Raw genomic sequence first — 57,671 nt, forward strand, 5'->3', positions numbered from 1 at the left:
TTTTGCTTCAGCTTCAGCTTTCTCTTTTGCTTCTTGTTCGGCTTTGGCCTTAGCATCGGCTTCTTCTTTTGCTTTCGCTTCCTCCTCAGCTGCTGCTTGTGCCGCCTTTTCTTCTTCAGTCAGTTCTTTTTCAACAGTTTCTTCGGCTTCAACCTCATTATCTGTAGCTACGGTAGTTGTATCTATATTCATCATACCGACAAAAAACAAAGCAGTACATCCTACCCACATCATCGAATATTTTTTCACCTTACCATTCTTTTTAATAGCAGCTATAATCACCATCACTAAAAATGTAAGTCCAGCGAAAAACGCCACGAACATCAACACGCCTCCATTAATATCCACTTTTATTCCTCCTTTGTATCTATATATCTATTCTACAGGAATATTAGGACAAAAGGTTTATATATTTTTACATTTATCTATTTAATTTTGCTTATCATAAGAACAAATGTTCGCTATAATATCCCTATCAATTAAAAAGGGGAGTTACATATGAACGATCCATTCGACAACAAGATCCGAGATCGTGGCTTGATCAAGTGGCAAGGCTTCTTTATGCCCGAACACAAGGCAATGATTAATGAAATGCATGAAGAGCAAAATAAAGTGGATAAACCATATGTAGATGGATGGACTCTTAATGAATTCGAATCGAAATTGATCTGGGCACATAATGAACAGTTGGAAGTATTAATTAAACGATGGCGATCCGGAGTCATTGAAGAGTTCAAAGGGATTGTGCTGCGGTTTGATCAATCCATACAGCAGATATTTATTGAGACATCTGAGGGGCTTGAGCGCATAGGATTTTATGAAATTGTAAATGTAGATGTACCGGATTAAAAAGAAAATCCAATACGTAAGATTCGCATTTGGTATAATAAAGAAAAAAAGGAATGATTTAACGCCTAATATACTTAGATGGGTTGGTTACATATTAATCGTTAGTGGGGTAATAGCGTTATTTTATATTTGGTCTAATTTGAAAATTTTAGATCCTACATCTTTTTTGAATGATAATTTAGATTTGTTGGCCCCTCACCCATATAGAGGACTAATCGCCTTTGGGACATTTTTTAGTTCTTTTGCTCTTGGTATATTATTTGTTGCTGCTGGGAATGTTTATGAACATCTAATGAGTGATTATGAACGTGAATATGATGATCCTAGAGAACGTCTAGGGTCTAAATGATTTAACACCAAAAATAAAAACCCAAAGCCACCAGGCCGAGGGTTTTAATTATCATCCTTTGTAGCAAACCAAAACACCGCATCAGCTTCTATCTTTCCCATGATCTTTTTCCACTTATCTTCATCGTGATCGACCATCACCCTGACAACGCCATCCATTAAACAAACCACCGTTCCAATGAATTGATCTTCTGTCATATAATCGCTCCTTTGATATGATATTGAAAAGGAATAATGATGTGCTTAGTTTGGTAAGTCTGCTTACCGTTTGCTTACCGATTTTTTTCTAGAACGCTCAAATCGATTCCTTGAAACTCCTAAGAACGTTGATATGACGGTATTTATAACTAATGTTTTCTGTCAGTGTTTTATTAATTCCATGCGAGCCGTTACCTTGACAGGGTAGAGGTCGCTGGTTCGAACCCAGTCGGAATCATCAGTAGCACCAAGGCTTTCAAAGTCTTGGTGCTTTTTATTTTGGCTATTTGCCCACTCAATTTTAATGTTAACTGCTCATTAAAATAACTTCGATCCAAAAAAATATTGATATAAAGGGCTTATTAACCATAATAATATATTAACAAAAGCTAGGTTTTATTTTGACAAGGTAGCGGTCGCTAGTTCGAAACCAGTCTGAATCATACTTCGCTGTCAAGTGCATTATCAACGTTCATGGTGACTTTTCTATGTCGATAACGTAACGTTGACACGCTTTATACTTATTTCATCGGGACGATCCATCATAGCTATTGAACAAAAAAAGGAATCACTAAGTTGATATTATTTATTGTATATTTTGATGTTAAATAAAATAGAAAAAATGACGATATAAGAATAAATACCTATTAAAGTAGTAAATCTATAGCCCTAAGTCAGAACTATTCTGGTAGGTGGGTTACCATATAAGATGGCTTTAATTTTATAGACCTATCTTTTTTGGAGATTTTTTTTACTATTATTAATATCATTTTATAAAAATTGGTTTAATAAGAACCTTTTTAAGAATATATGGAGAGTGACGGGTGACGAAATGAGGTTAGTTGTTAAAAACACGATTGTTATTAGTTTATTAATTACAATATCCATGATAAGTATTTCTGCATTTGGATATATGAAAGCAAAAGACTTTCTATATGATAGATTTCAAGAACAAGCTTATAGTCAACTTGAATCGGTAAAAGCGAATATAGACATTTGGATAAAAGGTAAACAAGAAACAATGGAATATATGGCTGAAGCGGATGAATTAAAAGTAAATGATGGAAAAAAAGCAGACGCTCTTGGGTATAGAATATCACAAAGGATGGATAACCCAGATGCTTTCGCCTATATGGATGCTGAAGGTTTCTTATACTTGGGTGGAAATAAAATTCCAGTTGGTGACTATGAACACTATAAAGGCGGTATGGATAAACTTACAAAAACATATAATCCAGTTCCTTCACAATCACCAAGTTTAGATGGAGCTCCGATCGTTTTATCTTCTTCACCTATATACGGTAATAACGGAGAGGTTATAGGTGTTGCATCGGGTGGTCATCAAATCGAAAGCCTAATGAATATTATCTCCAACATAACATTAGGAGATAGTGGATACGTAACGGTTTTTACGAATGACGGTACCGTTGTTGCAGGTCAAAATAAAGAAGACATTCTTAATATGAAAATTGCAGACTACGAAAATAACGATTTGGATAAATTGGTTGAAAATAGTATGAAAGGTAAAACAGGCTTAGTCGAAACGAACTTTAACGGTGAGAACAGTTTAATTTATTATAGCAAGGCAGAAGAAATGGATTGGGGCATTATGATTTCAGTCCCAACGAGTGAAGCATTTGCGGATGCAAATTCATTATTGAATTATTTTATTATTATTACGATTATCTTCATTGTAATAGGTGCCATAATAAATTATGTAATTAATATGAGATCTTTAAAACCAATTAATGAAGTTAATCTTAAAATAGAAGAATTGGCCAATAACGAGGGCGATTTAACACAAAGATTAAGCATTAAGAGAAAAGATGAAATTGGTAGTTTGGCAAAAAGCTTTAATTCTCTACTGGATAGTTTGCAGGAATTAATTGGTAGCATTCTCCATAAAGGAGAAGTTGTTGCAGAAAACACTGCTGTTCTATCTAATCATGCGGAGGAAATGGTTCAATTATCTGGTGCCGTTACAAAGAATGTTCAAATTTCAGCAGAATTATCTACGGAACAAGAAAGAGGAAACAAAAAGAATTTAGAATCAATTAATGGGATTACGCAAAGTGTAGCAGAGATTAAAGACCATTCCTTATTGGTATCTGAGAAAACAAAGAATTCTTACAAAGAAGTTGAGAAAGCGAATGAGGAAGTTATTTCATTGTTAAGTCAAATGTCTGTTATACAGAACTCTGTTCGAAATTCATCCGAGATTGTAAGGAAATTAGGAAACCGTTCATCTGAAATTGGAAATATCATTGAAATGATTACTGGAATCTCAGAACAAACCAATTTACTTGCATTAAATGCTTCAATTGAGGCAGCTAGAGCTGGCGAACATGGAAAAGGATTTGCTGTTGTTGCTAATGAAGTTAAAAAGTTAGCGGAGGAATCTGCTCAGTCAGCAAAACAAATTTCCGAGCTTGTAAACGAGATACAAACAGAGACTTCTAATGCGGTCGTGGAGATTGAATCCGGAACAAACCAATTTAGAGCAGGTATGGAAAAATTAAAAGATGTAAATGGAAGCTTACAAGATGTATACCACTCGTCTAAGGAGTCTTCGAATGAGGTAGATAAAATATTTATAGAAATTGATAACCTACTTTCTAAGGTAGAAGATGTAGAAGGAATAATTAATGATAATTCAAAGAAATCTTTGGAATCAACTAAGTACATTCGTGAAGTTGCCTCTTCTTCAGAAGAGCAGTTACTTTCTATACAAGATATTAAAGCTTCAATAGAAAAAACTGCGCAATTCGCCGAAGAATTGAGTGATTTATTGAATCGATTTAAAATATAAGTCAATTTAATTAATCTAGGGTATATAAAGGTAAAAACTATTACATTCATATTTGTGACTCCTATGACTCTTTGTGCACAGACCTTTAATTATTGGACTTAATGGAATGAATTCATACAAAAATGCTGTATAAAAGACAGTTTAGAAAATTGACAGGGTGGAGCTCGCTGGTTCGAGCCAAGTCAAAATCATACGAAAAACCCCTTGATCCTATTGGCTTTAAGGGGGTTCTTTATTCCTTTATTGTGGATGGAGACTTGTAATATAGGTTGACACCGGCCACTATTACGGTAGACATACCACTATTATAAATGGTATATCAATATAGGTTTAAATATTGTTTCTGTAATTAAAATTTTTATTAAGAAAAAACAAGTAAGGCTCATTAATAAATCATAGCCTTTACCTTAAACTAAAGTCCGCACAAAATAATGCGCTTTATTAATTTTTTGGTGTTCAGTAGCCTCAACCAACAACTCCAGTTGAATCGATAGATATATCATGCTCATATCATTATCGGCCAAAATTTTGAGCTAGCTAATGAGTTATTACATCCCAACTGAATAAGATTTTTTGCGGCAAAAATCTGTAAAAACCAATGCAAAACTCTTCACCGTTCTCTAGTAAAATACAATCCGTTACTCTTGCATTCGCTTTTACCAAAACATATTCAACTAGTCACATATTTTGAAGAGAAAATACCAAAGCCCTGCTAAAAAGCAGGGCCTTAGTAAACTATTTTTTTTGATCGCTGTTCATTTATCCACCAATCAATATGATCTAGATTAAAAACAATCATATTTTTAAATGGTTTGTGATGTGGTATTTCTCTTCTTAGTATTAGAACATTAATTTTTTCTTCGGTCACAGGATAATTTTCTGAGTCTAGATACGCAATCAAACTTTTTATTCCATTGACTTTTCTCATCTAATCACCTCCCGCCAAGCACTCCTATTTATTAAATAAGAGAGCTTAGTGTTAGGTACTAAATGGAATGGTCTATCAACTTTATACCCATTAATAATAAAAAATAATCCTTTTTGTTATTTAATCGTAATAAGGTCAAGTAGACGATAGATCATACATCTGAGGTGAGCTTTCAATCATAAAAAGGCATGAGCCAGTCATTGGCTGCCAAAACAGGCGGCTTTTAACTAAATGACTTCTTACGTAAAAAAGGAAATTACACAACTGTTAAACAAAAAGAAACCATTTGACTGAAACCATTTGACTAGAAAAAATCGTACGTGTGCAGGAGACAAATAAGACAGTATGGGCCCATCATAAAAACGCAGCAATCATGCCGACTCTAGTTAAAATACGATCTCATTTGTTTGATTTGTATTAGCAAAGAAGCATTCCTTATTCGGAATGCTTCTTTTTTCTGCTGTCATAAGGATTGTTCCGAGGGTTTTCGTGACTAAAAAAAGCTGCAAGGGGGACAAACCTTTTAAGGCACAATACGTTCTTCATGCCAATTGGGTGAAGTTAAGTAATCTAAAAATATTGTCTCAGCACTTTGTTTTTTGTGCACACTTTTTCGAAAGCCCACATATTATTTTGATGAAGAGGTGGTGAACATGAAGGATATAAAAAATCCAATAGAAACGGAAAAACGAGAATGGCGCAAACAACAAACCCAACTAAGACTGAAGACATGGCTAACCATATTTTCTCCGATAAGTCTGTTGCTTATCTGGCAATTCTTATCTCAAAGTGGACTGATTGATGCACGATTTTTCCCGCCACCCACCGCGATTATTTCCACATTTATTGATTTGCTCACAAGTGGTGAATTGTTTCATAACATAAATATTTCCTTGTTTCGAATCTTCGCTGGCTTCTTATTGGGTGTCATTCCTGGGATTATCATCGGCTTATGTATGGGGTTGTATGCACCATTTCGACACTTTGTTTCACCTGTTGTTATGGCATTAATGCCCATTCCCACACTTGCATTATTGCCGATTATATTGATCATTTTTGGCATTGGTGAAGTATCGAAAGTTGTAACCATTGCGGGAAGTGTTTTTTTTCCTGTTGTGATCAATACAGCCGCTGGTGTCATCTCGATTGACTCAATTTACTTGGATGTGGCAAAAAACTATGGAGCAAGCAGGAAGGATTTCATTTTGAAAATCGCTTTACCTGGCTCACTTCCAGTCATGCTGGAAGGAATTCAGATGGGGCAGGCAATCGCTTTGCTTACCATTGTGGCTGCAGAAATGATGGGGGCGAGATCAGGGATTGGTTATTTGATTTGGACGTCCTACAGTGCATTTTTGTTAAAAGAAATGTTTGTTGGCTTGATACTTATTTCGTTTTTTGGATATATCTTTTCATTACTCTTAAGGTGGCTGCAGCGAAAACTTATACCGTGGAGGTGATACCGTGAGCCCAAACCCCAAAATATCGATTCATGAATTGACGAAGGTGTTTTATAAAAAAAAAAATAGTGTCACTGCGCTAGAGAATATTTCACTCGATATTGAGGAGGGAGAGTTTGTTTGTCTCGTTGGACCTAGCGGATGTGGAAAAACAACCTTGCTTCGCATATTAGCTGGACTTGAGAACCAAAGTTCAGGTGCCTTCAAAATTGAGCGAAGCGGGGAAGATCGTCCGAATCAGTCCATGGTGTTTCAAGAACGTGGCGTTCTGCCGTGGTTAACGGTTGAGGAAAATGTAGCGTTTGGCCTAAAGATGCGTCATTTACCAAAATCACATGTAAAAGAACGAACAAACTATTTTTTGAATAAAGTCGGACTTGCGAAATTCACAAAAATGTACCCGAAAGAGCTGTCTGGTGGAATGAAGCAACGTGTCAGCATTGCAAGAGCGTTTGCGAACGATCCGGAAATTTTACTGATGGATGAACCGTTTGGGGCTTTGGATGAACAGAATAAATATATTTTACAAGAGGAACTCTTATCCATTTGGTCTGAAACAAAGAAAACGGTATTGTTCATCACGCATAGTATAGATGAAGCATTGTATTTAAGTGACCGGGTGCTGCTCATGAGTGCACAACCCGGGAAAATCCTTGCTGAGATAAAAATAGATTTGTCGAGGCCAAGAAAGCTGGAAGACATTCGATCAAATTCTGAAATATCTTCAAAGTTTTTGGATATTTGGCGGCATTTGCAGGTGGAAGTACAACGGTCAAGATTGTGAGGGGAGAATATTGATGAAAAAGTGGTTAGGTATGCTAGGTGTTTTAATTTTACTGGTGGGATGTACAGAAGAAGAAGAATCGGTGAAGGTCAATGACGAGGTAAGTATTGATAATCCGTCTGGCGATTTAGCACCTTTAAGTAAGAAGACAACAGTGATCATTGCAGAAGATGGTTCTGCATCAGGAGCAGGTTTTTATATTGCGAATGAAAAAGGATATTTCGATGACTACAATATTGAAGTTGAATTTGTGACATTTGCAAATAGTGATGATATGTTACCAGCTCTCGCATCAGGTGATGTTGATATTGCAGGGGGCATTTCTTCCGCATCATTTTTTAATGCCATTGCACAAGGAATTGATGTAAAAATCATCGCTGATAAAGGTCATAACGAAATAGAAAAATCGTATTTCACGTTTGTTATAGGTGCAGATAAACAAGGTGAGATAAAGGACTACAGTGATTTAAAAGGAAAAAAAGTTGCTGTTTCCACTGAGCATGCTGTGGATGATTACATTTTCCATCAAATGCTTGAGCATTCAGGTTTGACAGAAGAAGACGTTGAATTTGTTCTCATGCCTGACTTTGGCAATATGATGGCAGCCATCGAAAATGGTTCGATTGATGCGGCACTGCAAATTGAACCACTCATTACACAAGGTGTATCGGAAGGAATCCACGTTCGTTTCGGTGATGCAACAGATTTCGCACCGGAAGCACAAATTGCAATGGTACTTGGATCCCCACAATTTATGAAGGACGAACAAGATGTGTCGCTGCGCTTCATGGCTGCGTATTTGAAAGGTGTTCGAGATTATAACGATGCCTTCAAAAAAGGGGAAGATAAAGATAAAATTATTGACATAATGACCCAGTACACCGCTTTAAAAGATGCTTCGGTGTGGGAAGATGTATTTGTGACAGGACTTGATCCAAATGGCAAGATGTTTATTGATGACATTCGCAATCAGTATGAAATGTATGAGAAAAATGGAGCAATTAGTGGGGAATTCAATTTTGATGAAGCGATTGATACGACCATAACAGAAAAAGCAGTTAAGATTATTGGAGAATATGAATAATCCTTAAAACCATCGTCCAGGAAGAGTTGTGATTGGAAAAACTCTTCTTGGACGTTTATCGGAAAATAAAGTATACATAAAGAGGTCATCTTCATACGGCTGCAGTAAAATGTTTAGAAGCTTCGTGAATGAATTTATTTGACTGCGTTGATGCTTAAATCCTTAAAAACCTTGATAAATTCAAGCGTTATTATTGCAGATATAAAAAAATCATTTAAAACTAAAAAACACTTACATTATTAAGTGGATCTAGTAGAATGTATGGATGAATGTTACAATTAAATTATGTAATCTAGTAATAAATTCTTAGTGTAATGAAATAAATGAAATTTCTGGAGGGTATTCATGGATAATGAATTAAGCGTTCTTGGTAAAGCCATATTATCAAAAAAGTTTGACATCGCTAAAAGAGTTCATGAAATAAGGTTATCTGTAGCAACGGATCACCAAAAACAAATTATCTCCAGCTTGAAAGAGGAAGAAGTAATAAACGTTAGAGCCAATTTTATTCGTCTCTTTGGAGAAGCCCTCGCAAAAGGGTTAAATAAAGAAGAAGCATATAATGGTATAGAGAAATGGGCGAAAGAAACTGGGGAATTTGTGCATAGTTTAGGAGTCTCATTAGATGAGGCGCTTAAAGACACAAGCGATTATAGAATGTTTATAAGTGAAGTATTAGAGGAAGCAGCTAATAAACACAATATGTCGGTAAAAACAGTTTTTACAGCTGCTAGGGTTATTGACCCTTTACTTGACCATGCGGTGTATTGCTTTAGCCTGACATTTGTTCACTTTTATAAAAAAAATCTTGAAGCAGCAAAAACGGCATTTCTTGAACTATCCGTGCCAGTTGTTCCTCTGTCGAAAGGGATAGCGATTTTGCCGTTGATTGGAAACATCGATACGGAACGAGCAAAGCTGTTAATGGAAGAGACACTGAGCGAAGCGGCTAGACTTAAGCTATCCACCCTAATTCTCGATTTATCGGGTGTCTTGATCATTGATACAATGGTAGCTGACAAGATTTTTAGTGTAATTTCTGCGTTAGAACTCATTGGCGTTCAAACGATTCTAACAGGACTTCGACCAGAAATTGCTCAGACAGTCGTAAATTTAGGCATTGATTTCAGTAATGTACCAATCAAGGCCAATCTGCAGCAAGCACTTACAGGTTTATTTACCTAATAAGGCTGCTTAATTTGCTATACAATAAGCGCATGAAAAAGTGGGGAGTCGGATTTATTTCGGCTCCTTTTTTGTTATCTATATTACTTTAAATTTTCGGACTACTCCATAATTAGTAGATGCAAATTCAAATGAGGTTTGTCAAAAGATCAATTTTTATTTGAAGAACAGTATGCTGTTAATATAATAGCACAGTTAAAATTAGCAGAGAAGATTTTAAACTAAATGCTTGGCGTTAGTAAATTCAATGAAGAAACACAAAAGTAAATTTGTTTACGCTTATGGAGAGAGTGCTTTTTATTCATGTGAATTATTACAATATTATATTAATTCTATTAAAACCATTCATAATACTCTTGTATGTGATAAAGTTAAGATGCAAAATATATTTGGGTCAGGGCGATATTTTTTCCTGCTTTAAATGGGAAGGGAGCCTAAAGAAAATGTTAATAGAAAACCTTATCGAAATGCTAAAAACAATTAGTTACTATCGCGATTGTAAAATCACCCATACATTTTCTCAAAATCACTTACCTGTTGCAATGGTATGTTATTTACCACAGATTAATTCATACCAAGTAACGTTCTTTGAAAGTGGAGCTGTGGAGTTATACAGTCAGGAAGAAACAGCGGCTATTGCTATAAACGGAGTACTAAATAAAGAATTAGAAGAAAGCCACTAAATCGTGGCTTTTTTTATTTTGCAAGATTGCAAAATAAATCATTAGGAGAAGAGGAAAATAATAAAAAATGTCGAATTTTAAAAATAGTCGATCATTTTACTATTATAATCATTTGTACAGCTTGTTTTAGGCGTGATTAAGAAAATATCGTAAAAAATAAACTACAAGCATTTATGTACTGTCTTTATCCTCTTGGTCTAAACTTCTTATTATAAAGGTCGGTGCCGCTTTGGAACTAATAACGAAGGATTTACTAATTAATTTTTTATTTATTTTACTTTCTTTATTTTTATTGCAAATGTTTTATCTTTTAAAATATATTTATCGATTAGAAAAATTAAAAAGTTCTTTGTTCGTACTATTTCCTCTTATTTCAATTATTCTATGTATGCTATTTCCATTTGCTATTGTGGAGGGTTTTTCTTGGGATCTGCGCAGAATCCCGTTTATTTTAGGGGTGTTATATGGAGGTCCAAAGTATGGGCTTTTTTTATTATCATTTCTTTTGTTAGTTCGGTTTTTTATAGGCGGTGACGGATTCTATACAGTGTTGCTTACATTCCCTTTAATTGCTGTCATTACAATCTTAGTATCAAAATATTATAAAAAAATGTCCTTAAAACATAAGATATTGACGAGCGGGGGCTTACTATTAATTTCTAATATCTTTACCTTCATTGCTTTGGAAGAGTATTTCGATATAGATGTTGAAGCAAGTTTATGGATTCAATATTTTGTGATCAGTATCATTGGCATGATCATTACGACCATTCTTTGGGAGGTAATTAAAACCAATTTTGAAGTGTTAGAACGGTTAATAAAAGCTGATAAGCTGCAAGTCGTTAGCCATCTTGCTGCAAGCATCTCACACGAAGTGCGAAACCCATTAACTGTCTGCAAAGGATTTCTGCAGCTGTCTTCGGGTGCTCAAGAGGTGTCGCCAAAAACGAAGGAATACTTAGAAACCGCCATCAAAGAACTGGATCGTGCTACGGAGATTATTAATGATTATTTAACTTTTGCAAAACCCATATCTGAGAAAAAGAACAAAATAAACATTTGTGAAGAAATTCAGAATGTTGTTAATATCCTTAACCCTTTAGCCCATATGAATAATGTTCAAATATTAATTTCAGGGGAGAAGACAGATTCTCTTTTCACATTGGGTGAAAAAAAACAATTAGAGCAATCTCTAATAAATATCATGAAAAATGGAATAGAATCTATGTCAAAGGGAGGAGTATTACAAATTGGTGCGTTTTATGAGAACCCAAATATCCTCATTCATATCTGTGATCAGGGAAAAGGGATGACCCGGGAACAAATTAATCGGCTTGGTGAACCCTACTTTTCGACCAAAGAAAATGGGACAGGGTTAGGGATGATGGTATCATTTAGTATCATTAGAAATATGGGCGGCATAATCAATGTAGAAAGTGATGAAAATGGAACATGTTTTACAATAGAAATGCCTGCTAGTAGAGGGTGATTTTTTTATTTTGGAGGATAAAGACCAAAAAGCTCACTTGTAGAAACATTGATGAGGTTAATAAAACGGGGGATATATAAATAAGAAAAGCGTACTTGTCAAGCTTGAACTACATCGCCAATTGTTAGACACGGTCTAACAATTGGCGATGTAGTTTTTTATGGGATTATTGAAAATAATGTTGTTTTAAGAGAATACGCAATTACTAGCTATCAGCGTGCATTTATTCGCTAATAATCCATCTATTCGCTGCATAAGTCCTTATACTGTCTTAAAAAACAGTAAATTTTACCTTTTTTAATATTTTGAAAATTTAGTATAATTCTATTGTAAGGAAACCTTACTAACTTAATATTATTGAAAGGAGGAAAGAGATAATTCGTTTTTTCACCATGATAAACCTAGAATAAAATAAATGGAGGTTTTATTGTGAAAAACAAACGGTATTACGCTTTTTTCATGGCTAGTATTCTTCTTGTATCTACGATAGCCTTTCCTAATTGGTCATCAGCTACAGAGCATGACGAAGAATTGTGGAAAGCTGTCACACCTCTGAAAACTACTTCAAGCTTTTTAAATACTGGGGCCCATCCTGATGATGAACGAAGTCATTTACTAGCCTATTTATCTTTGATAGAAGGGGTAAGAACAGGCAGTCTTATCGCAAATAGAGGAGAAGGAGGCCAAAATGAAATTGGTCTGGAATTAGGAAACGGCTTGGGAATTATTAGATCCCAAGAGCTAATTGAAGCCTCAGCTGTCACCAATGTTGACCTCATTATGTTAAGCAAGGACATTAACGACCCAATTTATGATTTCGGATTTTCAAAAACCACAGAAGAAACGTTGAATAAGTGGGGAGAAGAAGTCACGTACGAACGTTTGGTTAGAGAGATTCGTGCATATAAACCAGAAGTGATTTTTCCATCATTTTTAGATGTAGACACACAACATGGTCATCACCGTACAATTAATAACCTAACGTTAAGAGCCTTTGATGGTGCTGCTGATCCTGCTGTATTCCCAGAGCATTTTGAAGAAGGATTGGAACCTTGGCAAGTTAAAAAACTATATTTGCCTGCACAATCCAGTGAAAACGCAACGATATCAATTGAAGTAGGAAATGAAGTGGATCTTGTTTATGGCAAGACATACGCTCAGTTAGGGGAGGATTCCCGTTATCTTCACAAAAGTCAGGGGATGGGCAGAGATTTGCCAGTCGCACCTTTATATGTCGATCTTGATCTAGCAAAATCGGTAAATTCGATCCCAGAAAAAGAAAACTCGATATTCGATGGTCTTAGTCAAAATTTTGATGAAACTGCTGCGTCATTAAAAGGAAGAGATAATCAGATTAGAGGGACTCTTAAGAATGTACAAGCTTCCCTGGAGGAGGTTATTGAAGAATATCCTTCCAAGAAAGATACATTAGAAGCTGCACATGAAGCTTTAAAAGAAGTGAAAAAAGCGAAGGATAAAATTAACCAAAGTAAGGTGGAAGAAGAATTAAAACGAGAGCTTCTTTTTAAGCTGGATGTTAAAACAGATCAGCTGATGAAAGTTAGTGAGGTTGCTTCAGCAGTCGATGTGACGATAAATGTAGAGAATTCTATTCTTACTAATGGAGGAGAAACAAGTGTTACAGTAGAAGCGGTTAACAATGGTGATACTTCTCTCAAAGATTTCAGCCTTAGCTTAAATGTTCCAAAGGAGTGGAATGTTAAGGGTGAAATGAAGAAAAGAACCCTAAAAGTCGGAGAAACAAACAGAGCTTCTTTTACGGTTCAACTACCTGAGGATACTGAATTCTATCATCCTTATAAAGAATCAATTTTGACAGCAGGTGTTCATTATACCGTTGAGAAGCAAAAAGCATCCTATAAGGTTGAACCGCCAGATACCGTAGCTGTGTTACCAGATGTTGGGGTGAAATTAAATCCGGAAGAAATTTCAATTAATCAATTAGACGTACCTGATACGATCAACGTAGAGATGGTGCTTACAAATTACACTGCAGGTCCTGCTGTTGCATACCCATCCCTTGTGCTGCCAGATGGCTGGACAGCAATCTCGTCAGAAGAAGAAGTTAATTTTAATCATCAGGAAGAACAGAAATCGATTGAATTTACTGTAACACCGAATGGACAAATACCTGAAGCTTTCGAAGTAAAAGGACAGGTAGAAGTTGAAGGCGAAGTATTCCAAACCACCGTACAAAAAATAGACTATGACCATATTGAAACATCTTATCTTTTATATTCATCAACAGCTACAGGCATTTCCTTTGAATTGGAAATTCCAGAGGGGTTGAAGGTTGGGTATATTGAAAGCGGTTTCGATCAGATTCCTGATTATCTAGCCAATATAGGGATGGACATTGCAAAACTAAGCGATGAAGAAATTGCGAATGGAGATCTCTCACAGTATGATTCGATCGTTTTAGGCATTCGGGCACTTAGAGGAAGAGAAGGGCTATCGCAACAATTTGACCGCCTGCTGGATTATACTGCAAACGGCGGACATTTAGTCGTTCAATATCATACTGTAAATGATGGTTTTAATGGGGCGCTCCATTCACCATTCCCGCTTACAATAGGTTCGCCATCCATTCGATGGAGAGTGACCAATGAAAATGCAGAGGTAAGCATTTTTAATGAGAATCACGCTCTATTCAACTACCCAAATAAAATAACAAACTTTGATTGGGATGGTTGGGTGCAGGAACGTGGTCTTTACTTCCCAATGGATTGGAATGAGAACTTTGAAACCTTCATCAGTATGGCAGACCCGAATGAGAATCCGTTTACAAGCGGAATTTTAATGGCGGACTATGGTGAAGGAACGTATATGTATACGAATTTAGTTTGGTATAGACAAATTCAAGGTCAGGTTCCAGGCGGCTATCGTTTATATACAAATCTGCTTAGTTTTCCACTTCAATAAAATGGATGAAGGGACGGCTAAGTTAGTGTCCCTTTTATAAACATGACCACACAATTATTTGAAATATGAATATTTAAAAATTTCAGAATATTGATTGACATTAATTCCAATAGATAATAATATATGGATAATTCAGTAAGGAAGCTTTACGAACTAACGACTATTACAGTCCAAGGGGTTATGCATATATGACACAGAACAAAACGAGCACGCCTAACTACCTTAAGTATCTTAACAAAAAGAAAGTCCTTCGTTATATTCAACAAAACAAGAACGTGTCCAGAGCAGACGTTGCTTCTGCACTCTTAATAAGTAAGCCCACGGTTTCATCTGTAGTTGAAGAACTAATTGCTGAGGGATGGGTTGAAGAAAGGGAGAGTGATACGGCTAATTCAGCAGGTGGAAGGAAACCGATTCAACTATCGTTTAATGCGAATAAACAATATATTGCTGCTGTAGATATCGGAGGCACTCATGTAGAATTAGGAATTCTTAATATGAACGGCGAGCTGCTTATTCGTGATCGATTTGAAACGCAGCTTTCGTCTGAAACACTCGTTGATCAAATTTGTGTCCGTATCCAAAAGATTATCTCAAAAGTTTACCTGACATTAGAGAATTTGATGGCTATTGGGGTTGGAGCCCCAGGGATAACAGATACTCGGCAAGGTATTGTTCTTGAAGCGCCCAGTTTGGGATGGATGAACTATCCTTTAAAAGAAGAAATAGAAAAGTCCCTCAATATTCCCGTCTATATAGACAATGATGTTAATGTTAGTGTTCTCGGAGAGCAATGGAAAGGGAAAGCGAAAGAAGCTGATAACATCATATTGATTTCACTGGGAACAGGAGTTGGTTGTGGAATCATCGTTAACGGTCAATTATATCGGGGATCTTCCTTTGCAGCTGGAGAAATTGGCTACATGGTCACAGATAAGAATGAAGCCAAACAAGGATATAATGAAATTTTTGAAGGATACGGGTTTCTTGATAGTCATGTCGGAGGCCCTTCCATTGTCCAAAGAATGAAAACGAAGCTAGTAACAGGTAAAGATAATCAAAACCTCCGAAACCACCAAGAGCTTACCGCTAAACATATCTTCCAATTGGCAAAAGAAAACAATCCTGCAGCAAGTGAAGTCATTGAAGAAACATTAGATCACATCGCATTTGCCCTTGTGAATGTTATTTGTATATTTAATCCCCAATACGTCATTCTGGGGGGTGGGATTTCTAAATCAGGTAATTGGTTTTTGCCAAAGGTGCAAGAGATTTTAGCTGAACAACTCCCTTTCACAACCAATATTTCCATTACAGAATTGGATGGACTGTCGCTAATAGGAGCTGCAGCTCTTTGTTTACAAGAACATGATTCCATTTTAAAAAATTGAGGAGGTCCTGATATGACTGTAAAGAGATCAGAGATTTATATTAATACAGTGCTCCGACCTACTTACAACGTCACAAGAGATCATTTTTTTAAATACATTATGGAAATAAATCTTGCTCATGTTCTTATGTTAAAGAAACAGAAAATATTAAAGGTAGAGGAAGCCGATACGATCCTCCATGCTGCATATAAGATTCTTAAGCAAGGATATGATAAGCAGTACAATTCTCATTTTGAAGATCTATTCTTTATGCTTGAAGACGAGCTAGCAAGTGAGATTGGAGAACAGCTTGTTGGAAATATGCATATTGCTTTTAGTCGAAATGATATGGATACAACAATGTTCCGAATGTACTGGAGAGAAAAAGTTGCCAAATGGATCGATAATATAAACAAACTGCGTTCCGTTTTACTAAACTTAGCAAATGAGCATAAAAATTCCGTCATGCCTGCACATACTCACAATCAACAGGCTCAGCCCACAACACTCGCACATTATCTGCTCGCAGTAGAAAACAATCTGCAGCGGGACGTTCAAAGAGGGGTTGCGCTTTATAATCGGATGAATCTCTGTCCAATGGGAGCAGCTGCATTGGCTACAACAGGGTTTAATATTGATCGACATGATATAAGTCAGAGATTGGGCTTCACAGGGCCCATGTTGAATTCGTATGACGCCATTTCCGCTTCTGATTTTATGCTTGAGACCTCAAGTGTCCTATCCATTTCATTATGCACGCTTTCCAGATTTACTTATGATTTAATCTTCATGTCAACAAACGAAGTGAATACACTTCGTCTTCATAATAAACATGTCCAAACATCAAGTATAATGCCACAAAAAAGAAACCCTTCAGCCCTGGAACATACTCGCGCATCCATTAGTAAAGCCATTGCCGAGTTACAAGGTACTCTATTCTTAGCACACAGCGTACCATTAGGTGACATCGTCGATATAGGGGATGATATCCAGCCTAAATTACAATCTGGTATCCAACAAACAGAAGATATTATTTTATTACTAACTGAAATTTTACATGATTGTACCTTTAATGAAGAACTGCTTTATGAAAGAGCAAAAATCGGATTTTCGACTGTTACCGAAATTTCGGATTTATTAGTGCGAAATCATAACGTGCCATTTCGTACTTCTCATAAAATTGTCAGTTTATTTGTAAAGCGGCTTATCCAAGAAGAAAAAAACCTCTTGCAAGGATCAGCTGCACAAATTAATCAAATTGCCAAGGAATATACGAATCTTACCGTCTCTTTTTCTGATAAAGAATATCATCAGGCAACAAACCCCATGGATTTTATCAGAGTTCGAGATGTTCTTGGGGGACCTGCTCCAATTGAAATAGAACGCCAACGACAAGAAGCACTTGAAGATGTGTCTGCAACAGCTTCCTGGCTTGTTACCGTTTTTTCAAATCTGGAAGGGTATTCATCAAAATTGGTACACGATGCCGGTTTTGGAATAAATAAAAAAAGAACATTTCAGGGGGAGGAAAGTAAATGAAAAAATCATGGTTCAATGCTTGGTTATTGTTAGCAATTTTGTTTTTAGCTGCGTGTTCGGAAGAAGATTCAGATGAAGGGGATTCTGCTGAGGGTGAGGGCACGAGTGATGCTGTGGTAGAGATTGATTACTGGCAATATGCATTTGATTCCAAAGTTAACTTAATGGATGAGCTTATTGCTGAATTTGAAGAAGCCAATCCTGATATTAAGGTCAATCAAACTAATTTTCCATATGAACAATACAATGAAAAAGTAGCAGCTCAAGTCCCTGCAGGAAATGGTCCTAATGTTATTAACCTATTTTACGGCTGGGTACCGCTTTATGTAGATTCAGGTTATTTACAGCCTTTGCCTCAGGATGAATTTCCGCATGAAGAAATTGAAGAGGAGTTTTTTCCAATGGTTGAAGCTACTAAGCTAGACGATGAGTACTGGACAATTCCAACCGCTGTTCGAACATTGGCACTGTTTTATAACAAAGATTTATTTGAAGAGGCAGGATTAGATCCGGAACAGCCGCCAACCAATTGGGATGAATTAGTCGACTATTCCAAGCAATTAACGAAACGTGATGCGAATGATAGATTGGAACAAGCAGGAATGGCTTGGGAACCCTCTCAGCAAGGACATCACTGGTTTAGAGACGCATTAATTTATCAAGCCGGAGGAGAGGGATTAAGTGAAGATAGACAAACAATTAAGTGGGATGACAGCCCAGCAGGCTTTGAAGCGTTTCAATATTGGCTGGACTTTCCTCTAACCCACAAGGTTGCTGAGAGAAACTTCTATACCGATGATGTTACAGCATTTATGACAGGGCATGCTGCGATGAATATAGATGGTTCATTCCGCCTTGGAACGTTGCAAAACGATGCTCCAGATTTGAACTATGGCATTGCACCTTTACCTTCTAAGAATGAAGAAGCAACACAGTCATCCTTCTGGACAAATGGTATCACGGCAACAACAGAAGGGGCAGAACTGGAAGCTTCGGTTAAGTTTTTGAAGTTTTTAACGAGTGATGAAGTGATGGAACGTTGGTTGGAAGAAATTGGTGAGCTGCCAGCGAAACAAAAGGTTGCACAGCAAGATAAATACTTACAAGATGAACGATACGGTGCGTTTATAGAACAGCTGCCAAATGCACAAGCTCACTTCTTCATCGACGAAACAAGAGAACGTGATTTGGTCATTCGAGCTGTGGATCGAGTACTGTTAGAGGGCGTGGATCCTAAAGAAGCTTATGATGAACTCGTTGAAGATACGCAAGCACTCTTTGATGAATATTGGGGAAATCGTTAATTTGATCCATAAGGCAGTATAGGAGGAGCTTAATACTTTCAAGTGACCTCCCCTTTAATTTCCATTAATTTAAGGAAAAACAAGGCGGCAGGGTGAACCATTTACCCTGCCCCGTTCAATAGGAGGCCATTATGATGAATCAGCCATCACAACTATCTGATAAGGCAATCAAGAATGCGATTCCTGAAAAAAAGAAAAGACCAAAATTAACGATGAAGCAAAGCAAATATCTATTCGTCTATATTTGCTTGCTTTTACCGATTATTTTCTATCTCGGAATAAGGATTATTCCGACTCTTTACACCTTTAATATTGGGTTTAGAGAATGGAATATTCTTTCTCCGGAAAAACCTTTTGTCGGATTGGAAAACTACGCTACGTTATTTAATGATGAAGTATTTCGGAAATCTTTAGTGAATACGGCGATCTTTATTGTGATAGGTGTTATCGGTCAAGTAGTCATCGGGCTATTTATCGCCTTATTATTGCAAAGAATAAATAGATTTGTTGGGTTCTTCCGCGTGATTTATTTTATTCCCTATGTCACAAGTATTGTGGCTGTTAGCTGGGTATTTCGATGGTTATTTATGAATAATGGATTTATGAATGAAATGCTTGTGACTATCGGAATACCTCCGCAATTATTTTTGAATTCTCCTAACCAGGCTATCTTTGTCATTATAGGTACAATGATTTGGCAGGCTTTAGGTTTCCAGATGGTAATATTTTTAGCAGGTCTAGAAAATATTCCTTCAACCTTTTACGAAGCTGCAGATGTGGATGGAGCGAGTCCTTTTCAAAAACTAAAAATGATTACCATTCCATTATTAAATCCTACGATTGTGTTTTCAGTGGTGATCGGAAGTATTAATTTTATCCAGGTTTCTTTCACCCAGGTTGTCAACATGAGTGTTGATTCGGCTGGAGGTCCCCTTCATTCTACGCTAACGATTGTTGTCTATATTTATCAATTGGCATTTAGACAATATAGCATGGGGTTAGCTTCAGCAGCAACGGTCGTGTTATTTTTGTTTATCCTCGCCTTAACGATTTTCCAAATGAAAGTCTTAACAAAGAAATTTGATTATTAGAGGGGAGGAGTAAACAGTGAAAAAACGAACAGGTTTGACAATTGTCTATCTTTTATTGATCACTGGATCGATTGCGATGATTTTTCCATTTGTTTGGATGGTTTCAACATCCCTTAAAACAGCCATTGATGTTTATTCACTAAGTATCATTCCGGAAAACCCTACTTTTGCAAATTACATAGCAATCTTTCAGGGATCACCATTCTTAAAATGGTTTATCAATAGTTTAATTATCGCGGTCATAACGACATTAAGTGTGGCATTTTTCGATACGTTGGTCGGCTACATTATTGCTAAATTCCACTTTATCGGTAAAACGATCATATTTATCACGATTTTGAGCACATTAATGGTCCCGACTGAGATGTTGATTATTCCATGGTATTTAATGAGCTCTGAGTTGGGATGGACAGATAGCTATTGGGGTCTTTTATTTCCAGGCTTAATGACTGGATTTGGAGTCTTTCTCATGAGGCAATTTATGGAGTCAATACCTAATGACATCTTGGACGCAGCCAGAGTAGATGGTATGGGAGAATTTAAAATCTTTCTAAAAGTAGCCATTCCTCAAGTATGGCCAGCTATTTCTGCTCTGTGTATCTTTTCGTTCTTGAGTAACTGGAATGCCTTCCTGTGGCCGTTAATCGTCTCGCATTCTGAAGAAGTGTTCACCTTGCCCGTGGGACTGTCCTTTTTGGCATCAGGCGAATTTAACACAAAATGGGAACTGATTATGGCTGGGTCCACCATTACAGCATTACCTTTAATTTTAGTATTTTTTCTGTTACAGCGTTATATTATCAAAGGAATTGTACTTACTGGGATGAAGTGATGGGGCAAGTTAGAAATAATAGCTATCATGCAGTGACATCTTAAAATAAGCATGTTGTCACCCTATTTAAATAATTGATTTTTTGATCTAACAAAAGACACTCATTAAAAGTGTCTTTTGTTCTGTTTAAAAAGAATAAAGATGACATATTCTTGTTGAATAGAGATGGTAATTTCGTCATAATATTTATTTAAAGGTTAGCTTTTTCTTTATTTGAGCTATAATCTAACTATTAATCATTTAAGGGGCGAGAAAAATGACCTCTCTTACAAAGGTTGCAGACTATTTTACTGAAAATAAAGAGTCTCTGGCGGTTGAGATTGTTGAAAATGTTTTGAACAGAATGAAGCTGGAGATTCCTGAATGGGAAAAGGAACTAGCCGTTGCCATGTATATTGAATTCTTCGGTTTTTTAGGAGTTTCGGTTCATTGTGATAAGGATACGGTGCCGGAGGATCTAGTAGAGTGGAGCAAGAAGAATGGTGAGCGTGAAGCATCAGAAGATGGTCGGATTTCTGAGATTCTTATTCGTTATCCAGCTACTCGCGATGTTTTTATTGAGTTTATGACGAACATTGGGTTAATGTATGATCTTTCCTTGGAAGAACATGCGATACTTATTAAACGAATCAATACCATGCTTGATATCAGTCTTACTGAAACTCTTTTAGCGTATGAACGAAAGAGTGATCAGATAATGGAAGAGACCAAAAGAGAAATGGATGAATTATCGGCACCAGTCGTTCCTATTCGTGATGGGGTTGCAGTACTCCCATTGATCGGTACAATCGATTATTCCAGGGCTGCTTATTTATTGGATAAGGTAGTACCAAGAATTGCTGAAATGGAGCTTAATTATCTTATTGTTGACTTTTCAGGGATTTTAACAATCGATATTGAAATTGTACAGTACCTCTATAACATTGAGAGTGTTCTTCGTTTATTAGGAATAAACACAATTGTAACTGGGCTTCGTCCAGATTTAGCCCAAACGGTTGTACTAGCTGGAATTGATATGACTGTCATTCAGACGTTTGGTCATGTTAAACAAGCATTGGAAAGCATCGAATAATATTTTTATGTAGAACGTATATTTTGAATCTTCTCGAAGCATCACTTATTGAAGTGTTGCTTTTTGTCATTTTATTCTAATGAAATTTAAAACTAAATTGTGCGATCATTCCTTTTGATAACCTTTAAATGCATTCTAGGTGTAAAGTATGACAATTCGGGTATTAACTTTGTAATGAAGGGAGAATGACTATGGGCCAATTAAATGAGATAGTTTCACGCTATTTACAAGATAACCAAACAGACATCACGAATGAACTGCTCCCACAAACATTAAATGAACTGAATATTAAATTTTCAGAGAAGGATCTTATCCATCATTATGAAATGCTGCGTTCTCTATTAGATCGTGTATCAGAAAGCTTATTAACAAGTAAAGAAGCTACGGTGGAAAATGAAACAGGCTATGACATTTCTAACTATTTTTTTGATAAAGGTGTTCTGTTAAAGCATACAATTAATGTCCTATGTGTTTTTAGATTGTCTTTGTTAAAGCATCTTCGTCAGTCAGATTTGTTTGAGGACTCCCAAATTCATGAAGGGTTTCTCATTTTGGAAGAAATTATGTTCGCCTTTGATGTGGCGATCCGAACAACAACTCAAAATTTTAATGATAAAGCACAAAAAAATAAAGAAGTTATGGAATACGAATATGATGAAATCTCAGCACCAGTGGTGGTAATCGATAAATCACGTGCAGTCCTTCCTCTCATTGGGAATTTCACGCCAAGGAGACTGCAAAATCTTATTGAAAATACATTAGATCAGGTTTCAAGCAAGAGCGTAAATACGATTATTGTAGATTTTTCTGGGATTGCTACGTTCGATACGTTTGTCGCAAAGCACCTGTTTGATCTAATTGATTCTCTAAAACTTATTGGAACGAAAACCATCATTACAGGTGTTCATCCAAGCATGGCTCTAACTGCTGTTCATTTAGGCGTGGATCTATCAAAGATCGAATCGTATGGTCAGTTAAGACAGTTTTTAAGCAAGAATAGTAAGCCTATGTATAAATAAACAAAAAAGCTGGCAGCGCAGATTGCCAGCTTTTTTGTTCTGTATTTTGCTAAACAGTAGCAGAAGATTTTTTAAAAAATAACGCTTGTTTTTTGAATAAGGGTAGTTTTATTTAATTTAGTATTTTTTGTGAATTCACTATACAAATAGTATGAAATACCGATATTATTTAAAGAAAGGGGTGTAAAATATTATGCGTTACCATAAATTGTCTACCGAGCTATTATTAGAAGCTTATCAAAAAGCGATAAATCTAAGGCTTTCAAGAGATTTTATTTTTATATTAAATGAGGAACTGGTTGCTAGAAATATTAAATTGAAAAACATGATTTGATTAATTAATTGAAAAATCAGTATGGTTCTTTATTGATTTATCAATATTTCTCCTCCTGTTAAGAAGTACGTTAATACAATTGGAGTCAGAAATAAACAGAACGTGAATTGGCAAATGAAATTCCTTTTTTAGTTTGAACCTTTTTGGTGAATCTAATCCCAAAATTTGATCATACTACATGTAAGAAATAGCCACTAAATGAGTGTCCTATGGGACAGACGCACAGGCTATATCATCGGTGGTGATCCTATGAGGAAAATCCTAATCTTACTTGCTCTCGTTTCTATTCTTACAGGATGTGTGACGATGGCGAAGGAGCATGAATCTTACTCCTGGACAAAGCATAGAATTATTGCACATGCAGCTGGAGGAATAAAAGGGAAGGATTATACGAATAGCGAGGAAGCGTTTATAAACAGCTATAACAATGGTTATAAGCTGATCGAGGTCGATCTCTCATTGACGAGCGATGGGAAATTGGTTGCACGCCACGGCTGGAATGAACCGTATGGACAGGATTTTAATGCAGATAGTAAAGCACTGACCTACAAAGAGTTTATGGGACTTCCTTATTACAAAGAGTATACCCCGATGGATTTGAATAAGGTGCTTAATCTTCTGAAAGAGCATCCTGAAGTTTATATTCTTTTGGACGGCAAGGTTTCATCAGCGGAGGATACTGAGGAATTATATGAAAAAGTAGGAGAAGCAATTGAAGAAATAGATGAGGCGATAATTCATCGGCTCATACCTCAAATGTATTATAAAGAGGATCTTGATATTATTAGAAGCTATGGTTTTCACGATGTAATGTACATAGTCGGTCGTGAACAATACAGCGGAAAATCAATTGCAGCTTTTTGTATAGAAAATGATATAAAAGCAGTCGGTCTATCATGGATAAGAGCAAGCGAAACACTAATTGAAGTCCTATCTAAGCACGGCATTGTATCGTATATCTATACCATAAACGATCCTGCTGAAATGTATTCGTATTTTGAGATAGGGGTCCATGGATTTTATACGGATTATATTATGCCTGATGAAATAGAGGACACCCATTGAGGTGTTTTTTTGTTTAAGATTCATTTCTACAAGTTGATTGCTGCGCCCACGAACATTATCGAAAAAGTAAATAGGATAATTATGTCAATTCATGAATGTTTGTTTCAGTTACGTAATAGCCTCATTCAGGCTTCGTGAATACGTTCATGATAATTAGAAAAGAAAGAGGGTGAGAGAATAATATGAGTTTTGTATTTTGAAAATCTGCCGCAATTAGTAGATATGAGAAATACACTGCCAAGAGGAAGTGCGAATTACAGAAAACGAAGCACATCTCTAGCAAATTGTTCAAGAGCCTGGCATCATATAGCCTTACGATGAAGCTTTTAGAAGGTTCTGATGCAGCAGGGCTTTAACAGATAGCACATCGACACATTAGGATAGCCTCGTATTGGCTACCATTTAGTTGTTGAACGAAAATATATCATTGATACACCTAAAGGGAAAAGGCACGTATTGTTTATGCCAATGATGTTGATCTATTAATCTATCATGTAGGAGACAGCAATGATTTTGCAATTGGGATTCAAGCAGTGAAAGCTAGCCATCATAGCGATAGACTAGCTCTATTTATACTAATAAGCAAAGTTTTTTCATTATAACTTAAAAAGTCAATACATATTTCTGCGCTTAACAGCTAACTACATCGATAAATCTAGTATCTAATGCTAAATAAACCCATCTGAAACGTCGTCGATCCCAATGAAAACCGCCCACTGAATTTCTTCCTATAACGATAGGATAGTACCAAAATGAACTGCCGTTGGTTAACCAAATATAGGTGAATCGGAATAAACAAGGCCGTATAACATTTGGGTCTACCATGAAAGTTGTGGTACCTTGAGGCCTAAAGGGCTTTGGAGGGATTTGCTGTGGCGGTGGACTTGCGGGAGGCCCGCTGCTTTGACTCTGGCTGCCTCCTGCTGGAAAAGGAAATCCGCTGCCTGGTCCAGGTCCGCCGCCGGGAAATGGTAAACCTCCGCTTGTCCCAGCTCCGCTACCAGGGAAAGGAATTCCACCAGCTGGAGGTGAAATTCTAAATTCATAATCGACATTTTCGTAATAGATATGTGGATCTCCATAAGGATTTCTATACATAAAACATCTTCCTTTCTTATACGTTATTCGTTTTTCTTACGGCAAATTAGCATTACCATAGTATATAGATCGCATGCTAAGGAGTGAGGGCTATTGTCTTATCCAAAAGAAGTCAGTCTAAATGAAATAGAAAAAAACCTGAATCCGATTTTTTAAAGGAATTCAGGCATTTTTTATGATTTTGATAATGCTATTTTTGTTAATGGCTGAAAAACAATTTACCTTATGTAATTTCAATTCGATCCCCAATAAATGCTTTTCCGTCCGTTATTACTTCAGCATAGACGCCGAATTGCCCAGCGTTATTTTTAACAATTGACTTTAATATATTCTGATCTCTTGGCAGATCCCCTTGGGCAAGTGTAGTCATAACGCAACGTGCCGTGCCTTGCACAACTTTTAATTGAACATGCTCTCCAATTTTTAGGGTTTTGCCAATCCATTCATTTTCTATAAACCCTTCTCCTTCCGGAACATCAATAATTATATTCGGTCTAAAGCGCCTTGGTTCAATTCTGCTTTCTGGGATTAATTTTCTAAGTGCATCAATGGTTGATGTTGTAATAACATGAACCATTGCGATGTCATAAAAAGTCCCTTGTGGAGATTCTCTCGTGAAAACGGAACCAGAATTCTCAAGCTCTTTCATTTCTTCAGGAATATATCCCTCGAACTCAACGCCAGTAGAGGAAGGAGACGATAATGCGACGGTACGGTTAAAGCTATCAGAAAGTCGTTCATTTATATCCTCATCCTTACTTAACACCGTTGTGCCGTCAGGTAACGTTATACGTATAGGCGGAGTAGGACATTCCAGCTGCGGCGGCTTAGTGAAAGCTGCACGATATTGGAACATCCTTGGCCATTTTTTTGGATTTTTTGCATTCGCCAATCTCCCAGTTGCCGGGTCAATTAAGCCAAATGCTCTGTCTCCTAAAAGTCCTTTTTCAGTGATCTCACACGAGTTCATTTCTTCACCCATCATGGATTTAACAGGATATCTCCACAATGAAGCAATTGTTGGGGATTTCATTACGTATCACCTTCCTTAATCAAAGTAAGTAAAACTATCTCAATCTCATTGTGCAATATAAGTATACTATTCGACAAATACTATAGATTTCCTTTATAAAACTTTAAACTTTCTTAATGAGGATAATACTCCTAAAGACACAATAAAATTTGCAGTCTTATATAACAATCCGCCCAACATATCCCGCCTCATCCCCTCATACATTTAACGTAAGAAATTATAGGTTTTCTTACATGTATATAATTCAGTACTGTATGAAAGGAGAGAGCGGGTATGGAAGAAAGAGCGAGGATTGATACACCTACGATTATTCGAACAACTATTTTACTTTTGGCATTAATTAATACAACACTTCAGCTAATGGGATATAAGGTTCTTCCTTTAACACCGGAAAATGTAGAAACTTTTCTAACGATCGTGTTAAATGTAGCTGCAGCTCTAGCTGCTTGGTGGAAGGATAATGATATTCGGAGATCGACGATTGTTAAGAAAAAGAAAGCGGGTTTGAGGAAATAGGCATGCATAAAAAAGGGGGGTCCCTATAAATGCCAAGCATTTATAGGGACCCCTTTCCATCCATGAGCATTAAAAAACAAATAAATACGCAAACGCTACAATAATCGGCAACGTAATAATAGTACGTAAAATAAAAATAAGGACAAGCTCTAAAAAATTCACTGGAATTTTTGAGCGCAAAATGAGTATGCCGATTTCTGACATATAGATAATCTGAGTTAGGGATACTGCTGCTACAACAAAACGTGTAAGCTCACTTTCGATTCCGCTTCCTAGGACAGCTGGAAGAAACATATCAGCAAATCCTATGAGGAAGGTAGGTGCAGCCGCTTCAGCTTCAGGAAGACCCATCAGCTCCAAAATAGGCACAAGAGGGTAAGAAATAAACTGGAAAACAGGAGTATACTCAGCAACCACCAGGGCAAGCGTTCCAAGGCTCATCACAAGAGGGATTAGACCTAGCCAAATATCCAACACGGTTTCAGCACCGCTTTGTGCTATTTTTTTCATACTTTTCGCTTGATTTGCTTTTCGTTTTGCTTCGTGAAATCCCCATTTGACCAGAGAAACACCTTCTGGTATTGAGTCTTCAATTTGCTTTCCAACCGGCTCGTAATAAGTATCTTCCTTACGAGACAAAGGAGGGATTCTTGGCATAATAATGGCTGCTATCAGGCTTGCGACAGTGATGGCAATATAAAAAGGAACAAATAAATCACCTATTCCCGCAACCTCTGCCACAATGAGACTAAACGCAATGGAAACAATTGAAAAGGTTGTCGCAATAACAGCGGCTTCTCTCTTTGTATAATATCCCTCTTCGTATTGTTTTGTTGTGACCAAAACGCCGACCGGGGCGGCTCCCATCCAAGAAGCTAGCGTGTCAATGGATGAGCGGCCTGGCAAGGTGAAAACAGGACGCATAATTTTATTCATTAAAGCACCGATAAATTCCATTAATCCATACTCTACAAGCAGAGGCAGAAGGATTCCGGCGAATAAAAACCATGTCAATAAAACAGGTGCTAAATCATAAAGGACTACTCCCCCTGTATTACGAGATGAAAAGATTTCAGGACCGATTTCGAAATAAGCCATGATTCCAACAGCAAATCCAAACAGCCTGACAATCAATCCGAACGGACCCGTAAAGAAGAGTGTGCGTAAACATGGCGATGATTGCATAAAAGTTGGTTTAACAGTACTGCCAATAAGTGTAGCGAGTGCTGAAAAACCTAGTAAGAATAAAATAAAGGCAGGGATCCATTCTCCAAATGTTGTTTGTAAATAGGAGGCAAACAACCCTACCCCGATCGTGATTGAATCACCAACCTTTATTGGTACTAAAAATAGTAGTGTTCCAATGAGAGATGGTATGATAAATTTCCACGCTGAAGATGAAGGCAATTGCTGATCTTCTTTTTGTATAGTTGACATATAATCTTCTCCCCTAGTTCGAATAAGCCTCTATTGCTTTGTCTAAAACTTCAATTCCAGCATCAATTTGTTCTTGTGAAACGGTTAGGGGAGGAATCATACGAATGACCTCTCCAGCATTTCCGCAAAGATAGAACAATACGCCTCTCTCTAAACAACCATCCAATACATTCATCACAGCTTCGCCATTTGGCTTGCCTGTCTTAGGGTCATGTAATTCAATCCCAATCATAAGGCCCACTCCGCGAATACTTTTAATTAATGAATGCTTTTCTTTTAGTTTTTCTAATTTTTCTTTTGCATAAATCCCCATCATTTTTGAGTTTTCTATTAGTTTTTCTTCTTTTAAAACCTCTAATGAAGCGAGTGCTGCTGAACAAGCAATTGGGTTACCTCCAAACGTTGTTCCATGTGTGCCGAGCGGCCATTGATCCATCAACTCTTTAGAAGCGACGGTAGCACTTAGAGGTAAACCAGCTGCAATTCCTTTTGCAATCGCCATAATATCAGGCGTCACATCAAATGTTTGTGCTGCAAACCAATTGCCGGTCCGTCCAAAGCCTGTTTGCACTTCATCAAAAATGAGCAGGATGCCATGTCGATCACAAATTTCTCGAATTTTTTTAAGCCAAGATGTTGGAGGAATAATATAACCGCCTTCTCCTAGGACAGGCTCAATAATCATACATGCCACTTCCTCAGGATCAACCTGGTGGTTAAATAAGGATTCTGCATCTTTTTCCAGCTTTTCAGGAAAGAATACCTCAGGGTCAATTCCTGCAGGACAATCATCAGGATCGGCATAAGGAAGCTGATAGGTTAACCAGGAAGGCTGAAGATGCTTTCTATATTTGCTTTTTGATGTTGATACACTTAATGCTCCAATCGAACGCCCGTGAAAACAGCCGGTAAAGGAAATGACATAAGGTCGCTTCGTGACATACTTTGCAAGCTTAATTCCGCCTTCAATCGCTTCAGTTCCACTGTTGGCAAAGAAGAAATTATCTAATTTAGGAGGTAGAATTTGCTGTAATTCGTAGGCTAATTTTAGGATTGATTCATAAATAATAACGCCTGATGGGCCATGTATTAGACGGTCTGCGCTATCTTTGATTGCTTGCACAACCTTTGGATGACGGTGACCAACATTTTCAACAGCAATTCCTGAAGTGAAATCTAAATATTGTTTCCCATCCACGCCGTAGTAGTAGCATCCTTCTGCTTTTACAACGGGCAGATTTGGGTGATCCTTGGCCATGCTCGGAGCCAGCAGGTTACCGATGGAGCTTATTAGGTCTTGCCAATTTGGTTCTGAATTACTCATTTGAAGTCCTCCCATTTTCGTTAATGGAATATTTTTGCAGCTTTCGAACGACGGATGGCTGGCTAATCCCTAATACCTTTGCCATTTCCGTTGTGGTTCTATATCGTTTTTGTGCGTTATGAAGCACTTTTTTCTCTACATGTTCTAAAATGAGGGGAAGTGAATGTCCTTCGAGATCAATGTCCATTTGCTCTTCCTTTTGTGGACGATAAATAATCGGTAAATTCTCACTTGTGATTTCAGTTCCATCACACTCGATAAAGCTTCGTTCAAGCACATTTTTTACTTCCCGGAAGTTTCCTCTCCATTCCAATTGAAGGAGATGCAGATACAATTCATCTGACAGCTTGCGATGTACATGGTATTTTTTTTGAAATAACTGTACGTAATATGTGATTGCCTCACCTAAATCCTCTGCTCTTTTTCGGAGAGGCATTATATGAAGAGAGACAATATGCAGGGTGTAGAAAAGCTCTTCACGAAATGATTTGTTCATCACGGCCTCCTCAAGGCTTTGTTCACTTGTCGCAATCACGCGAAAATCGTTATATTCTTTCAGTAATCGAGTGAGAGTGGCTTGGGAGGCAAGTGAAAGCTGATCAATCTCCTTTAACACTAATGTTCCGCCTTTAGCTAAAGCGAAATAACCGGCAGCTTTCTGTCTGGTTTCTCCAGTAAAAGCAATGTCGAAGACAGCATCTGGTATCGTTCCGCAATTCACCACGATAAATGCAGCTTCTTTTCTTGAACTATTTTGATGAATGACCTTTGCCAATGTGCTTTTTCCTACACCACTTTCACCTTGAATGACCACGGGGGCATCTAGTGGCGCCATCTTTTGCACGGTCTTCATCAGCTGTTGAGAAGATCTACTTTCCATGATAAAACCGTCAACTGTTAAATGCTGTTCACGAAGAAGCGTCAATTCTTCCTTTACCTTGCTCATTTCAGTTTCTAATTCCTTCAAATATTCTTGGATGACAATTAGCTCTGAAACATCATATGAATAACTAATGACAAATTCGACTTCATTTTCATCATTGAATAAAGGGATTCCAGTGATTAGTACTTTTTGACCATTAGGTGTCGTTTGAATTGTCACCACTTTTTTCATCTTTTTCAGAACTAGTGGTGTAATGGCTGGAGAAAAAATCCCGCGCTTTTCTAGTACATAAACCGATTGCCCTAATAGTTCTGATGGGGACATACCGTAATGGATTCCGCTAATCTGAGTAACTTTTATGACATTGCCGTCTCGGTTGGTCACAATTATATCTTCGTCATATGTATCAATGATTTCCTCGTCAGCATTCGTCAGCAAATACACGGGAAAGGTTCACTCCTCCGGAAATTTTTATGTTTATTCATTAATGCATATAATTATACAATAATGAATAATAAATATGCAAGATGATTTATGAATATTAGTAGGTATTTTTTCTTCTATTGTGGAAAAAATTGAATTTTAGTCCAAAGAAGCTTAATTAGAGATGGGAGTAGCATGGTTTATACAAAAATATAAATATATAGGTAATATTTGTTTGTGTATGCAAGGGGGTCTCTCGATTGGTTGAGCTGAGAAAACAGGATGTCATAAACGACTGATTAAAAATTTTATGCTTAAAAAAATAGTAAAGACCTGATTATTGAGATATAGTCTAGGTGAAAAGAGCGTTCAATCACAATGTAAATCAACACTTGTGAGCCTAAGCTGGTGATTGAGTGTCTTGTAGAATAGAGAATACACATAAGACTGAGAAAGAAAAGGTGTTTTAAATGAAATCATATATTGTAGTAGGAGCGGGTATCCTAGGGGCATCGACAGCTTATCATCTTGCAAAAGCAGGAGCAAAGGTTATGCTGGTTGATCGTAATGATCCTGGTCAGGCGACAGATGCTGCAGCGGGGATTGTATGTCCGTGGCTATCACAGAGGCGGAATAAGGCTTGGTATAGTCTCGCGAAGTGCGGAGCGAGATATTATGCTGAATTAATTCAACAATTAGCAGCGGATGGGGAAACAGCAACAGGGTATAAAAAGGTTGGGGCCATTAGTCTTCATACAGATGAGAAAAAGCTGGATCAAATGGAGGTAAGAGCAAAGAATAGACGTGAGGATGCACCGGAAATTGGTGAAATTACACGCTTGAATCCGGCCGAAACGAAAAAGCTATTTCCGCTATTATCTGATGAATTCAGTTCTTTGCATATAAGTGGTGCAGCTCGTGTTAGTGGAAAAGCACTTCGACAATCACTCATTCAAACTGCTCAAAAACATGGGGCGGTGTTTGTACATGGAGAGGCAGTTTTAATAAAAGAAGGAAACAAAATAACAGGGGTTAAGACAGAGAATGAACAATTTTTTTCTGATCAAGTTATTGTCACGGCAGGAGCGTGGGCCAATGAATTGCTTCTGCCGCTAGGGATCAGTTTTCTTGTCACGATGCAAAAAGCACAAATTGTTCATCTTCATGTGGAGGGAGCAGAAACAAGCGATTGGCCTGTTGTCATGCCGCCCAATGATCAGTACATTCTTTCTTTTGAAGAAGGCAAAGTGGTGGTCGGAGCAACACATGAAGACAATACCGGTTTTGATTCCCGGGTGACTGCAGGGGGACTGCATGAAATTTTCGATAAAGCCTTGTCCATTGCTCCTGGACTAGCTGATAGTACGATGCTGGAAACGAAGGTAGGGTTTCGTCCATTCACTCCAGGCTTTCTCCCTGTAATCGGGAAGGTGCCGACGGTTGAAGGATTGCTGGTCGCTAATGGTCTTGGCGCTTCAGGATTAACCGTTGGACCTTATCTTGGTGCAGAACTCGCGAAGATGGCATTAGGAATGGAAACAGAAATTGATGTAAGTCTTTATGATGTAGCTGGAGCGGTTAAAATGAATTGTGAGTAACGGAGCATTTATAAGATTCCAGGGTGAAATTCTTCTCGGATTTTTAGCTCATAAAAGTAGCATGTACATTATAGTAGGAATTAATCACTCCCGTTTGCCTGTCAGCACTTCCTTATGCAAGCGTTTTTATTTTCATAAATAATATGTTCTTACACATGAGTTAAATTTGATTTTTTGGAAAATCTAATGATGAGTTTTTGAACTTGACCATTCGTAATGGAAGAAATAAAAACGCAAGGGAAAGGACTGATTGATAGATGCTGACAGATGCACAAATTTCCATGCTTCATTCACAGTTAATGGAGAGAAAAAAAGAGCTCGAAATACAGTTTGAGCATAATGATCATTTCCAGCTGCAAAGAAGCCTGTCTGATTCAACAAGGGAGCTGTCTGTTTATGATAATCACCCTGGGGATATAGGTACAGAGCTTTATGAACGGGAAAAAGATATCGCGCTGAATGAACATGACAGATTTGAATTGAAAGCGATTAACCAAGCATTAGAGGCCATTGAAAATGGAACGTACGGACAATGTGCTACATGCTCAGAATTCATTCCGCTTGAACGTTTAGAAGCCCTGCCAACAGCCTTATACTGCATTAAGCATACCCCTGACCAGGTGATATCCAGAAATAGGCCTATAGAAGAAAGCATATTGACACCTCCTTTTGGCAGATTTGACATGGATACGAAAAATGAAAATGTAGCCTACGATGCAGAGGATTCATGGCAGGATGTAGCGAGGTATGGAACTTCGGAGTCTCCCTCTGATTTTTATAATCCTCCAGCTGAATATGACAATATGTATGTCGAATACGAAGAAAACCTTGGGTACGTCGAGGATTATGAAAATTTTGTGGGAGTAGACATCAATGGTGAAAATGTCACCATTTATCCTAATAAGCAGCACGAGAGATATGAGGATTTATTAGATGAAGAAGGTATTATGACCACTTATGGGGACTTGCCTGTATCCGAAGGTGAGCCGTATACACATAAGAAATAAATTACCCCTGCTATTCAATTTTGAATAGCAGGGGTAATTGCAATTAAATAAATAATGATGATCAAACGGTTCGATCTATCTATGCCTAATGGATTTTCTTCCTTACTTGTGATACCATTTATTTTTACACAAAAAGAGGACGTGACTTAATTGATAAACATCAAAATCCCTGCAGTTGATATGAGCATTACAGAGCGTACGCAAGCCCCAAACGGAAACGAACCAGAAATCAAAGCGATTCATGGCTTTATTGATTTTCATGAAATTCCAAGGGATAAAGGCGGCATTTTTATGTTTTACAATATCAACGATGAGCTGCTCTTCGTTGGAAAAGCAAGAAAGCTAAGACAGAGAATTAAAAAGCATTTTGAGGATACTGTATCACCGATCAAAAATTATCGTGATGAAGTATACAGAATAGATGTCTCTATTGTAGAAGAACCGATGGATCGAGAAATCTATGAGACCTATATAATTAACACGCTTCAGGCCAAATATAATATAGACAAAGTATTTTATAAATGATTCAAAAACGTATTGAACGATAGGAGCCGCACTAGATTAGACTCAATTCCTTTTCAGGGATTGAGTTTTTTTATTGTAGGGAGAAATTATGCTATTTGCGCATGAAAGTCTTTTATAAAATAACCATAGTCATTTTGGTTTATTTATATAGGTGTTTAGGTCGAACATGCTCTACATATATTGATAGGATTAGTTTTTGGACTTATGATCGAATTGAAAGAATACTACAAATATAGGAGGAGTTTCTTTGAAAAATGCAAGAATAATAGTTATGTTTTCCATTATGCTGGCTTTAGTATTTTCTTCTTTCGGAGTTGCTGACCAAGCTTTGGCTCATAAAAAGAAAAATGATAACACCAATGTGACCCGAGCTCAGTTTGTGGAAGAATTGGTCATGACACTGGGCATTGATCTTCAATCACCGGAGGATCTTCCTTTTGAGGATGTTTCTGTCGAACAAGCACCCTTTATAGAGGCGGCGCACAGAACTGGGATTATTGAAGATAATGCCTCTGTTTCTTTCATGCCTAATGAAAAAATCACCCGTGAACAAGCTTATGTGTTTCTGATCCGTTCCCTCAATCTGCGAGATGAATACCCAAGTAAAAATTTGAAGAAATTTAAAGATCATCGTACTTTTTCAAAAGAAACTACTTCTGAAATCGCTGCTGCCATTGAATTTGGCTTAATCGTTGGCGAAAAAGATAAAACAGCGAAACCGAATAAGCTATTGACACAAAAAGAATTGCGCGAGTTAATGAAGCGCTTTGAAAAAAATATCGAGTTTTTGCCAGTGATCCACACGAATGACTTGCATGGCCGAATTGTTCATAATGCCAATAATGGTGAACTAGGCTTTGGGAAAATTAGCAGCATTATTGATAATGTCCGTGAAGAAAATGATGATATGATGCTTTTTGATATGGGCGATACCTTACATGGAACACCTGTTGTTAATCTTTCTCAGGGGCAGCCTGCCATTGATGTGTTAAATGAACTTGAGTATGACGCGATGGTTCCAGGAAACCATGATTTTAACTATGGTCAGGACCGTTTGCTGGAAGCGATTGATCAAATGGATTTTCCCGTTGTATCAGGGAATATATTAAAAAACGGCCAGGCATTTCTTAATGGCTACACCATTATTGAACGCGATGACAAAACATTTGGCGTTATTGGAATGACAGCTACAGATACAGCAGTAAAAACAAGTCCGAAAAACATTGAAGGGATTACGTTTGAGGATGAGGTAGCTATGACACAAGAGATTGTCGATGAGATTAAAGATGACGTTGATCATATTATTGTCATATCACATTCTGGTCTTGAGACAGATGAAAACATCGCAGATCTTGTAGAAGGGGTGGACGTTGTGTTTGGCGGCCACAGTCACGATACCATTGAAACACCTGTTATATATACACAAGCATATATAACGCAAGCGTTTGAATATGGAAAAGCACTCGGTCATACAAATCTTGTCTTCTATAAAGATGAGTTAATTGGAGTAAACGGATTCCTTTACCGTGACAGTGAAGACAAGCAGGAAGATAACGACATCGTTTCACTTATTAAGGTTTACGAAGATCGAGTTGATGAATTATTAGGTCAAGTAATTGGTTCTACGCCTGTTAAGCTGGAAGGGGATCGGCGATTTGTGCGTACACAGGAAACAAACCTCGGTAACCTGATTGCGGATGCCATGCGTACATCGTTGGATGCAGATATTGCTTTTACTAATGGCGGTGGTATTCGAGCAAGCATTGATGCGGGTGATGTTACTCGCGGAGATGTAGAACAGGTATTGCCTTTCATCAATACGCTGGTTCAGCTAAATGTTGACGGTGCAGCGATTAAACAAGCACTAGAGCACTCGGTTCGATTATATCCCGCTGAAAATGGCGGATTCCTTCATGTATCAGGATTGACCTTTACGTTTAATCCTGCAGCACCTTCAGGATCCCGTATACAAGAAGTATATATTGGTGGACAAGCACTTGATCCTGCAGCGTCTTATTCTGTTGCAACCAATGATTTTATAGCCGTTGGCGGAGATGGCTATAGTATGTTTAGCAGTGATAAAATTGCATTTGACAGTGGAGAATTGTTAAGCTCAATTTTAATTGAGGCCTTAAATTCGGGCCAGCCAATTCCACCTGTGGAAGGCCGTATTACAACAACAAATTAACGATTTTCCCATCTCCTGAACCATTTGGAGATGGGATTTTTTATATACATGAAATTTTAATGCTAAAAATAATAACGGTACGCCATTGGCGCACCGTTACCTTGCAAGAAGATCGAATATGGTTTATACGACATGTACCTGCTCTCCGACAAACACCTCATTTACATGATAATGAATTGACATTGAGAATCCCGTTCTGGGTCAGTTCGATGTACGTCCAAAGCCAACACCCCATTTGGAGTTATTTCGTTCCTTGCCTTATTATAATGGACATTTTTCAAGTTCTTAATCCTAGGTAATTTATCCTTTACTAAATTCGGGTATTTATGATTAGTATTCATTCTCTCTGTAAAAAGAGAGCTCTCTTTGCCTCCAAAAATTACCCTCATACAATAAAAAAATAAAGCCACAATAAGAAAGACACAGCTGGTATTGCTGTGTTAATCAGCTTAAACTTCGGAGGGATTTATTATGGGGAAAAGAAACAAATCGAAGCGTTTTACTCAGCAAAGTAAAGATTCGGTTTCAAGGCATGATTCAAAAATCCCTTACCACATGACGCTCGCCGAAGCAGAAGCCTTAAAATTAAGAAGCAATTCAGGTGTAATTGAGGATACTACTCTTGGAGGGTTTTAAATGAAAAACAAATTATTCCAAGAAGCAAGAGGGTTTGTAAACCAAGCGATCACCAGTCAAAAAGAGCATGATATAGCAAGAGCTAAAAACAGTCTTTCATCCGCGTTTGCGAATTCAACTTTAGCAGAGCAAGAACAGCTAAGTGAAATGCAGAAGGAATTAAAGCAAATAGAAATGCTGTAAGAAAGGTATTAGAAAGACTGCCGGAATTTCTCGGCAGTCTTTCAATTGTTTGGAGAAGGTTTTTTCTGTTAAATGAGACTTCTGAAATTTTTTTAAAATATTATGAATTTTTGTTGAACAAATCTTGTGATATTGTATACTTGTATTACAAGTTGTATAAAGCGCTTACATTTTACGAAGGGGTGAATGTTTGTGATTAATCGAAAGTGGAAAATCATCATGTCAATACTAGCACTTATATTTGTTACAATTGTAGGGGTGCGTGCAGCAGCAGAAAATAAAGAAAAACAATTTGTTTCTGTTGCCACTGCGTCCACAGGGGGAACGTACTATCCAATTGGCGTTGGGATGGCGAACATTTGGAGTACATACTTAAAAGAAGAAAAAATTCAAGCGAGTGGTCAATCTTCAGCAGGCTCCATTGAAAACATCGAATTATTAAGGGAAGGCGAGGCTCATCTTGCCATCTTACAAGGGTTAATTTCTACCCAGGCTTATGATGGAAATGGCTCATTTGAAGGAAAACGTTATGAAGATTTGCGCACAATATCTATGCTTTGGCCAAACGTTGAACACTTTGTTCTTATGAATAATAAAATTGAAACAGGTACGATTGAAGATATTAATGGAATGAGATTTTCAGTTGGTCCACAGGCAAGCGGTACAGAACAATCTACTGTCGTCATGATGGAAGGTCTTGAAATGACAAAAGCAGATATTTCTCCTGAGTATTTAGGGTACAGTGATACAGTTTCTGCGATGCGTGATGGAAGATTGGACGGAGGTTCATTACCTGCGGGAATTCCTATCTCAGCGATCATTGACATGTATGCGAGTAATGTACAGGCTACTGTTCTGGAAGTAACCGATGAACAGCTGGAAGCGATTAATACAGTGTCAAATAGTTGGTACAGATATACGATACCAGGGGGAACGTATCCCCGTGTCGAGAATGATATTCAGACCATAGCCCAGCCAAACTTGCTTTCTACAACGAGTAAGATGGATGAAGAAACAATTTATCTCTTAACGAAATCACTATATGAAAATCTTGATGAAATGTATGAGGTTCATAGTTCGGCAAAAGAAATGACCTTAGAGACCGCCTTAGACGGCGTAACAGTTCCGCTGCATGCCGGAGCGTACAAGTATTTTAAAGAAGCCGGACTGGATATTCCAGAAAATTTAATACCACCTGAAGCAAAGTAAAACAAAACAAGGAGGGATTTAAATGACGAAAGCAGCTGAATACGATCAAAACGATTCACTAGCACTGGATAAAGAAGCAGGAGGAGGCATGCGGTCTCTTACCGGCTCCTATCGAAAAATTGCGGGAACGATTGCTGTTTTACTATCTATCTTTGCTATATACACAAATGGTTTATCCAATATTCAGGAGATTTACAGAAATTTAATTTTCCTTGGATTCTTATTAGTTTTAACTTTTTTGTTATATCCAGCTAGTAAAACATCAGACAAACATCGTTTCACAACACTTGACTATTTATTCGTGGCACTTTCTATAGCGGGACTTGGATATCTTCTTTTTAACTATACAACGATTCATGTTGATAGAGGATCACAAGCCATTCTGCCAGATTATATTTTTGCAGGGATCACAATGATTGTTTTACTTGAAGCTGCTAGACGTGCAATAGGATTATTTATACCTATATTGTGCGGCGGTTCCATTATATTTGCCTTGTTTGGTATGTACTTTCCTTGGATTTTCGGTCATGCAGGGTTTTCCTTGGAACGTCTTTTGTATCGTCTATATATGACAACAGAAGGGATTTTAGGTCTTACACTTTCAACCGCCTCCACATTTATTGTGATGTTTATATTGTTTGGTGCATTTCTGTCTGTCAGCGGAGCTACACAGCTTTTTAATGATCTGGCTCTTGCCATTGCAGGACGAAAACGAGGCGGTCCTGCACAAGTAGCTGTCCTTTCAAGTGCACTGACAGGCTCGTTAAGCGGCAGTGCAGTAGCCAATGTTGCAACAACAGGTGCATTTACCATTCCTTTAATGAAATCGATCGGACTTAAGCCAAAGTTTGCAGGTGCAGTTGAAGCAGCAGCCTCAACTGGAGGAATGATTATGCCGCCAATTATGGGTGCCGCGGCCTTCATTATGGCTGGGTTCCTTGGTGTCTCGTATACTACGATTATATTAGCTGCGATCATTCCGAGTTTTCTCTATTATATTGCGCTTATCTTTGCGATTGACCTCGAAGCAAAAAAACTAGGACTTAAGGGGATCAGTAAGGAAAATATCCCGGATGTCGCAAAGGTTTTAAAGGAGCGTGGCATGTTACTTATTCCGATCCTTGTGGTTATTACAACACTGCTAATTGGTTATACCGCATTATTTGCCGGTTTTGCCGGGATAGGAGCTGTCATTGTTTCGAGCTGGCTGACAAAGGATAAATCAACACGAATCACCTTTACAAAGGTCATTGAGGCCTTTGTGGAAGGCGGAAAAGGAACCATTCAAGTAGGTATTGCCTGTGCTGCAATAGGTATTATCATCTGTGTCGTGACCATGACAGGTGCAGGATCGACACTTGCCTTTAATATCGTGGAAATGACGGGCGGTATGCTGTGGCTGATTTTAGTAGTAGTTATGATTACCTGTATAGTCCTTAGTATGGGATTGCCTTCGACTGCTCTCTATATTGTTGTAGCCGTTACAGCAGCGCCGGCTCTCGTTGCGGCTGGGGTGAACCCAATTGCTGCTCACTTTTTCGTATTTTGGTTTGGGGCTATGTCAAATATTACTCCACCGGTAGCATTGGCAGCGTATACGGCTGCCGGGCTTGCAGGTGCAAATGCGATGCAAACATCTTGGGAGGCGCTTAGACTTGCGCTGCCGGGTTTTATCATCCCATTTATGATTGCCTATAATCCAATCATCGTACTTCAGCCAGGAGAAGGAGAAACATTGTCTATTATGTCTATCGGTCTTGTTGTGATTACGAGTACGATTGGAATCTATGCACTAGCAAGCTCGTTAGCGAACTACTTAAATGCAAAGTTGAACATTGTGGAACGAGTCCTTTTATTTTCTGGTGCATTATTATTGATTAAACCAGGCTTAGTTACTGACCTTACAGGCCTTGCGATCTGTACAGTTGTCGTACTAGCTCATCTTGTAAGGGTAAGGAGAAGAAGTACTGTTGAAATAAGTGTATAAGGAGTTTGTTATGAATGAAAATCGAGCGAAAAAAGATATCTGCTCAGATTTTAGAGCAATTGAAAGAGTTGATTAAAGAAAATAAATTCTCATCCGAGCAGCCGTTTCCATCCGAAAATGAACTGGCAACGATGTTCGGGGTGAGCCGTGCACCGGTTCGGGAGGCTCTAAGTGTTTTGGCAGCGAGTGGTATTATTGAATCGCGTCAAGGGGGAAGAAGCTTTGTAAGAGAGGTTCGGCTCGCGAGTATGCTGGAAACTTTGCCGTTTGAGGTGATTCCAGTTGAACAGATTTATGAAGTGCTTGAAATGCGGATTATTATTGAAACAAAAGCAGCATCCCTTGCAGCCTTGCGGCATGATGCTAACGATCTAAGGGAAATTGAAAAAGCACTTAATGATTTTCAAGTAACGCTCATCAACATGGAGGCTGTCGGAGCTCAAGCGGATGTTAATTTTCATAAACATATAATGAATGCTACAAAGAATAAATTTCTTATTCAGGTGATGGAAAATATCGATGAGCTTTATCGCAAAACGATTTCCTTTACATTGGCAAAAAATGTCGGTTTTCCTGATAAACGTGAGCAAGTATTTCAGGAGCATGAAAATATTTTTTTAGCGATTAAGAGAAGGGATGGAAAAGAGGCAGAACTTGCGATGAGAACCCATCTTGAAAATGTAGAGAAGAAGCTAAAATTACTTCATCAAAAATGAAAAGGGGTGGCATCATGATGGTAACGGAACAAATTGTCAACCAACTGAAGAAAATAATGGAGTCTGAAAGCAGAATCTTAACGGAAAAAGCAGATCTTGTTTCCTACTCTTTTGATGCTTCCTTCGGGACTTATTTCCCTGAACTCGTGCTGCAGCCATTATCTGCAGGTGAAGTAGCAGGAATCGTAAAGCTTGCAAATGAATATAAAATCCCCATCTATCCTAGGGGAGCTGGCACTAGTTTAAGTGGAGGTCCACTACCTGTTCATGGCGGCATTGTTCTTGATTTTTCACAGTGGAATCAATTGCTTATTGTTGATCCTGAAGACACAGTTGCCATTGTGTCTCCCGGGGTCATCACAGCGAATATTGACAAGGAAGCAAAAAAACATGGTCTTATGTATCCACCTGATCCAAGCAGCTCGCATGTGTCGACAATAGGAGGTAATTTAGCAGAAAATGCTGGAGGCCCACGCGGTTTAAAATATGGCGTGACGAAAGATTATGTACTTGGTTTGGAAATTGTTACTGCCGAAGGAGAAATTATAAGAACGGGCGGGCGAACGATAAAAAATGTAACCGGATATGACCTTACGAAACTGATCGTAGGAGCGGAAGGAACCCTTGGGATTATAACAGAAGCAACGCTGCAGCTTATTCCAAGACCACAAGCATCCAAAACCTTAATGGTGATTTTTGCAGATATTGTGGATGCTGGGCGCGCCATTTCCTCCGTACTGACTTCAGGGATTATGCCTTCTAAAATGGAGATTATGGATCAAGCATCTATTGCTGCAGTGGAAGCATACGAGCCGGTGGGTCTCCCGGTGGATGTCGATGCGATTATCCTTATTGAATTGGATGGTCACCCGCTTGCTATTGAAGATGAGAGCGAAAAAGTAAAGCAGGTTTGCCTGGATTTAGGTGCACGCAAGGTTGTTATCGCAAAGAATGATCATGCTGCTGCAGAGCTGTGGAGAGCAAGGAAGCTCGTATCTCCCGCCATTGTCAGGACAAAACCAACTAAGATATCAGAGGATGCTACAATCCCAAGAAGTAAAATTCCTGAAATGTTTAAACGTTTACAGGAGATCAAGAAAAAATATCAAGTAGACTTGGTCGTATTTGGTCATGCTGGCGACGGGAATCTGCATCCCAATATTATTACAAATATTCAGGATAAAGAAGAAATGAAGCGGGTTGAAAAGGCTGTGGAGGAAATCTTTGCAACTGCGATCGAACTAGGGGGCACCCTTTCCGGTGAACATGGAATTGGAACTATGAAAGCACCGTTTATGGAAATGGAGCTTGGTGAAATTGGAGTGGAAATGATGAAACGCATGAAAACGGCATGGGATCCTAATAATATACTAAACCCTGGGAAGATTTTTCCTGTAAAGGGACAAAGGCTTGTGTTAGTAAATGACTAGTCAGCTTGCGTATAAGGAAACGTTTGACTGTGTTCAATGCGGATATTGTCTTCCTGCTTGCCCCACGTATCTCACGATGGGAAAGGAGCGCCACTCTCCCAGAGGACGCATCAATTTAGTGAAATTAGCAGCTGAAGGAAAAATCTCCCTTGATGAAATTTCTGACTCTCTAGATCTTTGTCTAGGCTGTAGAGCCTGTGAAACTGCTTGTCCTACAAATGTACAATACGGAAAAATTCTTGAATCGTTCAAAGTGGCGAAATCAGAAAGTAACCAGTCACCATTTATCGAAAAACTCGCTTTGCAAAACGCACTGCCAAATAAGTTCTGGCAAAAAGCAGCTGTGCGAACGCTTGGAATCTATCAAAAAACGAAACTAAATAAATTGGCAAGGAAGTCTGGCTTACTGCGTGTTCTTCCTGAGCGGCTGCGTGCATTTGAAGAAATTACTCCGGTCGTTCAGCCTCCAAAAAGAAAAGTCAGACAAAATACGATTTTACCGAAAAAAGCAAAATTAAATGTAGCTTTTTTTACCGGCTGTGTGATGGATGTATTTTTTGCGAAAATTAACGATTTAAGCATTAGGCTATTGGAGCATGCCGGGTGTCATGTAACGATTATTAAAGAACAAACTTGCTGCGGAGCATTGCAGCATCATAGTGGAGATAAAAGCTTTACGAAAAAGCTTGCGAAGGAAAATATTACAGCATTTGAACAGGCAGAGTATGACTATGTGGTTAACAGCATCGGCGGTTGCGGTGCCATGCTGGTTGAGTATGACAAACTATTGGAAAATGAACCTCAATGGGTCGAGAGAGCTGAAAAATTCGCGAAAAAAAATATTGATATAAGTGTTATATTAAGTAGCCTCGGGATTTCCTTTGAAAAAGAAATCAATAAAGTGGTAACGTATCAGCCGTCCTGTCATCTATTAAATGTACAAAAGGTAAAAGATGATCCAGTAAAATTGATTACATCCATCCCTGGTCTTACATATCTTCCGCTTCCACAGGCAGATATGTGCTGCGGATCGGCGGGTATCTACAATATTGTCCATTACGAGGAATCAATGGATATTCTTGATGAAAAAATGAAGCATGTTCACACTGTAAGACCTGCGGTTATTGTGACATCCAACCCAGGCTGTCATCTGCAAATGTGCCTTGGAGTTAAACGCGAAGGTCTTGAAAAGAAAATTAGAGTTGTCCACATCGTGGAGCTTTTAGCTGAAGCGTGTGGGATCGAAGCCGTCTAAAGGAAGAAGGAATGATTTATGTATGATTACATTATTATTGGTGGAGGAATAGTGGGTCTTTCCGTTGGATTGGCTTTATATAAACAAAATCAAAATGTGAAAATTGCCATTTTAGAAAAGGAAAACCATGTGGCTGCGCATCAAACAGGCCATAATAGCGGTGTCATTCACTCGGGCATTTATTACAAACCAGGCAGTTCTAAAGCACGGCTAGCTAAAAAGGGCAGTGAATCAATGAGAGCGTTTTGCCTTGAACATGGTCTTGAAGTAGATATTTGTGGAAAAGTCATTGTTGCAAGTGAAAATGAAGAATTGCCGCTTCTGGATAACCTATATCATCGCGGCATAGAAAACGGACTTGATATTCGTTTAATTGATCAAGCAGAATTAAAAGAGATAGAGCCTCATGTTAACGGTTTGAAAGCTATTCACGTACCGATGGCCGGAATCGTAAATTATAAGCAGGTAGCAGAAAAGATGAAAGAGCTTATTATTCAAAATGGCGGTGAAATCCTGCTGAATCATAAAGTAACGGCTATTCATGAATCGGCCAATGAAGTTGTCATTGACACTTCACAGGGAACACTTAAAGGCTCCTACTATATTAACTGTGCGGGTCTCCAGTCTGATCGGATTGCTAAGCTCGCGAAAATTAAAACAGATGTTAAGATTGTTCCTTTTAGAGGGGAATACTATATGCTAAAGGATGAGAAAAAAGAGCTAGTGAAAAATTTAATCTATCCTGTTCCTAACCCGAATTTTCCATTTTTAGGCGTGCATTTTACAAGAATGATTGATGGGAAGGTTGATGTTGGTCCTAATGCAGTCTTAAGCTTTAAGAGAGAAGGCTATACAAAAACCGATATTAATTTGGTCGATTTGATGGAGGTACTCTATTATAAAGGCTTTTGGAAGCTGGCTGGCCAGTATATGAAAGAAGGCATGGATGAAATGGTGCGTTCTTTTTCAAAAAAACATTTTATCCAGAACGCTCAAAAATTAATGCCTGATATTAAAGAGGATGATATCATTCCTGGTCCTGCTGGTGTCCGTGCACAAGCGTTGAGGAATGACGGATCGCTTGTTGACGATTTCTTCATCATTCCTGGGAAACGCTCTATCCATGTATTGAACGCTCCATCGCCTGCAGCAACAGCTTCAATTGAAATTGGAAAAGAAATCGTAAAACAGATTGAAAATAGATTTCTGCAGCATTCCGTCAGTTAAGCATAGGTGGAAGCAGAAAATAATTGAGAGCTTATCGGGCAAGTAATAAAATCCGCTTTTTAATAGGAAGGAACGACGAATTTCTGAGGCAGATGAATAGTAATAAAGGGGGCGATTACTCAAGGAATATTGTAATCTTCTGAGATTCGCCTCTTTCATGTTGGTCATATTCAAATAATTTACATAATTATATCTTTTTCTTTAGTATAGTGAAGACACCATACATAGGAGGGCTGTTTCATGACACGTGTAGAAACGATAAAACTACATTCACTGAAGATTGATGCTCATTTTGATTTGTTAATGGATGTGTCTTTTCAACGGGAAAAAGGAAGAACCAAAGTAATAGAAACTGATTATTGGCCTCGCTTTATAGAAGGAGGAGTTGATGCCATTATTGCGTCTGTTTTTCTCGATAGCCGCTTTTTACCGGAAATGGCACTTCGTAAGGCACTTAATCAAGTAAGCTGTCTTTATGAGGAAGCAGGAGAATCACCGGATAAATTGGTGATTTGCAGAAATAGTGAAGAAATGGTAGCAGCAAAAAAACAAGGGAAAATCGGTTTTTTATTATCTCTTGAAGGAGCAGAACCGATTGGGGAGGATTTAACTCTTTTACGCGTGTTCTTTGAATTAGGTGTGCGAAATCTTGGATTGGTTTGGAGCAGAAGAAATGCAGTAGGGGATGGCAGTCATTTTGGTCCTATATGTGAAGGGAAAAAAGGAGGAATTACTCCTTTTGGTGTGGAGCTAATAGAAGAGGCTCAGAAGCTTGGGATGACGATTGATGTGTCTCATTTGAATGATGAAGGATTTTGGGATGTGATGGAAATCTCAAAGAAGCCTTTTATTGCTTCTCATTCCAATGCGCGAAAGCTTTCGCCTACGCTGAGAAATTTAACCGATGAACAAATAAAGGCCATTGCATCAAGAGGCGGCGTAATTGGCGTTAATGCTGTCAGCACGATTGTTGCAGAAAAAGATGAAGACAGCCATTTAGAGCAGCTTCTTCATCATATTGATCATATGGTTAAGCTGGTAGGCATTGATTACGTTGGTATTGGATTGGATTTATGCAATGATTTCTACAAGTATATATCGCCTGAGGATCTAGCAAAAATGCCCCGCAAGGCCTTTGATGTCGTAGATGGTCATCAAAATTTTATGAAGGTAATAGAAGGCTTGATCAGTAGAGGATATAGCGATGAAGACATTGAAAAGATAGAGGGAGGAAATTTTTTAAGGATTTTCACGTGAAAAGATCATTGCAGCCGAAAAATCATTCTTGACATATAATCGTTTACTCTGCATAATATATAAAAATATATGAACGGTAATGATGGACTAGTACGCGGACCTTTAAGTGAAAGAGAGCGAGGTTTATAAGCTGGAAGGCTTCGCCACAGTAAAGCCGCAGAACCTGCCTTCAGAGTCCTATGCTTAAAACATAGGCGCTAACACTAGCGTTATCAAAAAAAGCGGGATGTTTCGATACATCCAATTAAGGTGGTACCACGGAAGCGTTAGCTCTTTTCGTCCTTTTACAGGGATGAGAAGGGCTTTTTTTATTATTGGCTCTGCTAAACTTGCCGGTTGATTTCCGCTTCAGGCGTTCGCTTTCCGCGGGCGGTTCGACGCTCCTCGGCGCGATGCGCCTGTGGGTCTCCCGCCTTACTCCAATCAACATCGTGCAAAAATCAACAGATCTTTAACATAGCGTTATTATTAAACCATGCATTATTTATTAGATAGAAGCTTGGAATTTCTATAGGGTGACAATGGAGGAAACTACAATGAAGAAAAAAAGGATCGTTGTCAAAATCGGTAGCAGCTCCTTAACGAATAGAAGAGGAGAAATCGATCAGGAAAAATTTTCTGATCATATTAAAGCTGTTGCAGCTCTTCGCAAGGAAGGGCACGAGGTATTACTGGTGTCCTCGGGTGCTGTGGCGGCAGGCTTTAGGCAGCTTGGCTATCCTTCAAGACCTGTAACGCTGAAAGGGAAGCAGGCCGCAGCTGCTGTAGGTCAAAGTTTATTAATACAGTCATATATGGAACAGCTTGGTCAATTTGAGATCGTACCGGCACAGATTTTACTGACGAGAAACGATTTCTCAAAAAAGAAACGCTATAAAAATGCTTATGCCACCATTATGGAATTATTGGAACGAGGAATACTGCCGATTATAAACGAAAACGATACGGTTTCCGTTGAGGAATTGACCTTTGGTGACAATGACATGCTTTCTGCTTTGGTAGGAGGGCTTGTACAAGCCGATCAGCTAATCATCTTAACGGATATTAACGGTCTTTACGATTCAAACCCAAGAGAAAATCCATTCGCACAAAAATTTGATCACCTGGTTGAAATAACGGAGGAGATGATGGCTGGAGCGGAGGAAGCAGGGTCAAATGTAGGCACCGGGGGTATGAAGTCGAAACTAATTGCAGCGAGAACGGCGCTGTCTCTAGGAACGAAGGTGTTTATCGGTCAAGGACAAGGCGACAGAAAGTTAATCGCCATTCTAGAAGGGGATGGAGACGGTACCTATATTGGGAGCGATGCACTCTTATCCATTAATAACAGCAAGCAATGGATTGCTCACCATTCATCCGTATCCGGGAAAATTTTTGTCGATCAGGGAGCTGAAACCGCGCTCGTCTCGAATGGCAGAAGCTTATTGCCAGCAGGAATTTCTGACGTGTCAGGTGCTTTTGTAAAGGGAGACGTGGTTGAAGTATTTGGATCAAATGGATTACTTGGAAAAGGTGAGGTTCTCTACTCAATTGATGAACTAAAAAGAGTGATGGGTAAGCGTAGTGATGAAGTAAGTGAAGAATTTGCGTTAGCACCCATTGTCGTGATTCATCGTGATACATGGGTAAAGGCATAATAAATGGAGGGGAATTAGATGAATGAAGTGGTGAGAAAAGGCAAGGCGGCAAAAGAGGCAAGCTTTAAGCTAATTGGAGTCAGCACAGAAGAAAAAAATAAAGCACTTAAGAAAATTGCAGAGCAGCTTTTAACGGATCAGGATTATATTCTTGCTGAGAACAAAAAAGACATTAGCGATGGAAGAGAAAGAGGGCTGTCCGAATCCATCCTGGACCGTATGCTATTAACTGAAAAACGGATTGAGGATATGGCAGCAGCAATAAAATTCTTAATTGACATACAAGACCCAATTGGTGAAACGATTGAAAAAATCGAAAAGAAAAATGGGCTTTTTATTCATAAAAAGAGAGTTCCAATCGGTGTGATTGGTATGATTTATGAGGCAAGACCGAACGTTACCATCGATGCAGCAACACTATCCCTAAAAACGGGCAACGCAGTCATTTTAAGAGGAAGCTCCTCTGCCAGTTATTCCAATAAGGCGCTTGTTAAGTCGATTCACAAGGCTCTTGAGCAGACGAATATTCCTCTTGATTCCGTTCAGCTCATTGAAGACACAAGCAGAGAAACAGCAAAAGAGCTATTTCATCTAAATCAATATCTAGACGTTCTGATCCCAAGAGGAGGAAAAAACCTGATTGACACGGTCGTAAGAGAATCGACTGTACCGGTTTTGGAAACGGGAGCAGGTAATTGCCATTTGTTTATAGATGAGACTGGTGAACCAGAAATGGCTGCATCGATTGCTATAAATGGGAAAACACAGCGACCATCTGTATGCAATGCGCTTGAAACGATCTTAGTTCACGAGAAATGGTTTGCAGAAAACGGTGAAAAGCTTTTGCAAGAGCTGGATCACAAAGCGGTTGAAATTGTAGGAGATGAAACGGTTTGCAGTGTTTTTCAAAAAGCGAGGCCTGCAACAGAGGATGATTGGTATGAAGAATATTTAGCGCTTACTGTAAGCATTAAAGTCCTAAAGGATGTAGAAGAAGCCGTTCTGCATATTAATCAATATGGAACAAAGCATTCTGAAGCCATTATTACGCAAAATGAAGACCATGCTACTCTATTTCTATCAAAGGTAGACGCTGCCGCTGTTTATCATAATGCTTCTACAAGATTTACAGATGGGTTTGAATTCGGCTATGGAGCAGAAATTGGAATTAGTACACAAAAACTCCATGCAAGAGGACCAATGGGCTTACCGGCCCTAACATCAAGCAAGTACTTTATATATGGCAATGGACAAATTCGAGAATAAGGGATCACCCCAGTCTAAAGCATCAGTCCTAGTTCTCTATCGGACTGATGCTTTTTTAATATCGTTGTAGTTAAATATGTTTCTAGAAGGCTGTACAATAAAAGATTAAAATGATTTCTATTAACACATGATTATGCCGCTTTTACCACATTCTTAAATCTAATTTCTTCTATCAAGTAAGAACAGATTCAAATTATGATCAAGGTATTTTGTCATCATACTATTAAATTTTATCTAAACTTAGTGTGATTAAACTGAGGTTATAGAAAATACCCCAATCATCTCCTTTAATACAGAAGGTGAATGGGGTTGCTTCTATTTGTAAATACCTAATTCCTTGCCCCAGGTAGATATTTTTTCAAGATGATAGGGCAGTAGTTCGCCGCCGCGATTATCGAATAACCTTCGGAGCTGTGTGTGCAGTCCTTTTTCTAATGTTCGTTGAAGGTATGCCATTTTGTATAGATCAAGAGGAGGGGTCTTAAACATTATTCCATATTTATTCATTTCTTTTGCATATAGCTCTGTCGTGTGGCTGCGAATTTCATCTCCCTGACTTTGCCAATCTTTTCTAAACGCGATAAGAATTTCAACTAACACAATCATATCAATCCATACAGGTGCTAATTTTGCTGATTCCCAATCAATGAATTGAATATTCCATGGAGCGTTTGATGTGACATCCCGACAGCATATATTTTGCATATGAAGATCGCCGTGAGTAATAGATGAGCCGTTTACGACTAACTCTGGAAAAAAATCTGGTCCATTTTGATAAGCTTTTACTAACGGTCTATAATGAGGCTTTACAATATCCCGAACACGCTTATCGGTAACGGCATCATCAAGGAAAATCAGCGTTTTTTCAATATATTTCGATCGTTCGGCACTCATACCTTTGGAATTATACTGCGGGAGCCAATCCTTCCAAATCTCTTTGTTTTTTGTGAAATTATCTTCAAATGTTTCAGCGTGGAGTTTCGCTAATGTAGGGATGATGTAGTCGAAATGCTTTGGAGTAAAAGTAAGCTGTCCTCGGATTTGATGAACAAATTCCATGAAGACCCATGTTTCAATCGTGTTTTCTTCTATAAGATAAATCTGTGGCAGGAATTCACGCAAAATGCTAGAGGCTTTTTTATAGACGTTAATCTCAACATTGTTTTTATAGCTGGATGAGTTATATATTTTAAAAATAATAGGATATTGATCGTGTTTGGTTCGAAGAAAAAGTTTATAAATACTGCTTCTTTTCGTTGATTTCAAGCACTCAATTTTTGAAGGATCAATGACAACGGATGAACCAATTGATATGGAAAGCTTTTCGTCAATTTTATGCTTCTGAAATTTGTCGTATAATACCTTCGGTTCATACACAGCATTCATTCCTTCCTCTTGTTTTTATAGGCATTTTTAAGATGTGACCATGTACTTCGAATAAATGGCATTGGATCATTCCAAGCGAAGAGCGCATATTCTTTCTTTCCTTTAAAACCTCTGCAAAATTCCCCAAACGTCATTAGCCCTTGTTTTCTCTTTTCAAGAAAGGTTAAATAATAACGTACAATATAAATCCATTTTACTCCGTCGATTTGTTTAAGACGAGGCGCAGGGTTTTGATTAGTTAAATACAAATAATACATGTGTACAAAATCAATGCCTGCTGCTCCGGTTAAGCTATGTGTAAGCCAAAAGCGAGGGTTGATTTCAATAAATTTATAAATGCCATCCCGAGGATCCTTCTTGAATTCAGCCATCCCGATTCCTTTTAAATGGATATCTTTCAAGAACGGCACGCACAGCTCAATGAGCTCAGGTACCTGTTTACTTACAATGTGGGCACCGGTGCCAAATTCAGCAGGAAATTGATGGTTTTTTTGAAGAGAAAATAAGGCAAGCAGCTTCATGTTATCATCGTAAAAGGTTGCTACTTTATAAAAGGCTTGGTTGTCGCCAGGAATTATTTCTTGAATGATTAGCTGGCCATATTCTCGGTAGTAAGGATATTTGTTTTTTAATTCTTCAGCATTTTGAATACGAATGGCTTTTGTATTGACATTTTTTCTGAATTCATGGCCAAAGACAGGCTTAAGGATACAGGGGAATTCAAGCAGTGAAATCGTCTCATTAAGCTGCTCTTCATTTTCTATCTTATAGGTTTTGGGGCATGGAATATGGTGCTTGATGGCCAAATCATATGTTTTATTTTTATCGAGAACCGTCTCAATTAAAGAATGATCTGGAAAAAGGAATAAATAGTGGTGAGATAGCTTCTCTCTGTTCTTTGATATAAAGACAACATAATCATCGGCACCTGCGTATAATACGGGCTTTACATGAAAGCTTTTGGCTAAATGAATTAAAAAACGGAGCAGTTCCTTTTCTTGTGTTAAGGGACTTGGACATATTCCGCATGTAGCGAGCCTGGACCTTCCAATTTTATACGGATTCTCCGTATCATATGCATAAACGTCGATTCCTTTTTTGGCTAGGCTGCGAATGATACCAACTCCATTCGCACTAAAATCAAGGACAACAGCAGGATGATCATGCTTCATTAGATCCATCCCCCATCCCTAATAAGTTGAAATATTTCTGCTCCATCTTTGATATCATAGCATCCCTTGTTAAGTGTTGCTGAGCAAAAGCCTTAGCATTTGTTCCTAGCGTCTCTCTTAATTCTTTATCTGAGATTAATAATTTTAAAGCATTTGCTAATTCAGCAGTGTGACCAGGCTCGATGATCATACCAGTATCCATATGCTTTATGATTTCTGGTATTCCGCCGCAGTTTGTTGAAATGACAGCTGTTCCGCTATGCATGGCTTCAATAATTGAAATGGGTAGGTTATCATTTAATGTGGGGAGTACAAAGAGATCTGTGGTGCTTAAAATATCAGGTACATCTTCTCTGGTACCTAAAAATTTGATCATAGATAGTTTTAATGAATTGGCTTGCTCCTCTAATGCTGTCCTCATCTCACCATCACCAACAATCAGCACATCTATATTTTTTGTGTAATGTTCAATTTCAGATAACGCGTTAAATAAATCATGATGTCCTTTTCTTGGACGTAGCCTGGCGACAATCGTAATGACAAGCTTTTTTTTGTCGGCCATAGCCTTCTTAGAGGACTTGCTCTTATATTCGATACCGGTTGTAATCGTTGTCATCTTATCATTCACTGCTCCTAACTCTTTTAGAGGAGCCCGGAATGAATCACTAAGAATAATGAGGTGGCTTGCAAATTCAATGGCCTTTGCTTCCATTTGCTTATAATACACTTCTTCAACGGAGCCTTTATCAATCCGGTTAAATTTCAATCGGCTGAAGGTAAACATTCCATGCGGTGTGAAAATTAGAGGTTTATTATAGCTTTGATTCAGTCTTCCTAAAATATTGGCTGTAAACAAGTCCTGTGCAATAAATATGTCATATTTTTCTAAATTCATGTTTTTGACCAACTCTTCATAAATATAGAGAAGTCTCGTGCTTTGCAAAATCTTGCTATTACAGGTTCCGTAGCGTTCTGTGAAAAAATCCTTTATTTCTGGAACAACAGCTTTGCGAAGTGCTGCTACTGTTGTACTTGAAAATTGATTTGGAGAGATAATGGAAACTTTATGACCTTGTTTTTTTAAACCATCACTAAGCGAGGTAATATAATTAGACAAGCCACCTGTATGTGGATAATCCCAAAATGTGGCGATTAATACGGATAGCTTTTTTTTCTTTGTATTTTTAGCTGTTTTTTTCTTTTCATCTTTATCTGCTGATTGCTTTTTCGATTTTGAGGTTTTAACTTTATAATATTTATCCAATGCTTCTATTATATAAGGATAGGGAAACATAAGTTCAGCATTCAAATGAATCGATCCTTTTAATTCTAGTGACATGATGATCTGCCTTCCATAACCCTTTACATGCAGAAGAGTTGCTCATTCTGACTAACACACACAATCTCATTCCTTTCACCCCTATAATTTAATGAATTATCATTACAATATGTCCAGCAGGTGAAAGACGAAACCGATATAAGCGGAGGAAGAAGTCCTTTTTTTCCTAATTTTAGTCCTGTTATTACTCATTTTTTTTCCATGCAGTATATGTGGAGGGACGAAGGTTTTTAACATGCATCAAAAATTCATCTGATACTCCGAATTTTTTTAGTCCTTTTAATAGCTTTGTCGGAGAAGAAGATCTAGAGGTAAAGGCTCTTTTATGATCAATGACCTTTAAATTCCCTTCTTCATTAATTAAAATATGGCGTATTTCAGCATCTTTTCGGGTGAAACCTATTTTTGATAGATCATCCAGCATAAGTAAAATTTTTTCGGCTAATTCTTCTGATAGCTTCCGTTCTCTTTTTAAAAGTCTAGCTAGTGAAATTCCTCTAATATACTCCATAACGATATAGTTCTCTCCATATTCATAAAGGTGTGGAATAACTGGAGATTCTTGACCTGCTTGCAGTGCTTCTAGTTCTTTTTGTTGTGTTTCTTTCTTGAAAAAATATTTTACGCATTTATCAGAAGTTAGCTGATAAACCTCTCCATCTTTTCCATCCCCAATAAGCGTGTAGTCCACCAATTCATTTTTATCAATTTCTAAGCTGCCTTTAAAATACATATTCATGCTTTATCACTCCTATGATTAAGTAATCATCTTATTTGTATATTATGGAGATTATTTCTGAGGTGGAACACAGACAAAGATATAATTATAAGATGTAAGACAAGGTGATCAAACTCACTTTTTGTATTTTTTAAATGGTTTAGATGCGCTGTTAGCCGTTATTAGAACAAGACACACGAGTGGAGAGGATGGGGGGTAAAACGTTACTTATTGGGGTTTATTTTTACTGCTTTTTTACTCATTAGCGGGTGCAGTCCAGAGGAGTCAACGAGGAAGGAATCAGAGAAAGCAGCAGAAGATACAGCGTCGGAAATAGCAGAGGAAGTAACAGAAGCAATGGAGGAAACTTTAGACGGTGGTGAACTGATCTTTGGCAATGAAGGGAATATAAATGAAATTACAGTTAAAACAAATTCCTTTACTCTTGATGATAGGGTTATTATCGAACGATTCTCAGCAGAGACCTTTGGCTCCACTTCTTTGGATATTGTAGTAGTTTAGACGATTAGTGATACAGAAGAAATTATCGTTATCGGTGCTTGGGAAGAAATTGTAAACCCTTCATGGAACTCATTGATGGTTGAAATCTATAATCCTGGTGTTACAGGGGACTATATTTTTAGAATCTATAAAGACAATGTTCTTCTGGGTGAAGATTTGTTTTCTGTGCAATAAGTATTAATAACACTGTGATATCATGGTGTTCATTTATTATTTTTATTTCATTAAAGCATCAGTTCATCTGCTATTTTTTTTGAAGTATTTATTTCTATCGGATCATGATTTAATCAAAATGGGGACAGCCTTGTTAAAGCATTTACCATCTAAGAATGATATAAAGGGTTGATAAAACGCGGTAAAGATTATAAAGTTAGAGAGAAATGTAAAGAAAGTAAGGAAAAGAAGGAATGTTTAATATTCTTTACATTCAATTATTGGGAGGTGTTTCAAGTGGACATTTCAACGATCAGCACGAAAGGCCAGGTAACCATTCCTAAGAAAATCAGACAGCGGTTAATGCTTCGCGATGGTGATCAAATTGCTTTCATAGAAGAAAATGGTTTTATTATCATGACTAAAGCTGACTTGGCCTCCTTACATGAAATTCAAGACATTATCAGTGATCATAAATTTAAAGAAATAATAGCGAAAGTTAGAAGGACAAATAATAATCCTTAGGGGGATAAATAGAATGGAAATTAAAGAATCGGAATTGCCTGGAATTGGAAGGAAATTTGAAATCATTAACGCGAACGAGGATAAAGTGGTTATTATCATTCATGAAAATGGCCGCCGAGAAATTTATCATTTTGATGATGATGATTATGAGGAAAGCATTTCTGGAGTGTCATTCAATGACAATGAATCAAGACAAATAGCTGCCATTCTAGGGGGAATGGTATACAAGCCAACAGCGTTAGAATCAGTAGAAATAGCATTTGATGACTTGATTATCGAGTGGCATAAAATAGAAGATGGTACAGCTGTTGTTGATCGTTTAATCGGTGAAATCGATATTCGAAATAATTACAGTATCAACGTCATTGCTATAATTAAAAAAGACAAGAAAAAATTATTAAGCCCAGGGCCTGATTCAAAAATTGAAGCAGGGGATGTAATGGTTATATCTGGTGAAAGAAAGGATATAAAAAGGATCATTACTGAATTGTTGTCAAAGAAAGGGGGCTAAGCGATTGGAGCATTTGATATTAGAGATTGGTACCGCTCTGGTACTCATTGCTGGAACAGCAATTCTAGCATCTAAATTAAATTTTTCAATTATCCCTTTTCTAATCGTGCTGGGGATGGTGGTTGGTCCTCATGCCCCAACCTTTGGCGTTATTGACCTGACTTTTATTAATAGTGAACCTTTCATTGATCTTCTTGGAAGAATCGGTGTATTGTTTTTATTATTTTACCTGGGATTGGAATTTTCAGTAGGGAAGTTGATAAAGTCCGGCAAGTCCATTGTTACTGGCGGAACTATCTATATTGCCATTAACTTCTCGCTAGGCTTTTTATATGCATTAATTTTAGACTTTCCTATTCAGGAAGTATTAATCATTACAGGTATTATTACCATATCTTCTAGTGCGATTGTTGCTAAGGTTTTAGTTGACTTAAGAAGAACGGGAAATGCAGAAACTGAATTAATATTAGGCATTATCATGTTTGAGGATATTTTCCTGGCTGTTTATTTATCTGTTATCTCTGGCTTAATTTTAGGTGATTCCTCTTCATTAGGGGGAATTTTATTATCAATGCTTACTGCATTAGGTTACATGCTTCTTTTCCTTGCAATCGCTAGAAAAGCTACTCCGATTTTGAATAAGCTGCTCAAAATTACATCCGATGAAACGTTTATTCTTGTGGTCTTTGCAGCTCTTTTCTTTATAGCAGGCTTTTCAGAAACCATTCACGTTGCTGAAGCAATTGGAGCACTTCTGCTCGGGCTTGTGTTTAGTGAAACGGAACAAGGCAGCAGAATAGAGAAGCTTGTCATTCCATTCAGAGATTTTTTCGGCGCCATCTTCTTTTTTAGTTTCGGTTTAAGCATCGATCCTCTGTCGCTGACGGGAGCGGTTTGGATGGCTTTGGGTGCTGTAGTCATTACCATAATTGGGAACTTCACGGCTGGTATGATTGCCGGCAGAAGAGCGGGACTTTCTCATAAGGCATCAACCAATATTGGTTTAACCATTGTATCTCGTGGAGAATTCTCTATCATCATGGCGAATCTTGCACTTACAGGTGGTCTGATGAGTGTCCTGCAGCCATTCGCAGCTGTTTATGTATTAATTCTCGCAATTCTCGGGCCCATTTTAACAAAAGAATCCAAAAATATTTATAAAATCCTGAATAAAGTAATGAAATGGTCGCCGCCTAGCAAGCAGCGTCAAACCTAATCAAAAACAAACGGTCAGGAATTTAAGGTGAAATACTTAAATTCCTGACCGTTTTTCATTTCATCAACAAAAGCAGTTGTTGTAAAGAAGAGTTTCACGAAAAATATTCGTCAGGGTAAAGAAGATAACACTGTATACGAGTATACTGATAAGTCCGAGGAGGATTGCTGCTGCGAGAAGGATGAATTGAAACAGGTGATATTATCCAAACGTTTCTTTCGTCAATAAATCTGCTTCCCGGTTGCCATCTTTGGCAGATCCCGCGTAGTCCGCCGCTTTGTATAATAGGTAGCCTAAATAAAATTGGATCACTCCGGGAATGGCATCAACTACAAAAGCAAAAAGTCCAAAAATCGCCGCAAGCGTCCCGCCGATCATTAGTAATATACCAATCCATTTCCCATTGAAGTAATTCTTGATAAGGCCTGTGACTCCCTGGAAGACACAACGTAATCATGATTATTAGTCTGTTCTTCCATTTCCTTACCTCCAATTAATAAAAAGAATGGTCTTTTTGATATGCCCCTTTCTTGAGTGTCTGACATACATAGCTAAATATTTATAGGTAGATGAGCTTATAGTGTATTTTAGTTCATCAACCATGCTGATATTATAAATATTCAAAAATATCCTTTTTATTATGGATGTTAGATTAATCAATGATAATGTGATAACAAATTTTTTCAGTTTTCAATCAATATCATGTATGATACGCTTAGATTATCAGGATTTACCAATTTGTTTAAGGACTAATTGTTGAATGAACTGCGACTAAATGATGGAGATGCTGTATCTCGACTAATAGAGGAGGATTAAGATGGAAAATACTTTCATAGACATTGTATTGATAGTCATAGTAATTTATTTGCTTTTTAAGGTTACTAGACTTGAAGAGCATATCAAATACA

53 protein-coding genes (2 of these 53 only partly in view) are annotated in these 57,671 nt (G+C 37.9%); 40 read left to right on the forward strand and 13 right to left on the reverse strand.

Annotated elements, in window-relative coordinates; genetic code table 11:
* Positions 1-348 carry the start of a hypothetical protein gene (locus tag KP78_RS18640; protein ID WP_052474748.1) on the reverse strand. It extends 378 nt beyond the left edge of the window, so only the first 348 of its 726 coding nucleotides appear in the window; its start codon is at positions 346-348; the stop codon falls past the left edge of the window.
* Positions 349-498: 150 nt separating this feature from the next.
* On the opposite strand from KP78_RS18640, the gene KP78_RS09920 reads away from it, so the two are divergent.
* On the forward strand, positions 499-849 hold the full coding sequence (locus tag KP78_RS09920; protein ID WP_041088522.1) for a YolD-like family protein: 351 nt from the start codon (positions 499-501) through the stop codon (positions 847-849).
* Between the two features lie 139 nt (positions 850-988).
* Positions 989-1,198 (forward strand): hypothetical protein, encoded by a 210-nt coding sequence (locus tag KP78_RS20660; RefSeq protein ID WP_235420895.1) that lies wholly within the window; start codon positions 989-991, stop codon positions 1,196-1,198.
* A gap of 44 nt (positions 1,199-1,242) precedes the next feature.
* Here KP78_RS20660 and KP78_RS20070 read toward each other — a convergent pair whose 3' ends face one another.
* Positions 1,243-1,395, reverse strand: coding sequence for a hypothetical protein (locus KP78_RS20070; protein ID WP_157841483.1), 153 nt, complete (start codon positions 1,393-1,395; stop codon positions 1,243-1,245).
* An 832-nt stretch (positions 1,396-2,227) separates the two neighbouring features.
* Here KP78_RS20070 and KP78_RS09930 point away from each other — a divergent pair.
* On the forward strand, positions 2,228-4,204 hold the full coding sequence (locus KP78_RS09930) for a methyl-accepting chemotaxis protein (protein ID WP_041088526.1): 1,977 nt from the start codon (positions 2,228-2,230) through the stop codon (positions 4,202-4,204).
* Positions 4,205-4,931: 727 nt separating this feature from the next.
* On the opposite strand, the gene KP78_RS09935 is transcribed toward KP78_RS09930, so the two are convergent.
* Positions 4,932-5,132 (reverse strand): hypothetical protein, encoded by a 201-nt coding sequence (locus KP78_RS09935; RefSeq protein WP_041088527.1) that lies wholly within the window; start codon positions 5,130-5,132, stop codon positions 4,932-4,934.
* Between the two features lie 653 nt (positions 5,133-5,785).
* Between KP78_RS09935 and KP78_RS09940 the strand changes: the two genes are divergently transcribed.
* From KP78_RS09940 to KP78_RS10010, 16 genes are all read left to right on the forward strand, one after another.
* Positions 5,786-6,592, forward strand: coding sequence for an ABC transporter permease (locus KP78_RS09940; protein ID WP_041088529.1), 807 nt, complete (start codon positions 5,786-5,788; stop codon positions 6,590-6,592).
* Positions 6,593-6,596: 4 nt separating this feature from the next.
* The gene (locus tag KP78_RS09945; RefSeq protein ID WP_041088531.1) at positions 6,597-7,376 is read left to right on the forward strand and encodes an ABC transporter ATP-binding protein; all 780 of its coding nucleotides are present in this window, start codon (positions 6,597-6,599) and stop codon (positions 7,374-7,376) included.
* A gap of 13 nt (positions 7,377-7,389) precedes the next feature.
* Positions 7,390-8,460, forward strand: a complete 1,071-nt coding sequence (locus tag KP78_RS09950; RefSeq protein ID WP_041088533.1) for an ABC transporter substrate-binding protein — start codon at positions 7,390-7,392, stop codon at positions 8,458-8,460.
* Between the two features lie 345 nt (positions 8,461-8,805).
* Positions 8,806-9,645: an STAS domain-containing protein gene (locus KP78_RS21090; RefSeq protein WP_041088535.1), complete on the forward strand. Its 840-nt coding sequence runs from the start codon at positions 8,806-8,808 to the stop codon at positions 9,643-9,645.
* A gap of 443 nt (positions 9,646-10,088) precedes the next feature.
* Entirely contained in the window at positions 10,089-10,328 is a 240-nt protein-coding gene (locus KP78_RS09960; protein ID WP_041088537.1) for a hypothetical protein, read from the forward strand.
* Positions 10,329-10,557: 229 nt separating this feature from the next.
* On the forward strand, positions 10,558-11,817 hold the full coding sequence (locus tag KP78_RS09965; protein WP_052474749.1) for an ATP-binding protein: 1,260 nt from the start codon (positions 10,558-10,560) through the stop codon (positions 11,815-11,817).
* A gap of 429 nt (positions 11,818-12,246) precedes the next feature.
* Positions 12,247-14,760, forward strand: a complete 2,514-nt coding sequence (locus KP78_RS09970; protein ID WP_235420896.1) for a PIG-L family deacetylase — start codon at positions 12,247-12,249, stop codon at positions 14,758-14,760.
* Between the two features lie 188 nt (positions 14,761-14,948).
* Positions 14,949-16,151 (forward strand): ROK family transcriptional regulator, encoded by a 1,203-nt coding sequence (locus KP78_RS09975; RefSeq protein WP_041088541.1) that lies wholly within the window; start codon positions 14,949-14,951, stop codon positions 16,149-16,151.
* Between the two features lie 12 nt (positions 16,152-16,163).
* Positions 16,164-17,669, forward strand: a complete 1,506-nt coding sequence (gene argH, locus KP78_RS09980; protein ID WP_052474750.1) for an argininosuccinate lyase — start codon at positions 16,164-16,166, stop codon at positions 17,667-17,669.
* Positions 17,666-18,973, forward strand: coding sequence for an extracellular solute-binding protein (locus KP78_RS09985; RefSeq protein WP_084219943.1), 1,308 nt, complete (start codon positions 17,666-17,668; stop codon positions 18,971-18,973). Before argH ends, KP78_RS09985 begins: the two co-directional genes overlap by 4 nt.
* A gap of 134 nt (positions 18,974-19,107) precedes the next feature.
* Positions 19,108-20,064 (forward strand): carbohydrate ABC transporter permease, encoded by a 957-nt coding sequence (locus tag KP78_RS09990; protein ID WP_200889222.1) that lies wholly within the window; start codon positions 19,108-19,110, stop codon positions 20,062-20,064.
* A 16-nt stretch (positions 20,065-20,080) separates the two neighbouring features.
* The gene (locus KP78_RS09995) at positions 20,081-20,896 is read left to right on the forward strand and encodes a carbohydrate ABC transporter permease (protein ID WP_041088543.1); all 816 of its coding nucleotides are present in this window, start codon (positions 20,081-20,083) and stop codon (positions 20,894-20,896) included.
* A 256-nt stretch (positions 20,897-21,152) separates the two neighbouring features.
* Positions 21,153-21,968: an STAS domain-containing protein gene (locus KP78_RS10000; RefSeq protein WP_041088545.1), complete on the forward strand. Its 816-nt coding sequence runs from the start codon at positions 21,153-21,155 to the stop codon at positions 21,966-21,968.
* Positions 21,969-22,159: 191 nt separating this feature from the next.
* Positions 22,160-22,987: an STAS domain-containing protein gene (locus KP78_RS10005; protein ID WP_041088547.1), complete on the forward strand. Its 828-nt coding sequence runs from the start codon at positions 22,160-22,162 to the stop codon at positions 22,985-22,987.
* A 193-nt stretch (positions 22,988-23,180) separates the two neighbouring features.
* Positions 23,181-23,321, forward strand: coding sequence for a sporulation histidine kinase inhibitor Sda (gene sda, locus KP78_RS19150; protein WP_084219947.1), 141 nt, complete (start codon positions 23,181-23,183; stop codon positions 23,319-23,321).
* Between the two features lie 198 nt (positions 23,322-23,519).
* Positions 23,520-24,386, forward strand: coding sequence for a phosphatidylinositol-specific phospholipase C/glycerophosphodiester phosphodiesterase family protein (locus tag KP78_RS10010; protein WP_084219949.1), 867 nt, complete (start codon positions 23,520-23,522; stop codon positions 24,384-24,386).
* Positions 24,387-25,016: 630 nt separating this feature from the next.
* Here the strand turns inward: KP78_RS10010 and KP78_RS10015 are convergent.
* Both KP78_RS10015 and KP78_RS10020 read right to left on the reverse strand, forming a co-directional pair.
* Entirely contained in the window at positions 25,017-25,484 is a 468-nt protein-coding gene (locus tag KP78_RS10015; RefSeq protein WP_041088551.1) for a hypothetical protein, read from the reverse strand.
* 223 nt (positions 25,485-25,707) lie between these two features.
* Entirely contained in the window at positions 25,708-26,517 is an 810-nt protein-coding gene (locus KP78_RS10020; RefSeq protein ID WP_041088553.1) for an MOSC domain-containing protein, read from the reverse strand.
* Between the two features lie 273 nt (positions 26,518-26,790).
* Here KP78_RS10020 and KP78_RS10025 point away from each other — a divergent pair, with 273 nt between their 5' ends.
* On the forward strand, positions 26,791-27,033 hold the full coding sequence (locus KP78_RS10025; protein WP_041088555.1) for a phage holin: 243 nt from the start codon (positions 26,791-26,793) through the stop codon (positions 27,031-27,033).
* Positions 27,034-27,102: 69 nt separating this feature from the next.
* Here KP78_RS10025 and KP78_RS10030 read toward each other — a convergent pair whose 3' ends face one another.
* The 3 genes from KP78_RS10030 to KP78_RS10040 are packed head-to-tail and all read right to left on the reverse strand — an operon-like array spanning position 27,103 to position 31,121.
* Positions 27,103-28,470 (reverse strand): YjiH family protein, encoded by a 1,368-nt coding sequence (locus tag KP78_RS10030; RefSeq protein ID WP_052474751.1) that lies wholly within the window; start codon positions 28,468-28,470, stop codon positions 27,103-27,105.
* A 13-nt stretch (positions 28,471-28,483) separates the two neighbouring features.
* Positions 28,484-29,794: an aspartate aminotransferase family protein gene (locus KP78_RS10035; protein ID WP_041088557.1), complete on the reverse strand. Its 1,311-nt coding sequence runs from the start codon at positions 29,792-29,794 to the stop codon at positions 28,484-28,486.
* On the reverse strand, positions 29,787-31,121 hold the full coding sequence (locus tag KP78_RS10040) for a sigma 54-interacting transcriptional regulator (protein WP_041088559.1): 1,335 nt from the start codon (positions 31,119-31,121) through the stop codon (positions 29,787-29,789). Before KP78_RS10040 ends, KP78_RS10035 begins: the two co-directional genes overlap by 8 nt.
* A 449-nt stretch (positions 31,122-31,570) precedes the next feature.
* Between KP78_RS10040 and KP78_RS10045 the strand changes: the two genes are divergently transcribed.
* From KP78_RS10045 to KP78_RS10110, 15 genes are all read left to right on the forward strand, one after another.
* A complete protein-coding gene (locus KP78_RS10045; RefSeq protein ID WP_041088561.1) occupies positions 31,571-32,698 on the forward strand; it encodes an NAD(P)/FAD-dependent oxidoreductase in 1,128 nt (375 codons plus the stop codon).
* Positions 32,699-32,955: 257 nt separating this feature from the next.
* Positions 32,956-33,705, forward strand: coding sequence for a TraR/DksA C4-type zinc finger protein (locus tag KP78_RS10050; RefSeq protein ID WP_041088563.1), 750 nt, complete (start codon positions 32,956-32,958; stop codon positions 33,703-33,705).
* A 150-nt stretch (positions 33,706-33,855) separates the two neighbouring features.
* A complete protein-coding gene (locus tag KP78_RS10055; RefSeq protein WP_041088565.1) occupies positions 33,856-34,230 on the forward strand; it encodes a nucleotide excision repair endonuclease in 375 nt (124 codons plus the stop codon).
* A 247-nt stretch (positions 34,231-34,477) separates the two neighbouring features.
* On the forward strand, positions 34,478-36,418 hold the full coding sequence (locus KP78_RS10060; RefSeq protein WP_041088567.1) for a 5'-nucleotidase C-terminal domain-containing protein: 1,941 nt from the start codon (positions 34,478-34,480) through the stop codon (positions 36,416-36,418).
* 471 nt (positions 36,419-36,889) lie between these two features.
* Positions 36,890-37,054: a hypothetical protein gene (locus KP78_RS20305; RefSeq protein WP_162835590.1), complete on the forward strand. Its 165-nt coding sequence runs from the start codon at positions 36,890-36,892 to the stop codon at positions 37,052-37,054.
* Positions 37,055-37,237 (forward strand): DUF3813 domain-containing protein, encoded by a 183-nt coding sequence (locus tag KP78_RS10065; protein ID WP_041088569.1) that lies wholly within the window; start codon positions 37,055-37,057, stop codon positions 37,235-37,237. It abuts the gene before it with no gap.
* A 186-nt stretch (positions 37,238-37,423) separates the two neighbouring features.
* Positions 37,424-38,446, forward strand: a complete 1,023-nt coding sequence (locus KP78_RS10070; RefSeq protein WP_200889223.1) for a TAXI family TRAP transporter solute-binding subunit — start codon at positions 37,424-37,426, stop codon at positions 38,444-38,446.
* Positions 38,447-38,468: 22 nt separating this feature from the next.
* Entirely contained in the window at positions 38,469-40,433 is a 1,965-nt protein-coding gene (locus KP78_RS10075) for a TRAP transporter permease (protein WP_041088574.1), read from the forward strand.
* Positions 40,434-40,447: 14 nt separating this feature from the next.
* Positions 40,448-41,149, forward strand: coding sequence for a FadR/GntR family transcriptional regulator (locus KP78_RS10080; RefSeq protein ID WP_041088576.1), 702 nt, complete (start codon positions 40,448-40,450; stop codon positions 41,147-41,149).
* 17 nt (positions 41,150-41,166) lie between these two features.
* Positions 41,167-42,579 (forward strand): FAD-binding oxidoreductase, encoded by a 1,413-nt coding sequence (locus KP78_RS10085; RefSeq protein WP_041088718.1) that lies wholly within the window; start codon positions 41,167-41,169, stop codon positions 42,577-42,579.
* The gene (locus tag KP78_RS10090) at positions 42,572-43,834 is read left to right on the forward strand and encodes a (Fe-S)-binding protein (RefSeq protein WP_041088578.1); all 1,263 of its coding nucleotides are present in this window, start codon (positions 42,572-42,574) and stop codon (positions 43,832-43,834) included. Before KP78_RS10085 ends, KP78_RS10090 begins: the two co-directional genes overlap by 8 nt.
* A gap of 18 nt (positions 43,835-43,852) precedes the next feature.
* Positions 43,853-45,061 (forward strand): L-2-hydroxyglutarate oxidase, encoded by a 1,209-nt coding sequence (gene lhgO / locus KP78_RS10095; RefSeq protein ID WP_041088580.1) that lies wholly within the window; start codon positions 43,853-43,855, stop codon positions 45,059-45,061.
* Between the two features lie 240 nt (positions 45,062-45,301).
* Positions 45,302-46,318, forward strand: coding sequence for a dipeptidase (locus tag KP78_RS10100; RefSeq protein ID WP_041088582.1), 1,017 nt, complete (start codon positions 45,302-45,304; stop codon positions 46,316-46,318).
* A 536-nt stretch (positions 46,319-46,854) separates the two neighbouring features.
* A complete protein-coding gene (gene proB / locus KP78_RS10105; RefSeq protein ID WP_041088584.1) occupies positions 46,855-47,955 on the forward strand; it encodes a glutamate 5-kinase in 1,101 nt (366 codons plus the stop codon).
* A gap of 18 nt (positions 47,956-47,973) precedes the next feature.
* Entirely contained in the window at positions 47,974-49,221 is a 1,248-nt protein-coding gene (locus KP78_RS10110; protein ID WP_041088585.1) for a glutamate-5-semialdehyde dehydrogenase, read from the forward strand.
* A 315-nt stretch (positions 49,222-49,536) separates the two neighbouring features.
* Here KP78_RS10110 and KP78_RS10115 read toward each other — a convergent pair whose 3' ends face one another.
* The 4 genes from KP78_RS10115 to KP78_RS10130 all read right to left on the reverse strand — a co-directional run bounded on the left by KP78_RS10115 (position 49,537) and on the right by KP78_RS10130 (position 53,857).
* Positions 49,537-50,598: an oxidoreductase family protein gene (locus KP78_RS10115; protein ID WP_041088719.1), complete on the reverse strand. Its 1,062-nt coding sequence runs from the start codon at positions 50,596-50,598 to the stop codon at positions 49,537-49,539.
* A 5-nt stretch (positions 50,599-50,603) separates the two neighbouring features.
* Complete coding sequence (locus tag KP78_RS10120; protein WP_041088587.1) at positions 50,604-51,779, reverse strand: carboxylate--amine ligase; 1,176 nt, start codon at positions 51,777-51,779, stop codon at positions 50,604-50,606.
* Positions 51,769-53,073 (reverse strand): glycosyltransferase family 4 protein, encoded by a 1,305-nt coding sequence (locus tag KP78_RS10125; protein ID WP_041088720.1) that lies wholly within the window; start codon positions 53,071-53,073, stop codon positions 51,769-51,771. The genes KP78_RS10120 and KP78_RS10125 overlap by 11 nt, the downstream gene beginning before the upstream one ends.
* A gap of 229 nt (positions 53,074-53,302) precedes the next feature.
* Positions 53,303-53,857 (reverse strand): RIO1 family regulatory kinase/ATPase domain-containing protein, encoded by a 555-nt coding sequence (locus KP78_RS10130; protein ID WP_041088589.1) that lies wholly within the window; start codon positions 53,855-53,857, stop codon positions 53,303-53,305.
* Between the two features lie 210 nt (positions 53,858-54,067).
* Between KP78_RS10130 and KP78_RS10135 the strand changes: the two genes are divergently transcribed.
* From KP78_RS10135 to KP78_RS10150, 4 genes are all read left to right on the forward strand, one after another.
* Positions 54,068-54,358 carry a hypothetical protein gene (locus tag KP78_RS10135; RefSeq protein ID WP_041088591.1) on the forward strand — a complete coding sequence of 97 codons (291 nt, stop codon included), beginning with the start codon at positions 54,068-54,070 and terminating at the stop codon, positions 54,356-54,358.
* 450 nt (positions 54,359-54,808) lie between these two features.
* Positions 54,809-55,036: an AbrB/MazE/SpoVT family DNA-binding domain-containing protein gene (locus KP78_RS10140; RefSeq protein ID WP_041088593.1), complete on the forward strand. Its 228-nt coding sequence runs from the start codon at positions 54,809-54,811 to the stop codon at positions 55,034-55,036.
* Between the two features lie 13 nt (positions 55,037-55,049).
* Positions 55,050-55,547 (forward strand): cation:proton antiporter regulatory subunit, encoded by a 498-nt coding sequence (locus tag KP78_RS10145; RefSeq protein ID WP_041088595.1) that lies wholly within the window; start codon positions 55,050-55,052, stop codon positions 55,545-55,547.
* Positions 55,548-55,551: 4 nt separating this feature from the next.
* On the forward strand, positions 55,552-56,763 hold the full coding sequence (locus tag KP78_RS10150) for a cation:proton antiporter (RefSeq protein WP_041088597.1): 1,212 nt from the start codon (positions 55,552-55,554) through the stop codon (positions 56,761-56,763).
* A 201-nt stretch (positions 56,764-56,964) separates the two neighbouring features.
* Here KP78_RS10150 and KP78_RS20075 read toward each other — a convergent pair whose 3' ends face one another.
* Positions 56,965-57,141, reverse strand: coding sequence for a hypothetical protein (locus KP78_RS20075; RefSeq protein ID WP_157841485.1), 177 nt, complete (start codon positions 57,139-57,141; stop codon positions 56,965-56,967).
* 439 nt (positions 57,142-57,580) lie between these two features.
* On the opposite strand from KP78_RS20075, the gene KP78_RS10155 reads away from it, so the two are divergent.
* Positions 57,581-57,671: the beginning of a hypothetical protein gene (locus KP78_RS10155; RefSeq protein WP_041088599.1), read on the forward strand. It continues 185 nt past the right edge of the window; the window shows 91 of its 276 coding nt (coding positions 1-91); the start codon lies at positions 57,581-57,583; its stop codon lies off the right edge, out of view.

Source organism: Jeotgalibacillus soli (genome assembly GCF_000829435.1).
Taxonomy (GTDB): Bacteria; Bacillota; Bacilli; order Bacillales; family Jeotgalibacillaceae; genus Jeotgalibacillus; species Jeotgalibacillus soli.

Excerpts from the sequence above, each read along its gene's own strand:
- KP78_RS09920 (WP_041088522.1), top strand. The coding sequence starts at position 499 with ATGAACGATCCATTCGACAACAAGATCCGAGATCGTGGCTTGATCAAG.
- KP78_RS20070 (WP_157841483.1), bottom strand. The coding sequence starts at position 1,395 with ATGACAGAAGATCAATTCATTGGAACGGTGGTTTGTTTAATGGATGGC.
- KP78_RS09930 (WP_041088526.1), top strand. The coding sequence starts at position 2,228 with ATGAGGTTAGTTGTTAAAAACACGATTGTTATTAGTTTATTAATTACA.
- KP78_RS09935 (WP_041088527.1), bottom strand. The coding sequence starts at position 5,132 with ATGAGAAAAGTCAATGGAATAAAAAGTTTGATTGCGTATCTAGACTCA.
- KP78_RS09940 (WP_041088529.1), top strand. The coding sequence starts at position 5,786 with ATGAAGGATATAAAAAATCCAATAGAAACGGAAAAACGAGAATGGCGC.
- KP78_RS09950 (WP_041088533.1), top strand. The coding sequence starts at position 7,390 with ATGAAAAAGTGGTTAGGTATGCTAGGTGTTTTAATTTTACTGGTGGGA.
- KP78_RS21090 (WP_041088535.1), top strand. The coding sequence starts at position 8,806 with ATGGATAATGAATTAAGCGTTCTTGGTAAAGCCATATTATCAAAAAAG.
- KP78_RS09960 (WP_041088537.1), top strand. The coding sequence starts at position 10,089 with ATGTTAATAGAAAACCTTATCGAAATGCTAAAAACAATTAGTTACTAT.
- KP78_RS09975 (WP_041088541.1), top strand. The coding sequence starts at position 14,949 with ATGACACAGAACAAAACGAGCACGCCTAACTACCTTAAGTATCTTAAC.
- argH (WP_052474750.1), top strand. The coding sequence starts at position 16,164 with ATGACTGTAAAGAGATCAGAGATTTATATTAATACAGTGCTCCGACCT.
- KP78_RS09985 (WP_084219943.1), top strand. The coding sequence starts at position 17,666 with ATGAAAAAATCATGGTTCAATGCTTGGTTATTGTTAGCAATTTTGTTT.
- KP78_RS09990 (WP_200889222.1), top strand. The coding sequence starts at position 19,108 with ATGAATCAGCCATCACAACTATCTGATAAGGCAATCAAGAATGCGATT.
- KP78_RS10000 (WP_041088545.1), top strand. The coding sequence starts at position 21,153 with ATGACCTCTCTTACAAAGGTTGCAGACTATTTTACTGAAAATAAAGAG.
- KP78_RS10005 (WP_041088547.1), top strand. The coding sequence starts at position 22,160 with ATGGGCCAATTAAATGAGATAGTTTCACGCTATTTACAAGATAACCAA.
- sda (WP_084219947.1), top strand. The coding sequence starts at position 23,181 with ATGCGTTACCATAAATTGTCTACCGAGCTATTATTAGAAGCTTATCAA.
- KP78_RS10010 (WP_084219949.1), top strand. The coding sequence starts at position 23,520 with ATGAGTGTCCTATGGGACAGACGCACAGGCTATATCATCGGTGGTGAT.
- KP78_RS10015 (WP_041088551.1), bottom strand. The coding sequence starts at position 25,484 with ATGTATAGAAATCCTTATGGAGATCCACATATCTATTACGAAAATGTC.
- KP78_RS10020 (WP_041088553.1), bottom strand. The coding sequence starts at position 26,517 with ATGAAATCCCCAACAATTGCTTCATTGTGGAGATATCCTGTTAAATCC.
- KP78_RS10025 (WP_041088555.1), top strand. The coding sequence starts at position 26,791 with ATGGAAGAAAGAGCGAGGATTGATACACCTACGATTATTCGAACAACT.
- KP78_RS10030 (WP_052474751.1), bottom strand. The coding sequence starts at position 28,470 with ATGTCAACTATACAAAAAGAAGATCAGCAATTGCCTTCATCTTCAGCG.
- KP78_RS10035 (WP_041088557.1), bottom strand. The coding sequence starts at position 29,794 with ATGAGTAATTCAGAACCAAATTGGCAAGACCTAATAAGCTCCATCGGT.
- KP78_RS10045 (WP_041088561.1), top strand. The coding sequence starts at position 31,571 with ATGAAATCATATATTGTAGTAGGAGCGGGTATCCTAGGGGCATCGACA.
- KP78_RS10050 (WP_041088563.1), top strand. The coding sequence starts at position 32,956 with ATGCTGACAGATGCACAAATTTCCATGCTTCATTCACAGTTAATGGAG.
- KP78_RS20305 (WP_162835590.1), top strand. The coding sequence starts at position 36,890 with ATGGGGAAAAGAAACAAATCGAAGCGTTTTACTCAGCAAAGTAAAGAT.
- KP78_RS10065 (WP_041088569.1), top strand. The coding sequence starts at position 37,055 with ATGAAAAACAAATTATTCCAAGAAGCAAGAGGGTTTGTAAACCAAGCG.
- KP78_RS10070 (WP_200889223.1), top strand. The coding sequence starts at position 37,424 with ATGTTTGTGATTAATCGAAAGTGGAAAATCATCATGTCAATACTAGCA.
- KP78_RS10075 (WP_041088574.1), top strand. The coding sequence starts at position 38,469 with ATGACGAAAGCAGCTGAATACGATCAAAACGATTCACTAGCACTGGAT.
- KP78_RS10080 (WP_041088576.1), top strand. The coding sequence starts at position 40,448 with ATGAAAATCGAGCGAAAAAAGATATCTGCTCAGATTTTAGAGCAATTG.
- KP78_RS10085 (WP_041088718.1), top strand. The coding sequence starts at position 41,167 with ATGGTAACGGAACAAATTGTCAACCAACTGAAGAAAATAATGGAGTCT.
- KP78_RS10090 (WP_041088578.1), top strand. The coding sequence starts at position 42,572 with ATGACTAGTCAGCTTGCGTATAAGGAAACGTTTGACTGTGTTCAATGC.
- lhgO (WP_041088580.1), top strand. The coding sequence starts at position 43,853 with ATGTATGATTACATTATTATTGGTGGAGGAATAGTGGGTCTTTCCGTT.
- KP78_RS10100 (WP_041088582.1), top strand. The coding sequence starts at position 45,302 with ATGACACGTGTAGAAACGATAAAACTACATTCACTGAAGATTGATGCT.
- proB (WP_041088584.1), top strand. The coding sequence starts at position 46,855 with ATGAAGAAAAAAAGGATCGTTGTCAAAATCGGTAGCAGCTCCTTAACG.
- KP78_RS10110 (WP_041088585.1), top strand. The coding sequence starts at position 47,974 with ATGAATGAAGTGGTGAGAAAAGGCAAGGCGGCAAAAGAGGCAAGCTTT.
- KP78_RS10120 (WP_041088587.1), bottom strand. The coding sequence starts at position 51,779 with ATGAAGCATGATCATCCTGCTGTTGTCCTTGATTTTAGTGCGAATGGA.
- KP78_RS10125 (WP_041088720.1), bottom strand. The coding sequence starts at position 53,073 with ATGTTTCCCTATCCTTATATAATAGAAGCATTGGATAAATATTATAAA.
- KP78_RS10130 (WP_041088589.1), bottom strand. The coding sequence starts at position 53,857 with ATGAATATGTATTTTAAAGGCAGCTTAGAAATTGATAAAAATGAATTG.
- KP78_RS10145 (WP_041088595.1), top strand. The coding sequence starts at position 55,050 with ATGGAAATTAAAGAATCGGAATTGCCTGGAATTGGAAGGAAATTTGAA.
- KP78_RS20075 (WP_157841485.1), bottom strand. The coding sequence starts at position 57,141 with ATGATCGGCGGGACGCTTGCGGCGATTTTTGGACTTTTTGCTTTTGTA.